This is a genomic window from Paenibacillus sp. RRE4 (assembly GCF_031844205.1).
In the GTDB taxonomy this organism is placed as follows: domain Bacteria; phylum Bacillota; class Bacilli; order Paenibacillales; family Paenibacillaceae; genus Paenibacillus; species Paenibacillus xylanexedens_B.
In genome coordinates this window covers 1,152,537-1,210,207 of record NZ_JAUZUT010000001.1, presented here as the reverse complement: position 1 = coordinate 1,210,207, position 57,671 = coordinate 1,152,537, and the positions used below count along the sequence as shown (strand labels likewise).

Sequence of the window (57,671 nt, the reverse complement as noted above, 5' to 3'; positions counted from 1 at the left end):
CCAGCCTATATTTTTGTTGCAATTTTATCTCGATATGAATAATGGGGGATGAACAATGAATTCCAAGAAGAAAAAGAAAAGCGCCACAATCCTTATCTTCCTCGGCATACTAGTCGTCATGATTGCTGCGCTGGTTCTCGTGAACCAACAATCCAAGAAACAGATGGATACTGTAGAAAACGCTTATGGCATTGCAGCTTCCAAACTTAATCCGGCTACACGGGAATTGCTCACTGATCCCAACTATCAACAAATCATCCTGCCGGCTGATCTGAAAGCCAGAATTGATAACAAGGATAGCTTCTTTGTTTATTTCTTCGCTTCCGACTGCTCACACTGCCGTGCAACGACACCTCAATTAATGCCGTTGGTAGACAGTGAAGGAATTAAGCTTCCACAGTTTAACCTGCGCGAGTTCGAATCCGGCTGGACAGATTACAACATTGAATTTACACCTACACTTGTCTATTACCAAGATGGCGTTGAGAAAGACCGTATGGTTGGCGGTTTGAAAGAGAACGGAAGCGACAACGGTTATACTCTGGACGACTACAAGCAATTTTTCGATAAGTATAAAGGCAGTGCAACTCCAAGTAAAAGCTAGTTCAATGAACTCTGGGTAAAACTAAATTCAATAAACCAAAAACACCCCGACCATTCCTGTAAAGGAACCGTCGGGGTGTCTTGTTATACAAACATAGGAAGTATGACCCTAATTATTTGCTTGATGATTAGCGTTCTCGTCGTTTTCATGTAACCCCGTCTGCTGTAGAGCCTTCATTTTCTCTTCGTAAATTCGTCCTCGGGTTGGACTTCGCCGCTGCGGAACATTAGGTTTCAGCTCCAGCGACCTTTTCTGCATATGCTCAACAAGTGCCTTATCCTCAATAAGGATAGACAGATCATGATACGCAAGTTTTTCAGGATCATGATCCTGTAACTCGTTTACAATGCTGTGAACGTCTGCTTTCAACTCGCCCAGACGGATACCGAGAATAATGTCAGGATACGATTCCAGTAGTTCCAGAGAACTTTGCAACATCATTCGTCCGCCGCGAAAATTACGATTTCTGTAATGATATAGTCCCACCGCGATTTGCAACAGGCCTTTGTATAGCGGATCTCGGTCTCGTTCCAACCACAATTCTTCAAGCACCTCATGACACTCGAAATAGTCTCGATCCCGATTAAAATAAATCAGATAATCAATGTAGAGCGGTTCATAACTGCTCATCTGGATTTTCGCCCTTTCTGGCGTTGTTCAGAAGTTCTTTCACATCATCCAGCAGCGCTTTGAGCCCCTCCATATCATTCCGTTCCCAGCAGTCATTAAATCGTCTCTGTGCTTCAATTGCCTCATGAACCAGATGATAGAAATACAGCTGTTGAATGATGCTGAGCGTTCTTGACACAATATTGGAATCATCCTCGAATGCCTTCTGCGCTTCCAGAATCTGTAGACGGATCGCTGACATCTCATTATCGAGGACGAAAGCAGCCTCCGCTGTTTTCTTAAGTCTGGCTCGCATATCTTCCGGCAGGCTTTCCCGGTATTTATAGCTCAAGGAATGTTCAATCGTTGCCCAGAAATTCATGGCAAGTGTCCGAATCTGAATTTCGGCAAGCACTTTTTTCTGCCCCAAGGCCGTCTGTACAGGGTACTCAATGATCATATGAAAACTGCGATAACCGCTTTCTTTGAAGTTGGTTATATAATCTTTTTCAATCAATACGGTTAAATCCTTCCGTGCTCTGATGTATTCGGCAACACGCCTAATATCATCCACGAACTGACACATAATCCGAATACCCGCAATATCCTCTATCCCGGTCTCCACATCATCCAGTGCCACATTCAGACGTCTTGACTTTTCCAGAATACTGGAGATTTTTTTGACACGGCCCGTAACGAATTCTATCGGGGCATATTCTTCCCGTTTCTTCAATTCGGCCCGCATCGTTTTGAATTTGACCTTCAATTCCTCTACCGCTTGTTCATAAGGAAGTAAAAATGTACCCCAGTCTCTACCGTCCATCGTTAAGCCTCCTGTCTCTATAGCATCCCCTGTTCTTATCCATTATACATGATGTTTGCCGGGGGGAAGAGTCCCGATCCATTATACACTCTCCCACGCTTCTAATATTCGTGTTCTGGGGGTATATCGCTATTTAACGGTGGTCTGCACCAACCGCCTCTGAAATATGGTGATATCCGTCCTTACGCAGTAACTCGCGCAATCCAGCATGGATTCTGCGGTTTACTTCTGGTCCTTCATAGATTAACGCAGTATAGATTTCTACCAGGCTTGCCCCGGCTTTGATTTTCTCATACGCATCCTCACTAGTGAAAATGCCACCCGAGCCGATGATGGGAAGCTTGCCTTCAGTCTGTCTGTATACCTGACGAATGATTTCTGTTGAACGTTCACGTAGCGGCTTTCCACTGAGCCCGCCCGTTTCCTTCGCGTGCTGATGCGAGAGACCTTCACGACTAATCGTTGTATTCGTCGCAATGATACCCGACACCCCACTCGCCGCAATCGTACCAACCATATATTCGAGTTCTTGCTCATTCACGTCAGGCGCTATTTTGACAAGCACGGATTTGGCTGCTCCACCAGCCTTAGCCTGTTGGCGGTTCATCTCTTCCATTACTGCAGCCAGCAGTTCTTTCAATTCATTCCCATGTTGCAGATTACGCAAATCCGGTGTATTTGGTGAACTGATATTGACCACAAACAAATCTGCATAAGTATATAACGCCTGTATACATTTCGCATAATCCAGATGAGCTTCCTCATTTGGAGTGACTTTATTTTTTCCAATATTGACCGCTACAGGGATACGACGTTCTAGAAGACGCGCCAGCTCGCCTGCCATCGCTTCTGCACCCAGATTGTTGAAGCCCATCCGGTTCACCAGCGCTTCATCTGGCGGTAAACGGAATAGACGGGGTTGATCATTGCCAGACTGTGCGAGCGGTGTCACCGTTCCAACCTCCATAAATCCGAACCCAATCGAAGAGAATCCGGTTACAGCCTGTCCGTTTTTATCCAGACCTGCGGCTAGACCAACCGGTGTAGGAAAATGACAACCGAACATGTCCACCGCCAGATCCGGGGTCTCACGCACACCGTACATGACACGTAGTCCGGACGGAACTGGACGGACGCTGCCCACACCGCTTAGGCCACCAATAATCAGATGATGGGCCTGTTCAGGGTCCATTTTGAATAATAAAGGTTTAGCAAGACTTTTGTACAACAAATCACTCACTCCGTTCTGGTTCGGTACGCCATATGGCCGCTCCCCGTCTCTTATATGTAAAAAAACTCTACACACAAGTCTAGCCGTTTCTCCCTCAAAAAGAAAGTCATTTACGCATAGACAAACAAATTTCGAATCAGATGATCTATGCATAAGAAATCCACCTACCCACTGGAAATAGCGGGCTGAATTCTTTACAATGAAAGCATGGTTACTCTAGACCAGTTCGATACCTATGAAGGAGGAAAAAAGCCATGGCTCAGAAACGTAAACCACCTGCATTGCAACAAAAAAAGGAAGAGGTCAATCGCAAAGCCATCATATGGACAGCAGTCAGCGTTGGCGGTTTGATCGTTATCATTGGTGCTCTGCTTATTATTGCCAACATGTAGTTGAATCAGCATGCACTAACCGAACTTACATATATTGTTCTCTGAGCTCAATGGAACTTTACGATTATATCAGAGAACTGCAGAGTCAATTTAGCCAGTGATATGTTTTGTTTGGATTGTTCTGCTGAGGAACAAGTTTGTACTTATACCGCTGTTCGGTTTTTGGCACAGATGTTAGCTCTGGGAGCAGATCTTTACCAATGCGCACCGGAGTTCCTTGCGGAGCAAGAGCGAACAACTCCTCCACATCCGCTTTGCTCATCCTCACACATCCAAGGGACTCATCAAGGCCAATGCTATCAGGCTCATTAGTCCCGTGGATGGCATAATTCGTATTCGAGAGTTGCATGCCTCGACTTCCGAACTCTCCATTAGAGTGGCCATTCGGATTAACCACTTTATCCGTAATGACATACGAGCCCTCAGGCGTCCGATCTCCGCCCAGACCCACTTCATACATCCGAATGATCGTATCCCCGCTGATGAGTGCCAGCCTGTGGTTACTCTTGTCGATCACGATCTCAAGCGGCTCTTCAAAAAAAGGCTGCCCCCCTAACGTATCAGCAAACGGTGCCTTTGTCTTCTTGGATGACCCGATAGCCTGTTGTTTCCCATTACCGTTAGAACTTGCCTCTTGAGCCTTGGCTTGATGAGTGGCCAACAGCTGCGGAAACATCTCACTCATTTCAGCTGAAGTTTCTCCCAAAATATTGTCAGGAAACGGCTGGGCCATTGCTGTGACACTCTTTGGCCAAGCTTTGTGTTGTTTATGATATGAAAGGATTGCACTTGACAACGCTGCGGCTGTCTCCTGTTTGGCTGTCCACGCGGAGGCCATACGTTTGATCTTAGAGGATACTTTTGGCGGTTCACAGTTACATTGTTCTGCATCATAACTCTGGGCCGTGAGCTTGCCTTTTTCATTGATCTGCATAATGTATTTGACTGGCATATCCCGCTTCCAGACAGACCATTTCTCTGATGTCTGCATGCCGAGAACAGCCGTCGTATTCATTCCGGCACCTGATCCAGACCAGGCAGCAGCAAGAGCATCTCCTCCATCATTTCCATTGCCAAATCCGGCCGCAGTGAACACATTGCTCTGCTCTATGGACGTCGGACTCACTCCTTGTTGGTCTTTGGCAGGCTGTGCATGTGGTGTATCGTCCTCTGACTCCAATGCTTCAGACAGGGCATCCATCGCCCCTTTATGGGCACCAGGGGCATCTGCAGGCGGTAAACCCGCTAACAGTAGTAGCATTAACAGAGTCAGCCACATTTTGCGTCTGCGTTTCTTTTTCTCCTTGAGCTCAGACATCTCTACTAACTTATCCTGATAGTCCATCCATATGTCAGCAGGGGCTTTACTCCGCTCGAAAGCTTCATACACTTCGCCCGCTTGTTGGAAACAATAATTGGCCTTTCCTTCCTGTCCTTCGCCAAGGTACTCTTTGCCTAACAAATACCATGCCATTTTATTATCTGGATGTTTCTTGACATATGACCTTAGATCCGTATTTTGCATCTAATCCTCCACTATTCCGCCGTAAGCATATAGAGTTATATATCGGCATCCAGCGTCAAAACATGCATAGGACTTCAGTACTTGGTACTAACCAATTGAATTTGACACATATAAAAAAAGCACACCTTATGTCTCTGCGACAAAAAATGTGCTTTGGTGAACATGAAATAAAAAACTTAACCTTCTTTATTAAAAGGCTCGTCCGCTACTTTAATGGAGTCTGTAGGGCAACCATCGCATGCATCCTGCATGTCATCGAACAAATCTTCAGGGATGGCCTTGATTCCTTTGTTAGCATCGCCATCAAAGATCACTTCTGCCAAACCTTCATCATCGTAATCATAGATATCCGGAGCTGTTGCTCCACAAGCGCCACATGCGATACATGTGTCTTTTTCAACCCAAGTATATTTACTCATTGTACAATCTCTCCTCCTAGGATTCACCACGAACCGTGTTTTTATCTAAAAACATATTAAACCAAAGTTTGAATAATTACAAATCGAATTGCAACAATCACGACTTTATATTATCCCTGTTTAGTCGAAACTTTGCAAGTTATCTTTTTGCAGAGACGTTCCTCTTACTTTGTGGTTACGAAGCAATACGGAAGGATCATCCCCGAGCATACCTGCAGTCACCACCGCATTTTCACCGAATTTATCCCGAAGCTGATCCATAATTCGAATTAAACTTTCCTTTTTCGGCTTTTGTTCATATTCAAACAAATCCATCTGCACAGCCGACTCTTCCCTGGGAATCAAGGTCTGCAACGTGATGCCAAGCATTCGTACAGGTTTTCCATTTCCCCAGTGTTTTGCAAAAAGCTTACAGGCCTCACGATAGATAACCGCCGCGTCCTCTGTAGGTATATCCATCATGCGTGACCTCGTGATCGTTTTCATGTCAGGGGTACGAATCGTAATCTGAATGCCTTGACTGAGCATTTCGTGTTTGCGTAATCTCCGGGCTACCTGATCACTGATGTTGAGAAACACACGGTGGATATCCGCCATTTCAGAGACATCGGCTGGCAGTGTTGTTGTATGCCCAATCGATTTATTTGCTTCACGCTCTGCAACAACAGGCGAGTGATGAATGCCATTAGCCGAATTTTTGAGCCATGTACCATTCACACCAAACAGGTCTGTCAGCATTTTTTCGTCCGACTTAGCCAATTGACCGATCGTATCAATGCCCAGCTTTTTCAGTTTCTCGGCCGTCTTTTTCCCAATGCCAAACATCTCGTTACACGGTCTATGCCATAAAATACGCGGCACATCTCTCATCCGCAAAATCGATATGCCGTTTGGTTTTTTCAGATCCGAAGCCATTTTGGCAAGCAGCTTGTTCGGCGCAATCCCAATGGAACAAGGCAGGCCAAGCTCCTCCTTGATTCTCTGTTGAATCTGTTCAGCGATTTCAATAGGTGTACCGAATTGTTTGGAACCCGTTATATCCAGATAACACTCATCAATTGAGGTCGCTTCCAGCAGAGGCGTATAACTATACGCAATCTGCATAAACGCCCTGGAGTATTGACGATACAGGTGGAAATCCGGTCGAATGACAATCAGATCAGGACATTTTTTCATCGCCTGTTGCACAACCATGCCGGTTGAAATCCCTCTACTTCGGGCTGTATAAGAACAAGTGACAATAACACCCTTACGCAACTCGCTGCTACCCGCAACAGCAGTCGCTTTTCCTCTGTATAACTCCGGCTCTTCTGCTTCATGTACGGAGCAATAGAAGGCATTCATATCGACATGCAGAATCACTCTGCCAGCCGCTGGATAATACTCGCTTACATTCATTGGAGGATTGTTGTCTGAAGACTTCACGCCCCCCACCCTTTCTCTCCTCCCGGCCGGGAGTTCGCTTTATTTTCATCCAGGTCTATTTTTGTTCTTAAATATGGCTCTCACAACCAGAGCAATCACAATCAGAAGTATTACTGTAATAACTATATTCTCCCATAGTATGGTCACGATCACTCCCAACCTTTCGTTGTTAAAATTATAACATAGGTCGCCTTTTGATATCCCGGACCCTTTTTCACAACAAAATCGCAATTGTTTACGTCAACCTGCGAATTCTATGTAGCATTTGGCTATAATGATGCTATAATAATTAATTATACAAATTCACGAGTTTGGGACAAATCCATCATACCAGTTTAACACAGTGTAGCGTTGCTACATCGAAGGGTTTATCCATTAACGTTCTTACCTGCTTTTCAACCCTACCATCAAAACTTATAAAAAAGCGCTTTACCTTAAAGGAGGATCTTCATGTCAAAGGCCATTTCCATCTTCGATACAACTTTACGCGACGGCACACAAGGAGAGGGTGTCAGCTTATCGGCAGATGACAAACTTAAAATTGCCAAAAAGCTGGATGACCTGGGTGCTCACTATATTGAAGGCGGAATTCCCGGTAGCAATACCAAGGACATTGAGTTTTTCAAAAGAGTCAAGGAATTGAAGCTAAACGCCAAAGTTGTTGCATTTGGAAGCACTCGCCGCAAAGGTAGCCTCGCAAGCGAAGACGCCAATCTGAAACGTATGATTGAATCCGGGGCACAGGCCGCAACGCTGGTCGGAAAATCATGGGACTTCCATGTGCATACCGCCTTGCAGACAACGCTTGAAGAAAATCTGTCCATGATCTATGATTCCATCGCGTATTTGAAACAAAATGGCATGGAAGTGATCTTTGATGCCGAGCATTTCTTTGATGGCTTCAAACACAATCCAGAGTATGCACAAGCCGTTATGACGAAAGCCCACGAAGCCGGGGCGGACTGGCTCGTCATGTGTGATACCAACGGAGGAACGATGCCGCACGAAGTTCACGAGATCGTATCCACACTGCACCGGACGTTGCCTCAAGCACATCTTGGTATCCACACCCATAATGACTGTGAGCTAGCGGTTGCAAACACGCTCAGCGCTGTACAAGCTGGGGCTCGTCAGGTTCAAGGCACGATGAATGGTTATGGGGAGCGCTGCGGTAACGCTAACCTCGCTTCCATTATCCCTAACTTGCAGCTCAAACTGGGTTATGAATGTGTCTCTGAGGATTCCATGAAACAACTCACGAATGTTGCTCGTTATATCAGCGAGATTGCGAATGTAAACATGCCAATCAACCAACCTTATGTGGGTAATGCCGCATTTGCTCATAAAGGTGGGATCCATGTATCTGCCATCTTGCGGGATTCCCGGACCTATGAGCATATCGCGCCTGAACTTGTTGGCAACAAGCAACGTGTGCTTGTCTCCGAACTGGCTGGACAGAGCAACATTGTGTCCAAAGCACAAGAAATGGGACTGGAATTTGATCCAAGCAGTGCGAACTCCCGTCAAATCATCGAAAAAATCAAAGACCTAGAGCATCAAGGTTATCAATTCGAAGGCGCTGATGCATCACTGGAATTGTTGATTCGTGAAGCGAACGGAGATATGAAAGAACTTTTCACCTTTGAATCATTCAAAATGCTTGTGGAGAAAACGGCAGGCAAATCCGTGGTATCCGAAGCTTTTGTCAAACTGAATGTTGCCGGAACAAGTGTGTATACCGCAGCAGAAGGAAACGGCCCGGTCAATGCACTGGATAATGCACTTCGGAAAGCTCTTGTGCAGTACTTCCCTTCTCTTGCTCATATGCACCTGTCGGACTACAAAGTTCGTGTACTGGATGAAAAGGATGCGACCGCAGCCAAAGTTCGTGTATTGATCGAATCCAAAAATACCGAGAACACATGGAACACGGTCGGTGTATCCGAGAACGTCATCGAAGCCAGCTGGGAAGCGCTTGTACACAGTTTCCGGTATGCTCTACTCCAGGAAAATATTTCGGATGAACCGGAATCCCTTACGATTCCAACGCCAGGTTTGATCAATCACTAGAAGTCTAAATCAATGAACTGCCAAAATACAATCGGGCTTCTTATTTCCCGGAAAATAAAGAAAGCTTCTGTAGCCATTAAGGATGGTAACAGAAGCTTTTTCAATGCAAAACGATACGCAAAAATTGTTTTCTTTTAGTTTGAAATCAGCTTTTTAATTTTTTTCTCCAATTCTTTTTCCGGCAAAATACCAAGAACAATCTCTTGGATTACTCCCCTGGAGTCAATAAGAACGTTCGTTGGAAATGCAACGCCGTTATACTGAGCATAGACGGTTCCTTTTTCGTCCAAAGGTATCGGGAATGTCAACTTGTACTCGTCCACAAACGCTTTGGCATCCTTCAATTTATCGTATGAAGTAACATTTACACCGTAAAGATCCAGCTTATCTTGGTATTTTTCAGCCAGATGGTTCAGTTCAGGTGCTTCTTGTTTACAAGGGTCACACCATGACGCCCAGAAACTGACAAAGGTTGCTTTCTCTTTCGCCCCACCTACGCTATACGTCTTGCCGTCAAGTCCAGTCAGCGAGAACGGCGGTGCCAGTAACCCCGCCTTCGGCCCCGTCTCTGTGGGCATGGGTTGCTCCTGTTTAAAAACAGCAGCAATACCACTATCCGTATTTTGAGCCAGAGCTATACCAATAAGCAGGACAGCTCCGAGCAGTATGTATATGTTACGTTTCATCACTCGCCACCCTCTTGTTCATTCAATGTGTATCCAACGGGATTACATCAATCCTTTCTCATATTGTACCCTTTTCCCTTAAAATTTTACAATCCGCACCGAACAAAATAAAATAAAAAGGACTCCTGCATCAAGCAGGAGCCAAAAGAGAGAGGGGTGAATACAAATGGCAGCACTTCACGGGCAACAAAATACCTTAACCCTTCCTCGCTCGGTGGAACGAGAAATGTCCAGGCACATGCATCTTTCACTGCCGCAAGAAGCCTGCGGGGTTGTGCTGGGTGAATCCGCAGCGGGCGGCATACGAATCAGTCGGTTTCAGCCCATTCGTAACGTAGCGCCTGACCCGCTGCATCACTTCTCGCTGGATCAATCGGAATGGATTCAATGTTTTTTCTCCGACGTTACGATCGTTGGCATTTTCCACACCCATCCGTGTACACTGCCCATTCCTTCGCAAGCGGACCTGCAAGCCCTCCCGAACTTCGCGGGCATGTTACACACATATCTGATTGGTTCACCTGTTCTTTCGGTTTCAGCTTCAGAAGACTCCGAATCGCCTATGCTTCTGAACGCTTATCAGATTATATCGATTGAAGCAAAGCAGAGCAGCGAGGCTTCGTTTCCGCTGTCCCCTTACAGCTTAATCCCATTAACATTACGCATGACTTAATTGGGTGTAAAGATCACCCAAGGTCTCTATATTTTTGCGTTGCATATCCTCAAGATAGTAAGACCACAACTGCGCCGTCATTTTAGCATCCTCAAGCGCATGATGCCGCCCATAGATCGGAATCCCCCTGGATTCAAGCAATTCATCGAGCCCGTATCCCGTTCTCGTAGGTTCAAGCCAGCGGGCAAGCATCATCGTATCAATTAAACGATGGGTCAGCCTGACTTTGGAGGTTCGCCACAACGCTGCATTGAGGAATGCCCGGTCATGCGCACTCGCATGGGCTACCAGTACGTTCCCACCCACAAAGGACATAAAATCATGCAATCCTTGAAGCAACGTAGGCGCCTCCTCTGTCATCTGTTGCGTAATCCCGGTGAGTTCGGTAATATGTTTCGGCACCGCCGTTTTCGACTGAACCAGCGTATAGAACTGTTCTTCTTCCAGTACAACGCCACCTCGGAGACGAACTGCACCAAAGGACAAAATTTCGTCTCCATGCTGGGGGGAAAAACCTGTTGTTTCCAGATCAAAAACAACAGCATCCAGTTCACCCAGAGGGGTATGCAACACTTCCGGTCTACGTTGCTCCCTCATCATGGAACGGATAAACGCCATATGTTGCGCCGTAGGGGCTCCCATAATGGAAGCGATGGCGGAAGGAACCCCTCCCTGACGCAGCGAATTCCAAAACCCTGAACTGCCCCTTGCCGGCTCTCTCATGGACGTCTCCTTTCTGCAAAACGCAACTGTCTTTGCAATGCACGATGCACTCGCTTAACCAATCCAAGTGTCTCTCTCAATTCATAATGAATTTGCTTCTGCTTCATCTGTTTCTCATCCAAAAAGCCACTGCTCTGCTGCAAATCCTCACGTATAACAACCGGTGTGTTTCGACGTAGCTTCAAAGCAGACGTAAATGCACGCTGGCATGTGTCCGTTAACTGAAAAGGAATGGCCTCAAGCGAACTCAGCCTCTCCATTCGTTTTAACGTGGACGATTCCTGAATTCCATGCTGCAAAGCGAGAAATCTGGCGCTGTTAACGAGCGGAATATATACGCCATATTTGACATCAAAACCGCCCGCATGTTCACCAAATCGCTCTGTAACAACACGGCCCATTATATTTAATGTCGCCTTATGTTTTACCGTATTACGCAGCACTGCATCAGAGAGCTCTGGAACCCGGCGAAACAGTTCATAAAAACTCGTAAGCCAAGCCTCTGCCAGACTCTCCTCCCCTGCAATAAAACGCATATCGGAAGCGATGATCAGGTTACGCACCGGCTCCCAATTTAAATCGGAACTCCATTCGAATAATTGCTTTTTCCAATCCGCCAGTGTTTTTCGCCAAAACGATTCCGAGCACATCACCTTGCCCTCACATTTGGCATAACCCAGCTCTTCCAATAGATCCGCAATACGGTTTCCCAGTTCGTTGAAATATTCTTCTTTTGTTGCATGCGGAGCATCGCTGATAATCATGCCATTATCCTGATCACTCCATAATGTCGCTTCTTCCCTGCCGGAGCTTCCAAATACGATAAAGGCATAGGGGACGGGAGGCTGGCCGAAGCCCTCCTCTACCATCCCCTGAATGCATAACTCTACTGCTTTCCGTGCAATGCGGTCATGCAGTTCATTTACCATCTCGTACCATTCGACCAGCGACAAGGAAGCGGACATTGATTTCTGGAGTTCTCTCTGCAAAATAACACGTGCCTGGCGCAGTTCATGTGCAGAAGTTGCACCATCGATCCCTTTATAGGACCAGGAAAGGTTTGTTATTGAGATAGGTTCCATCATATCCAGCCTCCTTGAAGCAATTTCAATCTTCATTTACCTCAGGAGCTGAATGTACCACCTGATTTGGATTCTGCATGTTTCATTTGCTCAGGATATCCATACGTCCCGTGTTCACTAAGATCAAGTCCCATTGTCTCTTCTTCTTCCGTAACACGGATGCCCATTACAGCTTTCATACCGCCAAGAATAATGAAGGACATGACAAGTACGAAGGCAAATGCTCCTACAAGACCTAACAATTGAACACCCAGTTGGTGGAATCCACCGCCATAGAACAGACCCGCTTGACCTACGCCTACTTTCTCAGCCAGTTCAGGTGTTGCGAACAAACCTGTGGAGATAGCCCCCCACATACCTGCGATACCGTGTACAGAGAACGCGTAGATCGGATCATCAATACCTTTGCGATCGAAATATTGAGCTGTGAAGAATGTAATGATACCTGCCAGTGCACCAATAACCAGAGCCGCCCAAGGTTCAACGAAAGCACAAGCACCTGTAATGGCTACGAGTGCAGCCAGCACACCGTTCAACATACTAGGGATATCTGATTTTCCAAGAACTGCCCAGGAGATTAACAATGCGGCAACACCGCCAGCAGCAGCAGCTACGTTTGTAGTCAGTGCCACATATCCGAAGAATCCTTCACCCATTGCAGACAACGTACTACCTGGGTTGAAACCGAACCAACCAATCCAGAGGATAATGACCCCGAGTACGGAATAGACTTGGTTGTGACCAGGAATGATGTTAGGTTTGCCGTCTTTGTTATATTTACCGATACGAGGTTTCAGCAAGATGGTAGCTACCAACGCGGCTGTTGCACCCGTCAAGTGAACTACTGTTGAACCCGCGAAGTCTTGCATACCCAGCTCTGCGAGCCAGCCACCGCCCCATACCCAGTGAGCAACGACCGGATACATAATAATGGTATACAGTGTACCAAACACGATATATACGCTCATCTTTGCACGTTCTGCCATACCACCGCAGGCAATAGCCAGGGAGACAGCCGCAAATGCAAGGTGGAAAACAAATTTAATTGTTAATGGAACATCGGAGAAAGCGAGTGATTCAAAGGAAGCCGCCATGTTGTCTCCACTCATGAAGAAACCGGTTGTTCCAAAGAAGCCGTTACCGTTACCAAAACCTAGGCCAAAACCAAGGCCCCAGAAAGCAATAACTGAAATGCCTAATGTCAGGATCGTCTTACCCGCAATGTGTCCTGCATTTTTCATTCGCGTCGAACCCGCTTCAAGGAGTGCAAATCCCCCTTGCATAAAGAACACCAGCACTACAGCCAGAAACGTAAATGCCGAGTTCAGACCACTTTGAAGCTCAATAGTACTTGGACCCTCCGCAGTAGCGAATGCACTCACCGGAAAAGCCAGCAAAGTAAGCATTGCTAACATTGAAACCAACCATTTCTTTCTCATTTGCCCCACTCCCTCTTGTGTTATGTTTCTTTACATATCATGAAACTCTTAATGTCATTATAAGCAGAAGTAAGGAAAGTTGACAAGAGTATTTTTATCATTTTCGAAAATATTTTATGGGAATAAAGTCTTACGTCTTTTTCTTGCACTTAAGTACATATTCACACACTTTGAGTACATAGATATAGGAATAAAGCAAGCTATCTTCAAAGCATAACGTTTGACTGTACGGTTCATGATCATGTATCATACTTATTAGTAAGAAAAATCGAGCGTGTACATTGAGGCGCTTGTGGAAACTACATTTCCCTACATTTGAACTTGCAAGCGAGGTGAATATCATTGGGGATATGAAACTTTTTCGAATTGGCGAACTCGCCAAAACGGCTGGTGTAAGCGAACGGACAATTGACTATTACACAAAGCTCGGGTTAATCGCTCCCGAAGAACGCACCCAAAAAAATTATCGTCTTTATAGTCATGAAACCTTAACCAGACTTGAACGTATTGTACAGATGAAACAAGAGAAGTATAGTCTCGAAGAGATTAAACAATCTCTTGAAAAGTGGCGTCTGGTCAGTACAGAAGAACAAGTAGCCAGCAAACTGACAACACTTGAACTTCATGTGCAGCAACTTGAGCGAGAGGTCAATGAACTCAAACCATTGCTTGGAGAGATGAAACCTGTACAAGCACGCAAGATGATGGCAGGACTCCTCACCAAAAGCGCGGGTACAATGGAGGCATTAAAAATCTTGCTTGAAAACACCATGATGTAGCTTATTATGAAAGCGGAGGAATGGATATGAGTTTTAATAACGGTATGTTCGTATTGATTATCATCGCCTTTTTGCTCTCGTTATGGGCGCAATTTCGCGTTAAGGGCACCTTTAGACGTTGGTCCGAAGTACCAAACCAGAACGGAATGACCGGTTACGATGCAGCCCGCCATATGCTCGATGCTAACGGCCTGCACGATGTGCCGATTGAACCGGTTCGCGGCTCACTCTCCGACCACTACGATCCGATCAATCGGGTTGTACGTTTGTCAGAACCTGTGTACTACGAAAAGTCCATCTCGGCATTATCCGTCGCGTGTCACGAAGTCGGCCATGCCATTCAGCACAAGGAAAGTTATCCTATGCTCGCATTGCGTCACCAGATTTTTCCGATTGTGAACTTTGCCTCTGGGCTCGCACCATTTCTGTTAATTGCAGGTTTCCTCTTTAACGCGATGAACCTGGTCGGAATCGGCATTATCTTCTTCTCTGTTACTGTCGCATTTCAGTTGATTACATTACCGGTCGAATTCAATGCCAGCAATCGAGCACGTGAGATCATGGTATCTGAAGGATATATCCGTAACGAAGAAGAAAAAGGTGTAGCCAAAGTGTTGAATGCCGCAGCTTTGACATACGTTGCCGCTGCATTGATCTCTTTACTTGAATTGATTCGTTACATCGGAATCTTTAATAGCCGGGACTAAATGTTGCAGATACCCAATGAACAAGTTAAATAAATAAAAACAATACCCCACCGTTACTCGGATGGGGTATTGTTTTGTTGTAAACCGAAATAATGAAGCAAAAATGAGCGGAAAGACTGAGCAACGAGTGGCAACTTATCATCTGCACGGTGAATCAACCCAATCGTTCGGGTTACTTTCGGTTGAGAGATCGCCACATGCGCAGGCTGCAAGGGATTTGTCTGGAATAACGCCATTTCCGGCAACAAACTGACACCCATACCCGCAGCTACCAAACCACGGATTGTATCCGTCTCCTCACCCTCAAAAGCGATTTTCGGTGTAAATCCAGCTTCGAGGCAGGCATGCCACACAATTGGCCGCAGGGAGTAACCTTTGCTAAACAAGACAAACTTATCATCCTTCAACTGTTCCAGTGCAATGGTCTCTTCTCCCGCAAGCGGATGATTCGGCGGCAAGATCGCATGCAACTCCTCAGTAAGCACAATATCACCAGCAACCTGATCATGTTTTTCCGGAAATGGTGAAATAAATGCAAGATCCACTTCTGCCGACAATACATCCCGAATCAATGTCGGGTACATCCCCTGCTTGAATCTGAATTTCACATTCGGATACTTCTGACGAAAAGCCGCCACTACAGAAGGTATGAGATGAATTCCCAGACTGTGCGGAAATCCGATCCGAATCTCCCCATGCTCCGGGTCCAGAAACTCATGCACTTCACCTACAGCTTTGTCGAGATCCTTCAAAATACCTTCAACCCGTTTGCAAAAAAGCTGTCCTACCGCAGTCAACTGCAAATTCCGCCCTTTTTGCATAAAAAGATCTACACCAAGCTCCTCCTCAAGCTGATGAATCTGTCTGCTGACCGCAGACTGTGCCACGTGCAACTCTTCCGCCGCCTGTGTAACATGTTCCTTTTGAGCAACTTTCAGAAAATAATGCAACTGTCTTAATTCCACTTGCCTGATCGCTCCAATCTGTTATACCCTACTATATCGTGCACCGTACATTACACCTTGAGAACATTCTACCTATTGCCTAAAAATCCGAGGTTTCCATAAACGAATAATCAAACCATAAATAAAGAATCCACCGAGCAAACCACCTAAATGGGCCATCCAGCTGACGTTTGCAACCACAACGGAAAAAATGATACCGAACAGCAACAACGTATACAACGTTTTGCGAGAAGTCTCGTCCATTATGTTCCGTTGGAACAGCGCTATGTAGAGAAACGCACCATAGACGGCATAGATCGCGCCAGACGCCCCTAACAAAATGGTAAGCTCACCAATCGATTTGTACCATGCAATGGCCAGAATGTTCCCTACTACACCTCCCGCTAGATACAATACGCCATATCTCACAGACCCAAGCAATCGCTCTAAAGGAGGAGCAAATACAATGAGCGCAAAACTGTTGAACAACAGATGGTCAAAACCCCCATGAAGGAACATCGCTGTTACATAACGCCACCACTCGTTCACGTACGCGCCGTCATTAATCAATGCTCCAAAATGAAACAAAGTCGGAACACTTCTAGCCCCACCATTAAGCGTTACTACGATAAACATAACAACATTCGCAATTAAAAGAATCGACGTCAAAGGGAAGAACTTCAAATAATCTTTCCAATTTTCATAACGGATAAATATCATAGATTTTCACTTTCACTCCACCCTGTTAAAATCAGACTTTTCTCTTGAATCCATCACAATGAAACATGCCCGGATTGGACAATGTCTTTCATAAAAGATTATAATGGATTTTGGCACGGATCACCAATTTATAAGGAGGAACATTATTTATGACACAAGAACGTAAAGGCGCAGCCACATTTAAAGGCAACCCTATCACATTGATCGGACCTGAATTGAAAGTGGGCGATCAAGCACCTGACTTCACTGTGAGCAAAAACTTGATTGAAGATGCATCTCTGAAAGACTTCGCAGGCAAGATTAAATTAATCAGCGTTGTTCCTTCCCTGGACACTGGCGTATGTGATGCTCAGACTCGCCGCTTCAATGTTGAGGCAGCTGAACTCGGTGAGAATGTTGTTGTTCTGACCGTCAGCGTAGACCTTCCATTTGCACAGGAACGTTGGTGCGGTGCGGCTGGTGTTGACCGCGTGGTTACCCTTTCCGACTACAAAACACGCTCTTTCGGCGAAAACTACGGCGTTCTAATCAAAGAATTCCAACTGGACATGCGCTCCATTTTTGTCCTGGATGCCGAAGACAAAATTACATATGTGGAGTACCTGCCTGAAATGACAGACTCCCCTAACTTCGAGCAAGCCATTGCTGCGGTAAAAGCTTTGCTGTAAAACCAATTGCGTCATTGCAGAATAAAAGCGAGGAAGGTCATCCTTCTCTCGCTTTTTATTATTTCATCATTTATTTCACTCATTCGCCTTATACTTGCCGAGCTTTTTATCAAGTACGGAGAACAAGTGCATAATCGTACGATAGTTGGAACCGAGATCTCCCAATGAACCGCGGGAAGCAGAGTACATATCTACTGCACTTCGTACAGGACTCACCGAAATAATGGAAACCGTAATATCCATTGTACGACCAAACGTCGTGCGTTTTTCCAATATAATCTCGCCTACAGAATGCACTTCATGCAGTACTTTATACCCCGGAATTTTTTTAAGTGTCGAAGATACTTCTTCCCAGGCTTTTTCTTTGGATAAATTGTAATAGCGTGTTTTTAATTTGGGATCCTTGGCTCGATCGCTGGTCCCCTCCATACTTCGGATGATACCGACGAGCGTTCTCTTTAAGGTCAAGACCCTTCCTCCTTTGAGTGTAACCGTTCCATTATGTATTCTAGTGTAACATTGTTCAAGTAGTAACAAAAGGGTAAGCATCATATTTAACAAAAATACTAGGATCAACAATAACCAGAATTAAATCATTCATTATACCCACCCAAAAATCAACATAAAAACACCCTGGCTTCCTCATAAAAAAGGAAAAGTCAGGGTGCTGTACATTGTAAGATGAGAAACCCGCCTATGCCGTCCGGCTACATTGTCTTATGAACCTGCTTGGCAGGTGGGTGACTGCAAAAATGCATTTGAAGTCCCCATGTCGTATAGACAGGGCTTTTCAGCAACACTTTGTATTAATCTCCCGAAGACATCATCATTGGTTCAAAACAACGAATAACCGAAACGTACATCGCAGGATGTACACTTATTATATCCCTAACTTTGTAAAAAGTAAATGCCATACAGACATGTTTTATTTTTGCTGTGTAAACTCTTTATTTTCAGTAGGTTCAGAACGCTGTGCTTCGTCCTGTTCTCCTGATTTTTCAGCCAAAGCAGCTGCCTCTTCTTCCTCTTTCTGCAATTGGATCTTTTGCATCTGCTCCTGCATTTTGTTGTAGGTTGCATAGAAGTTAAAGAACGCAAACCAAGCCACGATGCTCATGATGAAAAAGATAAACAGCACCGGGTAACGCAATCCGATATAGAACAGCAACCCGCTTCCCAGTAATGTGGAGAATACACGGAAAGGTCGAATCAGCGTTAACAGAACTGCATTTTTGATAATAAGGCCGATCGACATATGGTAATGTACAACCATTGAGAAGAAGTTAAACAAGGATACAAACAACAATAACAACAACACAAGCATAATAATGCCAACCAGCTGCATGTTACGGAACTGCGTCATATAAACCGTATAGTCCAGATACATGATTGCGAACAGCAGAGTGTAAAAAATACCCCCGATTAAACTTTGTTTGTAGTTTTCCTTGTAACCTGTAAAGAATGTACGGAAGATCGGCACATCCGTATCTCCCATATTCCATTTACGAACAACCGTGAACAAAGCTGAGGTCGCCGGAAACAGTGTAAGCGGTGCCACAATGGCTATAGCCCAGTTCATTTGTAATGATTCGTTCGCGAGATTCTGTTGCATGACGAGCAGCTTCATAATCATGAAAAACAAGAACGGTGAAGAACAGATCGCCCACAAGAGATTGCTTGCGGCCAGTCTTGTAATCCATTCTGTCAGCCGGTAAAGCCCGCCCATAGCTCCTTTAAATTCCAAACATTTCTCCTCCTCCGCACCTTGCGTCTAACCTGAATTCTAATATTAATATACCTTATTATATATAGGAAAAGCCAGCACTTCCCGAAAGTAGATCACTTTAGGCAAGCCTGATCGTTCTAATAAATGGAAAGTTTATGTATTTTTACAAAGTAAAAAGGATGGAGCAGCTTCCTGCCCCATCCTCATTAAATGTTACACTTATTCGAAAGAGTTGTCTCTAGCCGGACGACGTCCTTCATTATTGCTTGGACGCGGTTTGCGATCACGGTTGTAGCCGCCTTCTCTGCTTCCGCTTCCACCACTGCTGTTGCGGTCACGATTGTAACCGCCACGTCCACCACCACTGCTGTTGCGATCACGGTTATAACCACCACCGCCACTGCTACGGTTACCGCTGTAACCTGATGGCTTGCGTCCGCCAGAACGAACATCTGGTCTACGACGTTTAGCACGGATTGGATCTTCAGGAGTCAGATCAACCTGAGCATCTTTTTTGTCGCCTGTCAGGAGTTTCAAAGCTGCGGACAACAATTGTACGGAATCATATTGCTCCAGCATTTGAATGGCAATACCTTTGTATTCGTTCAACTCGCCGGATTGCACAATCTCCAGGAGACGTTCAGCCGTTACGCGTTGTTTTCCTTCAACCGCTTCTGCCATCGTAGGCAACGGTTTACGCGGAATACGGTGACGTGTTACACGCTCGATGAAGTGCAAGTGATCAATCTCACGCGGAGTTACGAAAGACCATGCCGCACCCTCTTTACCCGCACGACCTGTACGGCCAATACGGTGAACATAACTTTCCGGATCTTGCGGAAGGTCAAAGTTTACAACGTGTGTTACGCCAGATACGTCGAGACCACGCGCTGCCACGTCTGTTGCAACGAGTACATCGATGCTGCCATCACGGAACTTACGCATTACCGTATCACGTTGGTTCTGAGACAAGTCACCATGCAAACCATCAGCGGAATATCCACGTTTTTGCAAAGCTTCAGCCAATTCGTCAACACGACGCTTTGTACGTCCAAACACGATTGCCAGTTCTGGGGATTCCATATCCAGCAAACGGCTAAGAGCTTCGAATTTTTGACGCTCAGGTACTTCAATATAAGCCTGATCAATCAACGGAGCGCTGACTTGTTTAGGAATAACAGAAACGTGTTCTGGATTAGTCAAGAATTGTTGAGCCAATTTTTGAATGTTAGGAGGCATTGTTGCAGAGAACAGCATCGTTTGACGGTCGTCTGGAACTTGTTTCAGGATCGATTGAATATCCTCCATGAAACCCATGTCGAGCATTTCATCTGCTTCGTCCAATACAACAGTTTGTACATCATCAAGTTTGATTGTTTTGCGGTTGATGTGGTCAAGGAGACGTCCTGGTGTACCGATGATAATCTGTGGTTTTCTTTTCAATGCACGAATCTGGCGTACGATATCTTGTCCGCCGTAGATTGGCAGGGAGCGTAGACCTTTGAAGCGAGTAAGTTTTTCGATCTCTTCAGCGACTTGGATCGCAAGTTCACGTGTAGGTGCCATAATGAGGGCGCGGATTTTATCATCCGTTTTGGAGATTTTGCTGATCAACGGGATACCGAATGCTGCGGTTTTACCCGTACCTGTTTGAGCTTGACCGATCAAATCTCTACCTTCAAGCGCAATTGGAATTGATTTGGATTGAATCGGTGTTGCTTCTTCAAACCCGAGCTCAGTGATGGCTTGCAACACCAGTGGTTCAAGATTGAAATCTGAGAAATTTAAATTTGTCAAAATTATTCATACTCCTTTTATATGGTGGACATGGTGGACAATCCACTTTGTTGTCTGTATTCTTAAGTAGCGTTAATATTTATAGGGTATCCCAACGGGACGAATTATTTTCACGAACGAACATAATTCCATGAATGGGTCCCCAACATAAGACTAAAACTACAATCACGTGTTTGAAACATTTCAAATTTTAGCTTTCGATTTGGGAAAAGTTTCCTACTCAAGAATATCCACAAATCATTATATCATAAAACTATTCAAGATTACCAGCAATCTGGTTTTAAATAAAAATGAGGTGATTAAATTGCCCAAAATAATTTGGCACTCTTTGGTGATCATTTTGGGTGCTGCAGCAATTGCTTGCGGCTTTAACTGGTTTTTGGTACCCCATCAGCTTCTGAGCGGTGGAGTATCCGGTATTTCCATGCTTTTAGGTTATTTTACCAATTTGAATCTTAGTATAATGTATTTTGTTCTTAACATCCCTCTGCTCATTGCAGGTTGGTTTATTCTTGGACGACGTTTCATTATATTGAGTATTGTGTCGGTAGCAGCCACTTCCTGGTTTATTGGACTGCTGCCTGTTTCTGCTGTAGCGACCGATCCACTTCTAAGCTGTGTCTTCGGCGGGGTGCTGGTTGGAATAGGTACAGGTGTCTCCTTTAGAGTCGGTGGCTCTACTGGAGGCTTGGATATTGTCGGTTCCATTTTCACTAGAAATCGTGATTTCCCGATCGGCACTGTCATGGCGGGTATGAACGGAGCGATCATTTTGCTCGCGGGTTACCTGAATAATAACTGGAACATCGCGTTGGCCTCCATGGTTTCGATCTATGTTACAGGTAAAGTGCTGGATCTCATCCATATCAGTCACGTCAAGGTTACGCTCTACATCATCACCAATGAAACCGAAGCGATGCTGAAAAAACTGCTGACCCGTCCTCGTGGCGTCACAAAAATTAAAACGCAAGGGGCATATACCGACATTGAAAAGGATATGTTAATGACTGTGACTACCCGTTACGAACTGGTTGAGATCAAACGCATCATCAAAGAAACCGATCCAAAAGCATTTGTTAACATCGTGGAGACCGTAGGCGTGATGGGCTCATTCCGCCGCAGTTAGACATCCGCCCGTTAACAATTCGCAAGTTTGTGGTATAATAATGGTGCACCGCTCTTAAATATGTTGTAAGCAGGTTCTGACCTTTACTTTTCACAAAGCCATATGCTTTCCCGATTCGCGCCGAATGACTTACCATTTTGGAATTCGAGTAGGAAAGGGTGATTATTGTGGATATGGAAACGGTAAAACTGTTTGAGATTGTCAACAAATGGTGCCCTGAAATGCTCCCTTTCTTAAAACCGAATGAACTCGACTCACTGATTGTTCTCCGGGATGGGCTGGGCATCCTGGAACAGGGAGATGCAATGGAAATCATTCAGTACAGTATTTGTGAGCATCAGAATGATGTGTATATTCAATAATTTTTTTCAGATCGTTTACGCCGCTTCTTGACGAGGTATTCCTCAGTCAGGGAGCGGTTTTCATTTTCCCCACATGTTTCATAAAAGGATTAATATGGTTAAAAGCACGGAGGCTTTGCTGTATAATTCAAGTATGGAACGTACATAAAGGGAGTGGAAAAGGATGAACATACTATGGGCCTTGTTCGCAATGGCCTTGGGGAGTTTTGGAGGAACGTCGGTAGCTTCGGATCTAAGTCATAGCAATAATAGTCAGTTTGCCTCGTTAAGCAACAGTTTTAACACGGCCGTTATCCAATCACAAAAAGAACAAGTCGCCGTTGATGCTGACAATCCCCCTGCCAAAGTCGATCCGCAACCCGATGCTCCTGTTGTTAAAGGCATATACGTCACAGCGTACAGTGCTGGTGGCGAAAGAATGGCACAACTGCTCGAACTGACCGATCAGACAGAACTAAATGCTATGGTTATTGATATCAAGGATGATCTCGGGTATATCACATATCCGTCCACAAACAAAGCAGTGAAACAAATGGGCGAAGCAAAACCTTTTATTCGGGATATCAATGCCTTGATGAAACGATTAGAGAAACACAAGGTGTATCCTATCGCACGGGTCGTTGTATTTAAGGACACCATTCTAGCAAAAAAGAACCCCGAACTATCCTTTCGTAATAAGGACGGCTCTGTATGGGCCAACGGTAAAGGAGACAGTTTCGTGAACCCTTACAGCAAAGAGGTATGGGAATACAATATTGAAATTGCCAAAGAAGCGGCGAAACTCGGTTTCAAGGAAATTCAGTTTGACTACGTTCGCTTTCCCGAGGGATTCGAAACACGTGCAGATACATTGAAGTACACACAGACCGATCAATCACGCGTTGACGTTGTCGCCGAATTTGTGCAATACGCACGTAAAGAGCTCGCACCTCTTGGTGTCCGAGTTTCGGTAGATATTTTTGGATATGCAGCCTCTGTGCCGGCAGCCGAAGGTATTGGTCAGGATTTTGTGAAAATATCGAAAAACGTGGATGTCATCTCGCCTATGGTCTATCCAAGTCATTATTCTACCGGCTGGTATGGTGTGAAGGACCCTGACAAAGACCCCTACACAACAATTAAAGGTTCTATGAAAGATACACATAAGAAGCTGGAACCTACTAAAGAACTCAAACCGATCATTCGGCCATGGATTCAGGATTTTACCGCAAGCTGGCTGGGTAGCGGACATTATATCAAATACGGCAAGAAGCAGGTCGAAGATCAGATTAAGGCGATGAAAGAAATGAATGTCGATGAATATTTGCTATGGAATGCATCCAATCGCTATACTCCTGGCGCGCAATACAAATAACTTCATTTGCACTTATAGAATTTTATTCGTTCGAATTCACCTGACCGCAGATTTGGTCATGAACTCCATAATCTCGAGCCTCGTCCCGTTTAAAGCGGGAGCGAGGTTTTTTTTATTTTAATATTCTGAATATTTGTTAAGGTACTATGCTCCTGCTTCATGCCCCTTTCTCCAGTTGCACTGTTCAAATTCGTAAAAATCCTCTAGAATTAATAGCTGTCTGATATGACATCAGCATGATAACGATATAGATCGCGAGGCACCTTAAGTGAATATGAACACATCGAGCTTTCCGCAAAAAATCAAACAGTTCCTGATTATATTTTTGCCTATCTTCACCACTCAGATTGCGCTTTCGGCCATGTCGTTCTTCGATACGAATATGTCCGGCAAATTTTCACCAGCTGATCTGGCAGGAGTCGCTATAGGCACAAGCCTATGGATGCCCGTGCAGACCGGACTTAGCGGGATTTTAATGGGGATAACCCCCGTTGTCTCTCACCTGCTCGGTTCCAAGCAACACAATCAGATCGGACGTAGCGTCATTCAGGCGCTCTACCTGGGCATTGCTGTAGGTCTTATTGTGCTAGGAGCAGGCGCTTTATTGCTGAGTCCCATTTTAAACGCCATGCCTCTGGAGCCGCATGTTGCAAATGTAGCGTTTTATTTTCTGTGTGCGCTTGCTTTTGGCATTATGCCTCTGTTTGGATATACGGTTCTTCGCAGTTTTATGGATGCACTTGGGCAGACACGTGTTACCATGCTCATCACACTCGTCTCGCTACCCGTTAATATTTTACTGAACTATCTGCTCATTTTTGGGCGGTGGGGTTTCCCACAATTAGGTGGCGTCGGCGCAGGTGTAGCCACAGCATGTACATATTGGCTTATTTTTCTGATCAGCCTGTTTTTCGCCCATCGTATGGAGCCATTCGCCCAGTATTCTATTTTCCGTCAATGGTCACGGATCTCTCTCAGCAAATGGAAGGAACTCTTGACCATCGGTGTGCCGATCGGATTTGCAACCTTTTTTGAAACGTCTATCTTCGCTGCGGTCACCTTGCTGATGAGCCGATTCGATACGGTCACGATAGCGGCCCATCAGGCAGCACTGAATTTTGCTTCCACGCTGTATATGTTACCTGTGAGCATCTGTATGGCACTCACCATTCTGGTTGGTTATGAAAATGGTGCAGGCCGGCTTAAAGACGCCAAACAGTATAGTTTGCTCGGAATCGGGGGAGCTATTGGGCTTTCCCTGATTACAGCGATCATTTTGCTGGTGTTCGGAGAGTCGATTGCGAGAATTTACTCCAATGAACAGGAAGTAATCACACTAACGCAGCATTTTCTGATCTATGCGATTTTCTTCCAAATTTCCGACGCCATTGCTACGCCTACGCAAGGGGCATTGCGAGGATATAAAGATGTCAATCCTGCATTAATCATTACCTTTGTCGCTTATTGGATTATCGGTCTGCCCGTTGGTTATTTCACAGCAACTCATACTTCACTTGGCGCATTTGGTTATTGGATTGGTCTCATTGCCGGGCTGGCAGCGGGAGCCACAGCGCTGTTGTGGAGACTGTTCCGGGTGCAAAAGCAAGCTTCCCTTCAAGCATAAGCAAACTGCGTTATCCAAACATGTTTTCCCCGCGTAGATGAAGGAGAGCATATCCAATCAAAAAAGAGCACAACTCCGAATCATACGGAGTGTGCTTTTTTTGGATTTGAAAGGGTTTATTGAGACAAGCGTTGTGCAAGTTCATACGTTTCCATATCAAATGCTTTTTTCGTATTAACTACTTTATCGATATCCGTGAGAACCAGCTCACCTTTAATGATTCCACAGCCTTTATCCGTTTCGCCTGCAATCAAGCTACGCACTGCAAAATCGCCCAGACGACTTGCAAGGTTACGGTCGAACGGTGTTGGCGTACCACCACGTTGAATGTGTCCGAGAACGGTAACACGTGGCTCATACGTCGGGCAACGTTCCATCAATTCTTTAGCAACGTCTTCTCCCTTACCTACCCCTTCAGCTACGATAATGATACTGTGGCGTTTGCCATGTGCAAAGTTAGCTTTCATACGCTCCGCTACTTCGTCCATGTCAAAAGGTACTTCCGGCACCAGGATCGTCTCCGCTCCTGAAGCAAGTCCTGCATGAAGCGCGATATCACCGCAGTGACGGCCCATAACCTCAACGATTGATGAACGTTCATGGGAAGACATCGTGTCACGCAATTTGTTTACCGCATCAACCACGACGCTTACGGATGTATCAAATCCGATTGTATAATCGGTGAATGAGATATCATTGTCAATCGTACCTGGCAAACCCATCGTGTTAATGCCAAGCTTGCTCAGTTTGTTTGCGCCATTATATGAACCGTCTCCGCCAATAACAATGAGACCGTCAATACCGCGAGCGCGCAAAATATCTGCTCCTTTTTGCTGGCCTTCAGCGGTATAAAACTCTTTACAACGTGCAGATTGCAGAACAGTCCCCCCGCGCTGGATAATATCCCCAACACTGCGCAGATCCATCGGGAAAATGTCATTGTTCAAAAGCCCTTGGTATCCGCGTTGAATACCGAACACTTCCAATCCGTGAAATAGTCCGCTGCGAACAACCGCACGAACAGCCGCGTTCATCCCCTGTGAATCGCCACCGCTCGTTAGCACTGCGATTTTCTTTACTGCTGTCATGATGTTTCTTCCTCCTCTAGTTTCACTTCAGGCTCCGCAACAATACACCTGACTTACATATGCTTCCGTATCCACCGACTGAAAATGAAGAAAAACACACGTGTAATTGGACTGTTCTTCATCAAGCGTTTGGACACGACGCGAACTTCATGCTGTTCGCTGACTTTGGGATCAGACAGGTAAATGGCTATCAGTCCTTCAATAATCATCCGGTGAAAGGAACTTCCCGGAATCTTCTGCACATCACTGCGAGCCATCTCCACAATAAAAGCAATTCGATCCAGCATCATCTCTACATTCTCATAATAATTGCAGAAGTTGAGATCCCCACCAACACGATCCTCATCCTGATCGATCAAATAATCGAGCATGATGTGTAATGCACATACGTGAGGGAAATAGGCCGTGTGGATCGCAACCGCCTGCTCTTCGGTCAGCTGATCGTCACTTGCAGCGAGAAACAGCATAAATACACCCAGAGTAGAGCCCGTAGCAGCGGCGAATTCGTTCCAGCGAAACTGAGGTGTGCGGTGGCGATGCTCCGACCACCATTCGAGCAAAGCCGTTTCTCTCAGTTCCGGTTTGATGTGCTTATATACCTGCAGGTCCGTGTATAGGCCTGCCAGATCCTGTATTTGGGGCTTGGCTGACGCATATCCCGGAAGCTGACGAGTTAGCTCCTGACATGTCGTCACCAGATTCCGAAGGTACCCACCGTCATCCTGATCCTCACGGAGTGCATAATAATTGACTGGTCTTGCCTCGGGATCTACCGCATCAAGCATAGATTGATGGAGCAAACGAAAGTCAGCCGGGTCCATCGAGGTGCTGCGGTCACACAGATTGTCCAAATAATCACTTATGGTTTGATACGAAACGATTAGCGGAATGAGAATATGTCTATTGGACATATCCGCTAAAGCATAAACCGTTCCACCTTCACAGTGAAATTGCTTATCCCTTAGACTGGCAAGTGCTTGTGTACGTAATTCCTCATTGGGAATCATCTCTGCCTGAGCACGCCATGCATTCAATGCCTTACGCGTTTCCGGAATGGTGTATTTGTACACCCCTCTCATCAATGCCAGCGGTCCTCGCGGGTACTGATGACGTTTTCGATTTGATTGGCTCAAAATAAATGTGCCTCCACTTTGGTTGAATACGTATTAGAGCGATTTTAACCATTCCTATTATAATATGATCCCCTTAATTGTACAAATGATCTGCCGCATAAACCGCGTAAAAAATCGCATCCCCGTCCAAAGCTTTATGATATACTATGCATATTTCTATCCATCAAAGGAGTCGTTGACATGTCGTCAGATGAACCACTTTCGTGGAGACGGTTATTTTCTTTTTTTGTGCCACTTGGCATATCCGCCTCTCTAGTCACCATATCACACGTCATCATCAACAGCACGCTTGCACGCTCTGCTCATCCAGAGACGGTTATTGCAAGTTATGCCATTGCGGGAAGTTTGCTGACCCTCACGGAGCGTCCCTCCACTTTGCTGCGCCAAACCTGTTCCGCGCTGGTGCGTGACCGCCTCTCTTTTCAGGCTCTTACGTTCGTGACCAAAATATTTCTGGCTTGCGTGCTACTCATCGGATTTCTTATTGTGTACTCACCCGTTGGTACCAGTGTGTTCAAATATTTATTTGGCGTCAGCCCGGATCTGCTGAGCAAAGTGATCGACGTTTACGAGATCCTGATGTACATTAGTATTTTTTCTGTCATCCGGAATATTTATCAAGGCATTATCATCACGAACAACCGAACCAAATGGCTCACGATCGGCATGGTATTCAGGTTATCAGGTATGTATGGTTTATCCCTCTACTTCATCTATACAGACTCCATTAACAGTGGTCGTGTAGGCGCTATCATCTTTGCTGCGGGAATGATGATTGAAGCTCTTGTCAGCTACTTGGAAGGCAGAAACATTATGCGAAAAATGCCTGCCAAGCTTGAGGATCATCCTGTTGAGAGCAAGGGAGATGTGTATCGCTTTTACAAACCACTGTTATTATCCAGTTTTGTAGCCCTGTTTATCGGTCCTGTCATTAACATTGTGCTTGGTAAAACAACGGGAATCGCACTGGCTATCTCTTCTTTTGCTGTAGCGAGTAGTCTGATGCAGCTTATGTTAAGCTTTTTCACCTATATTCATCAGATCGTGCTCAACTTCTATCTGATAGATGCCAAACTCGTTAAGAAATTTGCGCTTGTTACAGGTTTCATTCCGTTCGCGATGACCGTATCCATTGCGTATACCCCTCTGGGACCTTGGGTATTCGAAAATATCATGAGCGTTCAGGGCCAGCTACTGGAGCAAAGTCTCTGGACACTTCGCGCTTTTGTGCTCTTTCCGCTGATCTCTCCTTTTTTGGATTTCAGCAATGGTTTGATTCTGCTTCGCGGACAGACCAAAACGATGTTTCGTTCGCAGAGCGCCAATGCGATTTGCACGATTATTGTTCTGCTCGTCTTGGTAAGCATTTTTCCCGCTTGGAACGGTATGATCGGGGCAGCCGCCCAATCCCTTGGTTTGCTTGCAGAGCTTGTTATTGTCTGGCTGGTCATCCGGCGCACGCAAAAGGAACCAACGATGTCTATACCGCCATCTCGCGGCTCTTCATCCCTGAAAGGCTAGTCCAATTGGGAACACAGTCATATCATATGATCTATGAAACAAATTATCAGAAGTCTAAATCACGAAATAATCTGAATTAGATTTAAGAACGGAGTCTCTCATCATGAAATTAAGTCATACGGCCCGGCCAGATCAGAACTGGCTCCGGGCACTAATGTTCACCATCTTTGGTTCTACCGCACTCGTAGTATCCTATTTCCAGCTTTACTTCAGCCATCTTGGCTTTAGCCCCGCCGAGATTGGTTACTTGTACGGTATTGGCCCGCTCATCTCGGTATTCTCTAATATGTTTTGGAGCATGGCTAGCGACAAATACAAAACAGTACGAAAAGTCATGATTCTGTTGCTAGGCGGCCAGCTAATCACTGGAATCCTGCTTGCCAATGCATCAAGCTTTGGCGAAGTGTTTGTCCTTGTAACTCTATTTTACTTTTTCTATTATCCGGTCTACCCACTGTCGGATACGATGGCAATTACAACGGCGAATAAATATGGTCGAAATTTCACGTCTATTCGAGTGTTCGGCTCCATCGGATATGCTTTTTTTGCCCTTAGCATCGGTTATGTCCTCGGCTCTTTTGGTTCCGAATGGACGATGTGGATCTGCATTAGCCTTGCAGCTGTAACCTTACTGATCAGCTTCCAGTTACGGGACCAGCCTGCTGGTAGCAGTAGCAAAATGGATTTATCCGGATTGTGGGCTATCCTGAAACGCCGAGATGTTCTTGCTTTTTTCGGCTGTGTGTTTCTGCTGGCTATGGGTCATCGGATGAACGAAGCCTTTCTGACGATCACACTCAAAGATTTGGGTGCCAGTGAAGGATTAATCGGCTGGTCTCTGCTCATCTCCTCTGTGAGTGAGATTCCGATATTTTTGCTACTAAGCAAATACGGGAACAAATATAAGGAACTCCCACTTCTCACCTTAGCGGCCTTGATGTATACCATTCGATTATTATTCATGTCTGTCTCGCATACACCAGCAGCCGTTGTTTTTATTCAAACGATGCATAGCGTTACATTCGGTATCTTTTATGTCACTGCGGTTCGTTATATAACCCGACTCGTTCCCGATCATTTTCGAGCAACGGGCATGGCTTTATTTACGATTGTGTGGTCTAGCGCTTCTGGACTTTTAAGTGGAACCTTGGGTGGCTTGTTATTAGAGCTTACAGGACGTCAGACGTTCTATCTTACCGCAATGTCCTTTGCACTAGCTTCATTGATTGGTTTCGGCTTTCAATTGTTACGCACAACAACGCATCGTTCCACATGAGCGCTGAAAACCAAAAAAAGCACAGTCTCCAAATGGGGACTGTGCTTGTGTTTGTGATGTTCAGCTATAATCGATCATTTATAAGAAGTCCGTGAATGACGGAAAAATCTTACAATTTAGTTACGTTAGCTGCTTGAGGACCACGGTTTCCATCAGTGATTTCGAATTCTACCGCTTGACCTTCTTCCAATGTTTTAAAGCCGTCGCCTTGGATTGCGGAGAAATGTACGAATACGTCCTCGCCGCCTTCAACTGAAATAAAGCCATAGCCTTTTTCTGCGTTAAACCATTTAACTGTACCTTTCAAATGAACAACCTCCTAAAAATATCGCCATCTATGGCGAATATCCTTATTATACTGTATGGGCTTCCATTTTGCAATTTATCTTTTCCATAATTGATGAAAAAATTTGCTTTGCATCGTAGTGTACGGTATCATTTTACCAAAACCGTTAGTTTGGAGACTACCTATGATAAAAAAACATGAAATATACAAAACAGACAAGTGGAATATGATGACTGTAGAAGTACAAGGCAAGTATCTCGTTTTACGGGAAATATCAGAAGAATGGGGCGAAGAATGCCACACATTCCTTAGCCGTCCTGCATTAATGCATTGGGCCGAGCGTCGTTTCCCGAAAGAGGATTTCGAAAATCGTGAAGAGGAATGGCGTGCGCTAATGGCTGCCTTCAAGGGAGTTTAATCGATGCAGCTTGATTCAGGCAATGTCGTTATCTTCATTATCCTTGCCTTCGCGCTCGGGTTCGCACTGATCCTGGGACGTAATTCCGTTCCGGATCGTCTAAGAAGAGGAATGGCGCTAATCGCTACATTGCTCGTATGTTTTGCCTTTTTCCTCATCGTATATTACCTCGTTAACATGGGAGCCTGATACAGAATTCTGAACGTGTTTACACGCGATTCAAGGCGCTCAAATATTTCGGCTGTGCCTAGGTCATACTATACGAAGTTATTAGGAACGAGTGATTCGTATGGTAAGGAGGAAGGCCGTTGAAATATCAGAAATCGTTATCTGTTCTTCTGGCTCTTAGTCTTATTCCTTCGTCTCCTGCTGCACTTGCACAGGAGACGAAGGCGGCTATGCCCGTATTTTCAGCACATAATCAAAGGAGGATTCCCATGAGTAAACTATTGAAACGTTCCGAGGTGCCAGCCGAGCATACATGGAAACTGGAAGATTTATTTGCCGATCAGAAGGCTTGGGATCAGGAGTACGAAGAAGTATCTTCTATGATGAAAAAAGCCTCCGAATTTCAAGGTAAATTGAATCAGCCTGACGTGCTTAAAGCCAGCTTCGAATTCGAAGACGAAATCGGACTCAAGCTTGAACGGCTTTTCGTATATGCTCGCATGCATCAAGATGAAGACACAGCTAATCCTACATATCAAAGCCTGTCCCAAAAAGCCCAGAAACTCGGAGTACGGGTAGGCGAAGCTCTTTCCTTTGTTACACCCGAGATTCTTTCTTTGCCGGATTCAGAGCTTGACGTCCTTATTAAGAATGAGAAGCTCTCCGCATATACCTTTACCTTGGAAGAGATGAAACGGGAAAAGGCCCACGTGTTAAGCCAGGCGGAAGAAGCACTACTTGCACAGGTCGGCAATCTGTCTCAAGCACCGCAGACCATCTTTAGCATGCTGAACAATGCAGATCTTAAGTTTCCACGTATTCAAGATGAGAACGGAAAAGAAGTCGAACTGACACATGGTAGCTACATTCAGTTTCTGGAGAATCCTAACCGTGAAGTTCGGGAACGTGCTTTCAAAGCAGTATATGAAACCTATGCCAAACAGAAAAATACGATTGCCGCAGCGCTGAATGCCAACGTAACCAAAAATATGTTTTATGCCAACGTGCGGAAGTATCCTTCAGTCATGGAAATGAACCTGTATGGTGACAACATCCCAACGGAGGTGTATAACAACCTGGTAGACACGATTCATGAAAGTCTTCCACTCTTACACCGTTATATGGATCTCCGTAAAAAACTGCTTGGCGTGGATCAACTGCATATGTATGATCTGTTCGCCCCGCTTGTAGATGAGTACAAAATGGACATCACCTATGAAGAAGCTAAAAAGACGGTAAAGGAAGGTCTGGCGCCGCTCGGTAAGGAGTATGCAGAAGCTCTTCAAGCTGGTTATGATAACCGCTGGATTGATGTATACGAAAATGAGAACAAACGCTCAGGTGCGTATGCTTGGGGTGCTTATGGCACTCACCCGTATGTACTGCTCAACCATAAGGACAATCTGAACAGCATGTTCACATTGGCACACGAGATGGGTCATGCGCTGCATTCCCATTATTCGGATACAGCCCTGTCGTATCGTGATGCACAGTATACGATTTTCCTTGCAGAAGTAGCTTCAACGACAAACGAGGCACTGCTCATGGACTACATGTTGAATAAATCAACAGATCCGAAGGAAAAACTGTATTTACTTACGTATTATGCAGATCAGTTCCGGACTACAGTATTCCGTCAAACCATGTTTGCAGAGTTCGAGAAAATTATTCATGAACGCGCTGAACAAGGCGAAGCTCTTACACCACAGTTACTGTCAGAAATTTATTACAATCTCAATGTACAGTACCATGGCAAAAATATGGTCGTTGACAAAGATATCGAGATGGAATGGGCACGTATCCCCCACTTCTATAACAGCTTCTATGTATATAAATACGCTACAGGCTTCTCGGCAGCGACCAGCTTCTCGAAGCAAATTCTGGAAGAGGGCCAACCTGCAGTCGATCGTTATCTCGGATTCCTGAAGAGCGGTGGAAGTGATTACTCCATCAATATTTTGAAAAAAGCGGGTGTCGATATGTCAACACCGCAGCCGATCCGCGAAGCGATGAGTGTATTCAAAGAATTAATCGAGCAGATGGAACAGTTAACCAAATAAGGTTGCGATTCCCTGTAATCTGTATCCCTTGCCCCGGGCGGGCAAGGGATTTTATAATCAAGCGAGATACAGTACTCTCGAAAAAGGGTAATGCATTCTAGTTCGCATTTGGTTCACAACAAGGAGGCAACATCATGAAAATGCAATGGGCACTTATCGCAGGTCTTGTTTTTGCGCTGCTGACAGGAATTTTCGCAGTCATCAATGTAGATTCTGTTCAGGTTAATCTGCTGTTCAATACGGTTCGGGTTCCATTGATTTTGCTGATTTTAGGCTGTACTTTAATTGGCGGTATCATTGTAGGTTCTTACGGGATTTACCGTCAATATCGACTGCAACGGGAGAATAAACGCCTGCACCTGCGCGTAGCTGAGTTGGAAGCTTCTGTAGCCAGCGCTACTACACCCGTTTCGTACGATAACATGGATTCCACCCGCTCAACTGAACCTGAACACGACCACCAGTTGCACAACGATTCAATCCAGACTCAGCAAAAAGGCAACAATACAGGTACGTTGTAGAGATCAATCAGAAACAGCCTGCTGGTAGATCGGAATGGACATACATTCCCCCAGACAGGCTGTATTCTATTTGACCTGTACCTGCAAGACAAAGGAGGAAAATATGGATGAGTTTTACTATTGATGAATCTTACGTTCTGTCTTTTTTGAAAAAATTGCTGGATACACCCAGTCCAAGCGGATACACCCACCACATTATCGAGATGATTCGCAAGGAAGCGAGTTCCCTGAACATCTCCTGTGAACTGAACAACAAAGGTGGAGCTATGCTCACACTGCCCGGTGAAGATCCTTCCAGAACCATTGCTTTAAGTGCGCATGTAGACACGCTCGGTGCCATGGTGCGGTCCATCACCTCTTACGGCACGTTAAAACTGACCTCTGTTGGCGGTTTTACGATGCATAGCATCGAGAACGAGTATTGCTCCATTCACACTAGAGACGGCAAGGTATATACGGGAACGATTCTTTCTCTGCATCCATCCGTGCACGTCTACCCTGATGCTCGTACGTTTGAACGCTCGGAAAATCATATGGAAGTCCGGATTGATGAAGTGGTATCGTCCAAAGAGGATGTATTAAAGCTTGGTATTGGTGTAGGTGACTTTATCTCTTTTGATGCCCGGGCTGTCATTACACCAAGCGGTTACATCAAATCTCGCCATCTCGACGATAAAGCCAGTGTAGCGGCCCTGTTTGGTATTCTTGAATCCGCTCATCGTGAAGGCTGGAAGCCTGTACATAACGTTTCTCTGCTCATCTCAAACTATGAAGAAGTTGGACACGGAGCGGCATATATTCCGGCAGAGATCAGCGAAATGATTGCTGTGGATATGGGTGCCATGGGTGATGATCTTAGTTGTAAAGAAACGGATGTATCCATCTGTGCAAAAGACTCTTCCGGTCCTTATGACTACGATATGACAAGTCGTCTAATTGAACTAGCCAAACAGGATGGCATGGACTACGTAGTAGACATTTATCCTCAATACGGCTCTGATGGCAGTGCTGCCTTGCGCGGAGGAAACAATATTCGCGCTGCCCTGATTGGCCCAGGCGTTCACGCTTCTCATTCTATGGAGCGCACACACAAAAGCGCGGTAATCAATACAGCCAAGCTACTTGCTGCATACATCTCTACGAAGTAAGGAATGACGGTAGATTAGGTTACTTCTTGATTCACAATTACTTTGTTTATTGCTTTGATTCAGTTCATTCAGTTAATTTGAGCTTTTCTCAATATTAAAAAGGACACATTCTTTCACCGCATGAACGGCGTGGAAGTTGTGTCCTTTATTATTTGAACCAAGTAGGCACAATAGGTACATCTCATGATCAGGCCTGTTCCACGTACTCTCGATACCTGCGTTCCTGAACCTGAAGCCGGGCTTCGTGATCCTTAATCTCTCCATGTAAAACCTGTATTGTCTGTCGTACCATGCTAAGTCCATGTTTCACCTGTTTCTCTGCACTACGAATTTTATCCTGAATCATCCAATCCACAAAGAAGTTATCAAAGAAATAGTCCGCAAAGGACAGCAGACCGCCCAAATTCAAATCGGCGTTTACCGCCATCTCTACATCTTCTAATTCCTTCTGAAAACGACGCAGACGCTTACCCGCATCCATAATAGCCACTTGTGCATCATCCATACGACTGCGCTTGATATGTGTGGAGATTGCACCTCCACCCATCATGTCATATATCCCCCAATTTCCTGCTGATTCTAAAGCTTTCTCTGCACGTTCAAGTGCATATACCAAGTAATCCCCTTCTCTGAGAGCTTCGTTAAGCTCCTGAAGTTCGCTCGCCAGATGTTCCTGATCTTCGGCCAATTGTTGCAGTTCTTCATCCTGCTTAAGCAGGCTTTGTTCTTTTTTCCCCCATAAAACTAGGTAGTCACTCTCCCAGAACTTATACTGCGATTGTCTTTGAAGCTCTTGCTCAACTTGAATCCGTTGCTCTTGTACATCCTGTAACATTCGGCAAGCTGTATCATAAGCTGACTTGCTCTCCAGCAGCTCAAGCTCTTCTTTCTCCAAACGTTCCGTCTTCTTGCCGATCAGATCATAGAAAAATGAGGCCAAGCTCATGCCGTTCAGCCGATCCACGTCCTTCTGTTCCTTCTGAAGAGCTACGGTGCAATGTTCCACTTTCGCTCCCCACTGCTTCTCCTCCTCTTGGAGCTTATGAAGTCTTTTCGTCCATTTTCCGTAGATTCTTCCTTTTTCCTTAAGCATGGCGAGTTGTTCATTGATTTCATTATTGATCAATTTCAAGCTCTCCCCCTTCTATGGAATTCATTACTAATAAAACGTATAAACAAGGGTAACGTTTCATCTTTTATGTTCAATGTCTGGATTCATCTATGTTTTTAAAGCAAAAATGCCTCCTCCAAAGCGGCACTAAGCCGCCTGATGAAGAAAGGCATTGATATGGTATAGTATGGTTTGTTTGCTTACGTCAACCAAATTAAGACTTGTTTTGCTCAATCTGCTCTGCTAGCTCGTTAAGTACAGTCCAGCGCTCCATCAATTCGTCCAAGTGACGCTCTGCCTCAGCCTGTTCTGCCATTAACTCTTGCAGACGCGCTGAATCGCTAAAGGCAGCTTCCATCTCCTTGTTAATCCGGGCGAGGTTTGCTTCAGCCTTTTCGATATTTTCGTCGATTTGATCGTATTCGCGCTGTTCCTTGAAGCTAAATTTCAATTTAGGTTTTGCCTGCGTTGTAACTGGAGTCGAAGCTTCAACGCTATTCTCAGTGACCTGTTTCTTGGCTGCACTCGCACCGCTCTCTTGATTCGCAGCGGCATTTTTGAGCATCCATTCCGCATATTCACTATAATCACCTACGTGCACACGTACAGCGCCGTTCCCCTCAAACGCCAGCACTTTGTCCACTGTGCGATCAAGGAAGTAACGATCATGGGATACAACGAACACAACGCCCGGAAAATCATCCAGATAATCTTCAAGCACGGCAAGTGTCTGAATATCCAAGTCATTGGTCGGCTCATCCAGTAGCAGTACATTCGGAGCAGCCATCAAAATGCGAAGCAGATACAAACGACGTTTCTCTCCGCCCGACAACCTGGCAATCGGTGTCCATTGGGAGGTTGGGTTGAATAAAAAGCGTTCAAGCATCTGTGAAGCGGTGATCAATGAACCATCTGCTGTTTTTATATTTTCAGCCACTTCCTTGATGTATTCGATCACGCGCAACGTTTCATCCATCTCCTGATGTTCTTGAGTAAAATAACCCAGATTCACGGTTGGCCCCAGAACAACTTCTCCAGCGTCCGGTTGCAATCGACCTGAAATCATCTGTAGTAAAGTAGACTTACCACTACCATTCGGACCTACAATGCCTACGCGGTCGCCTGGAACAGCAATATAGCTGAGATCGTTGATCAGCTTGCGGTTATCAACCGATTTGGAGAGATGTTCAATCTCCAGTATCTTTTTCCCCAGACGCGTAGAACCCACAGACACTTCCAGAGAGCCCGAGCGTTGGACACCCTGCTGATCTTTCAGTTGTTCGAAGCGATCAATTCTCGCTTTTTGTTTTGTAGTCCGTGCTTTAGCTCCGCGGCGAATCCACGCAAGTTCGGTTCGTAACAGATTCTTGCGCTTTTGTTCTGAGGCTGACTCCCGTTCTTCCCGTTCAGCCTTCAGCTCCAGAAACCGCGTATAATTCGCCTCATATCGGAACAAACGCCCGTGATCAAGCTCCAGCATGACATTGGCCACTCGATCCAGGAAATAGCGATCATGCGTGATCATAAGTAATGCGCCACGGCGTTTCTGCAAATACTGCTCCAGCCATACAACAGAATCATTATCGATATGGTTCGTAGGCTCATCAAGAATGAGCAATTCACAAGGATGGATTAACGCGGAAGCAAGCGCAACCCTTTTTCGTTGTCCACCTGACAATGTCCCCATAAGTGCATCGAACTGCTGTATACCCAGCTTGGATAAAATACTCTTTGCTTCACTCTCCATCTGCCAAAGCTGAAGTTGCTCCATTTGTTGGTTCAGGCGCATCAGACGTTCATTCAAAGCCGTATCTAATGGATTTAATTCCAGTAGTTCCATCGTTTCCGTGTACTCACGCACGGTTCTCATCTCGGCACTGTCACCTTCAAACACTTGTTGCAATACGGTGTTGTTCGAATTAAAGTCCGGATTCTGCGCCAGAAACTGCACGCGTACGTCATTGCCGATGGAAATCTGTCCCTCATCCGCATGCTCCATACCTGCAATCACGCGCAAAAACGTCGATTTACCGGTCCCGTTTACACCAACAACACCGATTTTATCCTGATCCGCCATACCGAATGAAGCATCCTTAAACAGGATTTTCTCGCCATAACTTTTTGCAATCTGCTCTACCGTCATTATATTCATTGCACGTTACCCACACTTCTCTATAATTTGAAATGCTCTATTCTCTATCAGCTATCCTCAACTACACGATCTTGCATACCAGCTTATACTCGCAGAAAGGAACGGCATCCGTCCAAAAACAGCGCCGCTGCAAAAGCAATTCGTTTGTTAAGATCTTGTTCATTAAACGCTGGATTCAGCATAATATCCATCTTCAGTCGATCCAGAATGCCGATATACGCTTCTGCCAGCAGCACAGGCTCAGGTACACCCGCACTTTCCAGAACCCTGCATACCATGCTCATATACTCGTTCATAAAAGCTTTCATAAACTTCATCAAATCCGGATCATTATTCGGTGCCATGAAAAATAACTTCGTATGATTGCGCCGTTCATAATAATACGTCAGATGTGTCTTGGCGATCGCGCCAAGCTTGTCACCCGTGTTCTCGTGCGCTTGCAATGCATACTCCAGACGACTGATAAAACTGTTACAATCCCGCTTGGATACAGCGACAAACAGTTGTTCCTTGCTTTTAAAATATAAATAAATCGTGCCTTTGGCAATGCCAGCTTCATCGGCAATATCGGACATTTTAGTCTCATAGAATCCTTTTGATCCAAATATGCCGTAGGCCGCATCCAAAATCGCCTCCGATTTGTCTCCCTGCACAGTGCTCATTTGCACTCCCTCCCTACAACGCCAAAATATTCCCCAAACCGATCGCCACACAGCCTCCGATCACCGAGCTCAGCACATTGACCAGATCGTTGCTCATCCACGTCCAGCCCCGTGCACGAACGGTCCGGTTGCCACAGTGTTCACTGACCTCAACTTCACGACCGCATTCGGTGCAGCGATACATCAACTGGACGGTTGCTCCCAGATAGGAATCGGCGAATGCTCCAGCGAGTCCACCTGCAAGACCAACACACATCCAGCTCAAAAATCCCAGCGTCTCAAAGTCTGCGACCCAAGAAAAGATAAATGCGCCTGCTCCAATCAAAGCTCCGCCTATCGCCGCCGCTGTTGTTCCAAGTAACGACACACCACCGGAAGCACCCGGGGTCAGCACCTTCCAATTCACGACAGAACGCGGTGGCTTACGGCTCAGGCTACCGAGTTCGGTAGCCCAGGTATCGGATGTAACGGTTGCCATTACACCAATGAAAGCATAGATCCAGACCGGGTGTGGAAATATCCAGTATCCCAAACATAAAAGCATGCCAATCCCGCCGTTGGCAAACACTTGCCCTGCATCCCGATTGCCTGTCTTGGCATACGATTTCTCCAGCTCCTGTTTGCGTTCCTTACGATACTTGGACAACAGGGTTGAAGTTATAAAAAACAACAACAGTGTGCCAAACCAAAACAGATTGCCTGCCCCGTAATAGATCGTTCCCATCAACACAGCTGCCAAGCAACCGGACAGGGTTAGCGACTTCTTCGCGTAGGCTGCACCCGCCACAATAAAAGCGCATACCGCGCCGATAATCCAGTCCATAATCTCTCCTGCATGTGGCAGCATCTATGGTCCACATGACGTTTATGTTATTTTTGAAATTCAATTATACCACGGTTTGAGCCCAATGCCGAAACTCCCGTTGCAGGCATGACAAAAACCTGATCCGGCAGCTTAGAAAGCTGCGAACCAGGTCTGCTGGACGAAATATAATGATCATAACTGCCCTTTTGCAACTAAACATCGCGTCGTTCGCTCCGTTCAATGTTAGCCTCGCTTGGTTCCGCCGATGACGCCATAACGATACAAAACACGACGACCAAACCAATTGAACAAACGATCGGTGAGAAAACCCATAAATCCCAAGGAGATTAGTCCAACAAAAATCCAGTCCGTTCGAAAAAACAGCCGTGAATTCCAGATCAGATAACCCACGCCTTCATTCGAGGCTATCATCTCTGCGCCGATAATAGCCATATAGGAAGTCCCCATCGCCAATCGAACACCTGTGAAAATGTACGGGGTCGTAGCAGGGACAACAACATGCAATAAAATCTGCCACTCATTCGCACCCATGCTCCGGGCTGAACGGATCTTATCCTCTTCAATGGACAAGACGCCCGTCAGTGTATTCAGTACAACGATGAAGAATGTCGCATACATGATCAGTGCAATCTTGGACTGTTCCCCGATGCCGAACCAGACCAGGAATAATGTAATGAAAGCAATCGGCGGTATAAATCGAATAAAATTAAGAAAGGGTTCGGCAAACAGACGAATGATGTGAACCTTGCCGATGAGAAGTCCTACCGGAATGGCAATGACACTTCCCAGTACCCATCCGGCAAGTACACGTGAGAAGCTGATCCCGATATAATGCATGAGCGTGCCATCAGCAATTAATTCGCGAGCCCCCTGCACAGTATCCCATGGACCAGGTATCACGTCCGGCCCATAGAGCAATGCACCAAGCTGCCATATCAGAATGACTGTAACCCATAGCAGTGGTACAGACACCCATTTTTTCTCCAACCATTTCATGATCCGGATCACCTCGGTTATTCTTCAAAATGACTTTGAATCTGATCGTATAGGGAATTAAATTCAGCCGAAGCAATATTTCTCGGATAAGACTGAACGTTATGATAAATATCCGTTATATTCGACGAAGGCCCCACCGACATGATTCCGATCCGTTCACCAAGCAATAACGCCTCCTGAATGTCATGGGTAACAAATATAACCGTCTTATTCGTTTCCCTCCAGATATTCACCAGTTCCTTCTGCATGACTCTTCGAGTCATGGCATCCAGCGCACCGAAAGGTTCATCCATGAGAAGAATCGCCGAATCGTTAGCCAGCACTCGTGCCAGTTGGACCCGCTGCTTCATACCTCCAGACAGTTCCTTCGGATACTTCCCTTCATGTCCTCCCAAACCCACGAGCTGAATGTAACGGTCCGAAATCGTACGGCGTTCAGACTTGGGCACCTTGGACATTCGAAGCCCGAATTCAACGTTTTCCCTTACGGTAAGCCATGGAAAAAGCGAGGAATCCGCCTGTTGGAACACCATTGCACGATCCTTTCCAGGTCTGTCGATCTCTTTGTTATTCACTTTAAGCTGTCCGCCCGACTTGGAGATAAAACCCGCGATCATGTTAAGTAACGTTGATTTTCCGCAGCCGCTGGGACCGAGCAGAACAAAAAATTCGCCCCCCCTGATCACCAGATCAACATCCTTGATAATGTAATGCACTTCTCCATTTGCGGGAGCGTTGTAGGTTTTTCGAAGCTGTTCAATATGAATCGTGTGACGATCTGCGGGTAAGGACATAGAGACACCTCCAGTACGTTTTAGGTTATTCGGTATATGTTACTTTATCCGGCAATGCCTCTTTCAGAGGTTCAAGGTTTAACTTGCCTTTGAGATCAAAATCCTGCTCAATGATTCCGTTATCCACCATGTATTGCTTCTGTCCCGCCAAACTTTCATACGCTTCCCGGGTAAATCCAACGACCCACGGATTGATCGGAAGATCCTTCAAGGTTGCTTCCTTGGGTTGTTTTGTCTCCTTATACATCAGATCCGCTACCTCATCAGGATGAGCCTGGGCATATGTTGAAGCTTCATCGAGGGCTACAAGAAAACCCTTTATCGTGTCCGGATTAGCCTTGATGAACTCATTACTTGCGACCAGCCCCATGCCAAGCCTCACTGGAGTCTGGGACATATCTGTCAGCTGATGCACGCCTTCAAGCTTATCGAACTTGTCGGTTAATGCAGAACCGATAACCCATGCGGCATCCAGTTCTCCTTGCTTCAATGCGATATAGGACTCATCGAACGCCCCTTGCCCAATCTGCTTCACATCCCCAAGCGTAAGCCCCTGAGCCTTCAAATACTCATCCCACAAATACGGAATAAATGTGCCTCGAATAAAGCTTACACTCTTGCCCTTCAGGTCTGCACCCGTCCGGATCTCATCCCTGGCATACAGCTTCCATGCCGCTGCTGCTTCATTCGTTGTCTGACCCGCAGAAGCGATGATCGAATAATCCCCTTTGGCCAAAGCGTTCAACACCGGGAAGTCAGCACCGTAGGCAATATCCACCTGCTTGATAAACAGTGCATTCACGCCTTCTGCCGGAGAACCAAACGTGACGCTCTCTGCATCAATGCCTTGGCTTTCAAAGAACCCTTTGGCAACGGCTACCCTGAACGTCGGGTTTGTGCTCGTATCCGCTATGCGGATCTTTACCTTGGTGGCACCACTTGCGGAGCTGCCTTTCACTTCGGACTTTGCTCCGTTTGAAGAACATCCGGAGATTATAATTGTTAAGGAGAGGAGCAGCATGAATGCTCCCTTTAAAATGGTTGTTTTTTTCACAACATACACCCCGTTCAATCCATTTATTATCGGCTACCGTCAACTGCCTTGTTTTGCCTCATCCGATGTTGCCACGCAAGCCGCACCCTCAACAAACGGCAGTGTTGTCTCTACATTAACTACCGAATCAGAGCCTTTGGCTGCTGCCCCCGGCACTCTGTAGACCGATACATCAATGGCTTCGATCGCCACCTCTTCCGGCTTCTCCAGTTGAGGAACCCATTGATATGGAACCCGATACGAACGGTAAACCATATTGGTATTACGCCCGTCTTTGTATGGAGAAATATACTCCCACACCAGCTCGTGCTCTGCTGTAACTTCAAACAATCGGCCATTGGAGCCTTCGGTGATCAACGTATTACCGTTAGGCAAGCGCTGGGCCGAGCTAATATACGGGCTGTAAAATTTATACGAATCGGTTGGAACGGAAAAGCCTGCTTCGGCAGAGGTATACTGCCACACAATCTCCAGTGTCAACGGGTCAATCTCAAGCACGCGCGAATGATCACGAACCGCATGTTTCAAGCCATATGGAGAAGCCGGATTCGGAAGACCATAACCTGCCCATCCTCCATTATCAAACACGAGAAGATTGCCCTCGCCCGGCAGTCCTTGAGGAATGATATGCGCATGATGCTGTCCGATAATGGTGCCGATATGCTTCGCTTCAGGAGAGGAATAATCCGGCCCGAGTTTCCAAACAATTTTGCCGCTCTGTCTGTCCGTAATGGCAATAATATTGGCTTCTCTGGCATCCCATATGATGTTATCCGGGTTAAAGCGCTCGTCTCCCGCTTCATAAAAGCGGTTGGGGCCAACATAGGAAGCTGAGTTAATATGCAGCCAATCACCTACACCCCCACCAAGGTGACCAAATGAACGCGTATTCGGGTCACGGTACAATACATTGCGTGCTGCCTCGTCAAAGCCCAGTTCTTCAAAATGCTCGTTCGGAAGCCATTCCCACAACACATTGCCTTCCCAATCCACTTCAATAATGGCATCATCAAGCAAAGGTTTATCCGAGATTTGCGGATTGCTTACGTTTTTGTGCGCCAGGATCAGTGTCTTGCCACCCTGTGTTTTCGGAGCCAGACCAGGAGCATAATACCCAACGGGGTTGCCCTCACGCTGATAATCATGGTGCTGGCGGGCGTACCACAATGGCTCGTATCCCGGATCTTCAATATGTTCATAGCTATTGTATTTCCACACGATGTTGCCATCCCAGTCCACCTGAACCAGGTCCACATTATCCTGAATACCGAATTTCGGGTCTCTTCTGCCCGTGCTTCCCAGCACATAACCTCCGGGGAAAATCTTGGCCGGAAATCCGAGCAGTCCTTTCCAGAGGTGAACTTCCTTACCGTTCATATCAATTAATACAACGCCTTCTTCTCCTGCCTGATACACGGTGTAGCCACCCCAGGCTTTTTCCGGATTATACAGCGTTGCTCCCGTTGGATAAATTGTTGAGTGTCCCATCGTTCTCATCTCTCCCTTGGATTGTCAAATTCATTCACGATCGTTCAAGCATTAATAACTGCGATACAAGCATTTAATAACTGAGATAATTGTTCTTTCCGGAATTCCCCTTTCGCTTCTGTTCAAGGTCGTTGTCCACGGACGGCTCTCTCTTATCTCTCATATTGCTCTCGGCAAGCTCCAACAGTGTATCTGAGAACCCCTCCAGATTCGCAATCACCCGCTCATAAAATTGGCTTTGCTGCTCCAGTTCCGCAGTGGTAAATCCCTCAAACAGAAGCGTGATACATCGGGCACCGATATTGCTATTGCGGGCATACATCTCCCTACCTTTGGCGGTTATATCAAGCAGGACGGTACGGCGATCGTCTTCCTTGCGTCTGCGGATCGTTAATCCCTTTTTCTCAAGCTTGTCAGTCAGTGCAGTAATGGCGCCGGAAGTGAAGTCCAATTGATCAGCCAGGTCCCCGAGTCGCTGTTCTCCTTCACGAATGATTTTGTGCAAAATAAGCATGCCCGGCAGACTAATGCCTTCCACCGTTATCCGATCCCGCTCCTTGACGAATCGTCTGACCATTTTGCGAAAGAGCCAATCCGTTTTCTCCAATGCATCCCAATCTGCCTCGTTCATTCCATATCCTCCTATTCAACCGAAACGTTAGCAAGTACGCAAAAAGGCTCCCGAAGACATTCCATTTGGAGTAGTCCCGGGAGCCTTTGGTGGTCCAATCAGCTCGCATCCGTATTCAAATTTATTTCACTGTTCATTTAATTAGCGTTAAAATAATTGAGTTCATCATATAGCCCACTAACCCAACCTGTCAAGTGAGATTTAATTTTTTTTTATTCTTTTCTCGCCTGTCAGCATTTATTTATGCCATTTTAAGTTTCACTTCAGCTTCGCCGGTTAAACTAATCTCAGATGAAACAACAAGATTAAGCTACGATTCCCTTCGTACTTAAATACAGAAGCGAGGTTGACAAGAATGAATATGAAACGTGTAATGTTTGTGGGTACGATGATTGTAACCATGTCTTTTGCAGGAACCGCCTGGAGCAAATCAGCGATTTCGCCAATTCCCTTAGCATCGTGGTCCATCGTAAGTATAAATTCCAAAGATGATAACAAGGATGAGCTGCTGAGTGCACTGAATCTCTCCTCCGAGGAAGATCTATATCAGGATCTGTACGTGGGCAAATCACTTAAAACCATTGCGGACGAGAATGATGGAGATTTCAGTCAGATTGTGGCTTATCAGGTCCATCAACTCAGTCAGCAGCTAAAGGATCGTCTAGCAAAGGGAAGTATCACTCAGGAGCAATATGAGGCACAGCATGCGGAACTCGAACAAATTGTTCTTGAAAGTGCAAGCACCTCTTATGAATGGGCTTAAACTTAAATGTATACAAAAGCGTGTTTGCTTATTTCCTAGGATCACGTCAAAAAGGAGCGGTTTCCCGCCCCTGCATGCATGACTGTATCATTATCATTCATACCTAGTTCACAGAATTATTTCGCTGCTGCAACGGTACATTTCCCAACGGATTGCCCATCCCAGGCGAGCTCAAGCACATCTCCCTCTACGGCTGGTCCCACACCCTCCGGTGTCCCGGTGAAGATGATATCACCTGCGCCAAGACCATAGTGTTGTCCTACATAATCAACAATGTGTTGAAGATCAAATATCATGTTGCGAATGTTGCCTCGTTGCACTTCAACACCATTTTTGGTCAGCGTAAAGTCCTTTTCTAGCAATGCTTCCGTGCCTGAAAAGGACTGAAAACCACTTACAGGCGCGGAATTTTTGAATCCTTTGGCCGCAGTCCATGGATGGCCCTTTTTCTTGATTACGGTCTGCACATCACGCAACGTAAAATCAATACCAAAAGCATAGGCATCGACCAGTTCATCGACACGCACTCCCGGCTTGTAATCCTGACTAATGCGAATGACCAATTCAGCCTCATAATGAACTTCGCCTTTAGAAGCTGGCAATTCTAAACTTTCTCCATTCAATGGCACAACCGCATGAGAAGGCTTCATAAAAATCATCGGTTCATCCGGAACCGCATTACCAAGCTCCTCCGCATGAAGCTTATAATTTCGTCCTACACAATACACATTGCGAATATTCGTCAACATAGAGTTGCAACCACCTTTACTGGATTCATTACTTCGTTCATTGCTTCGTTTGTTAGTTCGATTACAACCTTACAATTAAGGTCTGAAAAAGCGGCTACTCGTCTCCTGAAACGCATCTTCCCAAACATCAGGGCGATTGGTACATATCATCACATCTGGATCGATAGCAGCCAGCTTTTTCATACTTGCCTTGTCATCCACTGTCCACGCCATCACTCGAATGCCGGCAACATTCATCTCGTTCATTAACGCTTTGTCTACATTGGTGTATCCGATGGAGAGGAACGTGCAATGCATTTGTTTCAATGCTACAAGCAGATCCCCGGGTTTGGCATCAATGATGAGACCCGTTTCTAATTCAGGCGCAAGCTTTTTCACTTCAACCAGTGCTGCCGGCTCAAACGACGTGATGACAACATCATGCTGCATATGTCTTTTTCTAATTTCGTGAATCACCGCTGCAGGCAAACCCGGATACATGTCTCCTTGTGTTTTCAATTCGATGTTTAATCGAACTTTGCCACAGGAACGATCCAAGAGTTCGCTCAGGGAAGGTATACGCTCCCCCGTGTAGTTCTTGCCTTTCCATGATCCTGCATCCAGTTGTTTCAAGACAGACCAATCGGTTTCCTTCACTCGACCCTTACCATTCGTCGTACGTTCCAATGTGAAATCATGGATTACCACAGGCACGCCGTCCCGGGATAATTGCACATCCAGTTCCATCCACTGGACTTCCGGTCTTTCCATCGCCATATTAAATGCGGCCATCGTGTTCTCTGGTGCAATGGAAGAAAATCCACGATGCGCTACACACAGATTGTTCATCATCATCTCTCCTCCGCAAAACGCTACTTAGTTGGGTACTACAGTTCCATCTGCGTTCACTCGAATGCCTGATGACATCTTAGCCATCTGCTCCAGCAGAAGTCGGTTCGCCTCATCAAGCATTGGCACAGCCTGCCCAAGAGCAGCCTCATACGGAATCACCTTCATACTACACACCGCTTCGCGACTGCAACGTGCCTGAAAGACAGCTGTTTTCCACGTTTCTTCATTCGTTGATTTGGTAAAAATAAAATTCCCCGTACTATATGCAATCCATTTGCCTTTATAGTACTCAAGCCCCTGCAAAACATGAGGGTGACCGCCAATAATCAGATCGGCTCCCGCATCCACAAACTCGTGCGCAAGCCTCGTTTGATCGGCATTCGGGGTACTTACACGCTCTTCCCCCCAATGCGCGACGACGATAACCAGATCGGCCTTCTTACGGGCCGACTGAATCGCTGCGATCGCTCTTGTGGAGTCATACGCTTCCGCTACGCCTGCCCGATTCCCGTCTGCCTTCCAGCTAGCCACAGGAACAACCCGACTGAACCCAAGCAAGGCAATTTTCATGCCTTTGCGCTCAAAATAGGCAGGTTCATAAGCCTCAGTACCATTCATACCCGCGCCAGCATGTGCGATGCCGTAATCATTCAGATACGTTAACGTATCGACCAGCCCTTCCACACCTTGATCCAGAATGTGATTGTTTGCCAGATTAACGGCATCAAACCCTGCCGCAGACATCGCTTGCAACGCTTTAGGTGAGGATTTGTAAACATAGGTTTTATCCGCAGCCCCCGTACCACCATGGGTCACCGGAGTCTCCAAATTACCGATCGTTAGATCGTCATTCTGAAACATAGAGCCAAGCTTGGCAAAAGGATAATCATATCCGTTCTTCTCCAGCAATTCTGCGACTTTTCCGGAAAATTGAATATCGCCGACAAAATGAATGGTTACATCCTTGGATGAATCAGATGTTGGCGTTCCCTTATTGCCATCTGTCTTACCCGAGGTTCCTTTTCCAGTAGTGGTGGCAGACTTCGTTCCCGTTGAAGGCTTTTCACTGCCTGCCCCGGAAATTTCATTGGTACCCGATTCCGAGTTATCTACAGTAGCATCTGGCTCTGCATCTGGCTTCCCATCTACCGGAGCAACATCTTTACCCGGTGTCTCAGCTGGATCATCATCTGGCTCGGACTGCTTCAATGCATCCCCACCCTTGTCGTCAGCTCCCGAGGGCGGCTGCTGCTGCACGACCTCTGAATTGGCAGGCTGGGACGGTTGCTGTTCACGTGTGTTCAAAAGGTAATATAAGCCGATAAGACCAATGGCTACAATCAATATTACATTCACAATCCTGATTTTTGTATTACGGGTTCGTCTTACTTTTTTCTTTTCTGAGCTTCGCTGTGATCTTGGGGGATACATAAGCAACTCCTCTTCTTAACAATAGATCCATATAAATATCATTATATCAAGCATATTCTGGATGTACATCCTATAAAAAAAGGCCGTCCCTTCTGTAGATGTTGCTACATTGGAGACGGCAGATCTATAATTCATACCTTTAGTTCTTCGAAGTCAGCTGTGCCGAGGCCTGTATGGACATTTCTTTCGCTTGTCTGATGCAATCTGGTAACCCGACACCCTCATAACCAGCCCCTGCAATGTAAACACCCGGAAGTTTATCTCCAAGCTCTTTCCGAAGGTTAGCGAGGTGCTGAAGATGGCCGACAGGATACTGCGGCATCGATTTACGCAATCTGGTAATCTCCGAGAAGATTGGTGTTGCTTGAATGCCCATCGTTTCTCTCAGATCTTTCATGACCAGCTCCGTAAGTGCCTCATCGGGAAGCTCCACATTCTGTTCATCTCCAGAGCGGCCAACATAACAACGAAGCAAAACTTTGTCGTCCGGGCTGGTATGCAGCCATTTGGTAGATGTCCACGTGCAGGCCGTAATATTACGTCCTTCTTTTCGTGGAACCAGGAACCCTGAACCGTCGAAGACATGTTCCACTTCTTTTTTCTCAAAGGCAAGAACGACATTAGCAACAGATACATAATTGATTGCATCCAGCGCCGATGTATCCACATGCGGTTTTAAAAGCCCAGAAGCCACATAGGTCGGCACGGTGATTACAACGTCATCTGCTTCCAAAAATTGTCCGTTATCGAGTTCAACCCGATATCCGGCGTCCTGTCCATCCACACGCTCCAAGGATTGGGCTCCCGTATTCAAACGCTGATCCACATCATGAAGCTCATGTACAAGCGCATGTACAAGACTTTGCAACCCCTGACGGAAGTTCAGAAACGCACTCCGTTTGGTGCCTGTATGTGTCTCGGTCGGTTTGCGTCCTGTCATCATGCCTCGGATTAAGCTGCCATAATCCCTCTCCACCTCTCCGAACTGCGGGAAAGTCGCTTGTAAGCTGAGCTTTCGCATATCTCCTGCATAAATGCCTGCCAGAAGCGGCTCAGTCAGGTTTTCCAGCACTTCCGGGCCAAGCCTGCGCTCAATCATATAACCGAGAGATTCATCCTCTGTTGTACGTTTGGGTGGAATAATAAAATCCATCAGCGCTCGCAACTTGCCTGCCGGAGAGACCAGCCCGCTTTTCAAAAAAGGCTTCAGTTCTGTCGGGATGCCTAACACCAGACCTGCTGGCATGGGATGAAGCTTACCGCGCTGCATAATGTATGTTTTCTTCGACTCCGGGTTTTGGCTGACAAGTTCATGATCCATCTCCAGTTCCTTTGCGAGATCAATCATCGCTGTTTTGCGAGCCAGGAAAGAGTCAGGACCCTTCTCGATGACAAATCCGTCCCGATGCAACGTTTCGATCATGCCGCCCATAGACGAACTCTTCTCAAGCAAGGTTATCGCCGGTTCAAAACCAGCTTCCCTGTAATGCTTGCGGATATAAAATGCCGCGCTGAGGCCCGTCAGGCCCCCGCCGACAATAACAATACGTCTTTTCTTGTCTTCCATTAGTTATCAGACCCTTGCTGCCATTGGCTAATAATAGAGTCGCTCAATGTCTCCATGTACAACGGGTCACTATTAAGCGAATCGATGCGCATCAATCGCATGTCCATTTCTTTAGCAATCGCTTTGGCTTCGATGTCGAGATCATACAACACTTCCAGATGGTCTGAAACAAATCCAATAGGAGCCACAAGTACATCTTCTACTTGTTCGCGCGAAAGCTCTTGGAGTGTGTCCAGAATGTCTGGGCCGAGCCAAGGCTCGGCAGTTCGTCCGGCACTTTGCCAAGTGAACTGCCAGTTCGCAATCCCCACTCGGGAAGCGATGGCCTCGGAAGTTTCCAGCAATTGATTCGGATAAGGATCTCCCATGTCCACAATGCGGGCGGGCAGACTGTGAGCACTGAATAACACTTTCACACCTCCACGCTTCGCACCCGCTTCCTCAAATGCATCAAGCTTCGCACTTACTCGCGTGGAAAGAGCCTGAATGAGCTTCGGATGCAAATGATAACTTTCGATGAAGGACATCTGGATACCAAGCTCTTCGGCTTTTTCTCGTGCACGTTTGATGTAACTCCCCACACTCATCGTCGAGAAATGAGGCGCAAGCACAATGCCGATAGCGGTCTGAATGCCATCCTTCGCCATCTGTTCCACACCATCCTCAATAAAAGGATACGCATGTTTTAGTCCTTGATAACAGCGGAACTCAATATCGCCGCGACGTTCATCCTTTTGCAACGTTTCCTGAAGGTTTTTCACCTGGTTATCCGTATTTTCACGCAGCGGGAAAACACCGCCAACAATTGCTTCATAGCGATCTGTCAGCTCTTTCAGTTGTTCCGGCTCAGGCGGACGTCCTCTGCGGATATGCGTGTAATACGCCTCAACACTTTCCATGTTTTCAGGTGTGCCATACGACATCACCAGTACGCCTACAGTATTAGTCATTACTTACCGTCACTCCCGTCTTCAAAGCTTCTGTTGAATATTCATGAATATATGCTGTGAGTTCTTTTAATTTATCAAGAGAAGCTTCGGGGAACAAGCCGTGTCCCAGATTGAAAATATAACCCGGGTCCTTGATACCTTCATCTATGATTACTTTTGCCTGTTCTTTAATTAGCTCCATTGGCGCAGTCAGGATGTAGGGATCCAGATTACCCTGCACCGCGAATTTCCCACCCAAACGCCTGCGTCCTTCTGATACGGAAACTCTCCAGTCCAGTCCGATGACATTCGCCTGCAAGTCCTGCAGGGTTGGCAACAACTCACCCGAGGCCACACCAGGGAAATAAATTTTCGGTACATTCAAATCGGATAATTCGGTAAAGATACGAGTAATCGTAGGCAGCACGTACGTTTTGAAATCTTTTGGAGAAAGCGCCCCTACCCAGCTGTCAAACAACTGGAATGCCTTACCGCCATTTGCGATATGAGCACGAATATATGTAATGACCATATCGCCAAGCTTCTGCATCAGTTTGTGCCATACTTCCGGCTCGCTGTACATCATCGTTTTCGTTCGAATATATCCTTTGGAAGGTTGACCTTCGATCAGATAACTTGCAATGGTAAACGGTGCCCCGGCAAATGTAATTAGCGGAACGTCAAGTTCCTTGTCCAGGATACGAATGGTTTCCAGAATGTGAGACAAGTCCCCTTCCACGTCGATGGGACGCAGACGATCTACATCGGCAGCCGAACGAATGGGGTTATCAATCACCGGACCTATATTTTTCACAATGTCAAAATCAATGCCAAGCGAAGCAACCGGATTCATAATATCGGAATACAAAATAGCCGCATCCACACCCAGTTTACGTACAGGCATGAGTGTAACTTCAGCCGCCAGCTCAGGTTGCTGACATATTTCAAGCAAGGAGTACTTTTCTTTGATTTTGCGATATTCAGGATCGTAACGTCCAGCCTGCCTCATATACCATACCGGCACACGGTCAACCTGCTGTTTGAAACTTGCCCGAATCAGTCGATCATTATAGCTCATGTAAGAAGCCTCCAATAGTTTTTGGACTCATAACTACCATTATGCCCTTTTTAAACAGCAGTAACAACCATATGGGGATGTGTTCCAAGTGACAATACTATGACATTCGTTACCCCCCTCATGGATATGCCATTTGTGATATAATAAAAGAATCGCTTTTTTTGAGAGTTGCAGAAATTTTTTTGAAAGGAAGTGAAAGCACTTTGAAAACGTGGAAAGTTAATCTCATTGTGCTTTGGTTTGGACAGTTTCTGGTCAATGCAGGCATGACCATGATTACACCGTTTCTTTCGCTGTTTCTTGCCAGAGATCTGGGCGTTGTAGGTGAGCACGAAATTGGAATTTGGGCCGGATTTATTTTTGCAGCCAATTTCCTCACCTCCTTTTTGTTTCAGCCGCTCTGGGGCAAATTGTCGGATAAATACGGACGCAAAATTATGTTGCTTCGCTCCGGTTTCGGCATGGCTGTTGTTATCGCATTGATGGGTCTCGTGCAGAACCCTTGGCAACTTCTCTTATTGCGCTTGCTGAACGGAACCATCTCTGGCTTCAACCCCGCGGCTGTTGCTCTGATCTCAGGCACAACGCCAAAGGATCGTATGGGATTTGCGATGGGGATCAGCCAGTCCGGTCAGGTGGCAGGTACGATTTTGGGTCCACTTATCGGCGGATTGCTTGCGGATGCGGTAGGGTTTCGTCCTATTTTCTACATTACAGGCGGGCTCATCTTTGTAGCTTCCATGCTTGCAATGTTGCTCGTAAGAGAGACGTTCGACCGTGAAAAAGCTGCAAAATTGCCAGATCAATCGGTATTGTCCGGATTGAAGGAGCTCAGCAAATTGCCTCAGCTACCTGCACTCTTCGCTGTGACGTTCCTGTTGCAATTTGCGATGATCAGTCCGATGTCGCTCTTGCCTATATATGTACAAAAACTGCATGGAACCGCAGTCGACGTGGCCTTCTGGGCAGGTATGGTCGGTGCAGTTACAGGGATATCCAATATGGCGATGTCTCCGGTACTCGGAAAACTGAGTGACCGGATCGGATCACACCGAGTCCTCACTTTTTCACTCATCGGAACCGGACTCATGCTTATTCCGCAAGCTTTTGTGCAAACGGTGTGGCAACTCATTCTTGTTCGCTTTGTGATGGGGATATTTATGGGCGGCTTGCTTCCAAGCGTAAATGCGCTAATTCGGGGGTATTCACCTGATAACATGATCAGCCGGGCATTCAGCTTTAACACAAGCACACTTGCTCTCGGTAATATGCTGGGCGCAGTCATTGGCGGATTCCTCGCTGGTTTCATCGGTATTGAGGGGCTGTTTATCGTATCCGGCGGCCTATTATTACTCAATATGGTCTGGGTTCGATTCAAATTGTACAAAACACCTGTCCGCATTAAAGAATCGAAGACAACTTAAATTTTCTAACGGGAACAAACAGCAAAAGCCGCTTCAGTGCCATGACTGGCCTGGGAGCGGCTTTTCTATTACACTCGTCGTTCGTTGAATTGAATCGGATATTCCTTCACACCAAATACAAATGCGCTTTGAATCGGCTCCAGAGCCGTTTCAGGAACTAGCCGTATCTGCTCCATACGCTGGAGCAGCGTGTGAAGAACAACTCTCGCTTCCAAACGTGCCAGCGGCGCGCCCAAGCAAAAATGAATTCCGAACCCAAATCCCATATGTCGGTTCGGCTTACGATCGGACACAAACTCATCTGCACGCTCAAACTGCGCACTGTCACGATTGGCAGCCCCTACCCAGGATATAACCTGTTGACCTGCCTTGATCGCCTTGCCTCCTAGTTCTATATCTTCCCTCGCAACACGTCCAATGGCTACAATCGGCGGATAATAACGTAGTGTCTCTTCTACGGCGCTGGCCACCTTGTCCGGGTGCCCACGCAACTCCTCTTGCAGTTCGGGTTGTTCAGAGAGAACGCGCACTGCATTGGCAATCAAATTGGTCGTTGTCTCGTTCCCTGCAGCCAGCAGGAGAATACAAAAATTGACCACTTCTTCCTCCGTTAACTTCTCACCCTCAATCTCCGCATCTAGTAGCAAAGAGATAAGATCGTCCTGAGGCTGTAGACGACGCTGTTCCATAATGTCTGTGAAATAGGCATATAACTCCTGGATATTCTTCAGCTTTTCCTTCTCCAGCTCTAGAAAAGCTTCTTCACTATCATCACGTGCACCCTTCACTAGCACATCAGACCACTCCTTGAATTCACGCCGATCTGTAGCCGGAACACCAATCAGTTCAGCGATAACAATGACAGGAAGTGGCGTTGCAAGATCATCAATCAGGTTCATCCTTTCATCCGACAAGTGTGGAGCCAGCAACTCATTCGTAATTTCCTGAATACGTGGAGCAAGAGCTTCTATCGCCTTGGGCGTAAACGCCTGATTGACCAAGTCACGAAGCTGTTTGTGCTTCGGTGGATCTGTCGTTAACATGCTGGTACCGGCACGGTTACGCTCAGAAGAGAACAGCTTCGGATTTTTTAACACATACTGCACATCTTCGTACCGAAACACGTCCCAGCATTCACGATGCTCATCATATCGGACTGGAGTGTTCTCACGAAGTTCTGCATACACCTGGAAGGGAGATAATTGTCGCTCCTTGTTGTGCAATTCCCGAATAGGAATGTAATTGGCATATTTTCGGGGTGCTTGTTTCATCGTGTTTCCTCCAATCAATAATATATATTTATTTACATATAAGACTCATATCCATTATAACCACAACTGGATAGCGATTCCAACTATTTCAGCATAAATAAGCCTCTCGTCCCAACGTATGCTACCAACTACCCTTCTAGTGTCGAAAGTTAGATATGTAAATTAAAATAACATTAAAATGACGTATATTCTCCGTTTTTTCTCTCTACCTTCCTTTTAAACAAGAATATATAAAATTCAAATTCAGCCATTTTCCCTATTAAATATCTATTTATCTATTAAAAACGTTGATTGTAAGCGTTATTCCTGCATAGAACTAGATTTGTTATATTACCTAACATTAAATAATATTATCTCAATCTACTTACATAAAAAAAGAAAATACCTCACACAAAAATCACTTGAAGGAGTGTGTCATCATGAAAAAATCATCTAACCTTCGCCCTTGGGCCGTATGGAGTACCGCCGCATTTACCGCACTAACTCTATCCCTGTCCCCGATCGGAACCTATGCCGCTCAGGCAGCTACGGTAGAGGTAAAAGGCACCGTCGGCACGGTTCAGAGCACACCAGCCACGCCTACACGCAATACCACCATCCCCTCAGTGCCTGATGCTTCCAAACAATCCCCACTTCCTAATGTACTCGTGATCGGTACAGGCGGAACGATTGCGGGACAATCGGAAGACGCAACCAGCTTCCAGAACTATAAGGCCGGCACACTTCTTATTGCTGATATGGTCAAAGATTTGCCGGATAAACAGAAAATTGCAGATGTGAGCACACTGCAGTTCGGTAACTCCGGTTCAGGTTCCTATACAATGGCTGATCTGTACGACTTGTCTCAAACGGTGGATAAAGCACTGGCTCAATATGACAGCGTCGTGGTAACCACTGGAACAGATACCATGGAGGAAATTGCATACTTCCTTGATATGACAGTACAGAGCGATAAACCTGTGATCATCACAGGCTCGATGCGACCTTGGACGGTAATTGGCTCCGATGCCCAAGCGAATCTCTACAATGCCATTAAGCTGGCTGGCAGCGGGCGCACGAAATCTTTCGGCACCGTCTTAATGCTGAATGATACCATTCAGCTTGCACGCGGGGTAACCAAAACTAACGACTACCGGACAGACACTTTCGAAACACCTATGCTCGGTGCTGTGGGTTATATTGATGAAGAGAATATCCGGATTTACCGGGCTCCTGCTCGCGCGATGAAACCGGAAGGCACGGCAAAACCTGCATTCGACCTTAGCAAAATCACCAAAGCCGATCTTGCCAGAGTTGAGATCGCCATCTCTTATCAAGAAGCCGGCGGCGGAGCGATAGAAGGCTTTGTAAAAAGCGGAGTGAAAGGCATTGTCACCTCAGGTACAGGTGCAGGCGGAATCTCCAGAGCAATGGGTCAAGCCCGTACGAAGGCCATTGAAGAAGGCGTTATTTTCGTCACGACAACCCGAACCGGCTCAGGCAGTGTATACGGCGGAGGAAAAGGCATCATTGCAGGGGATAATCTCAGTCCACAGCAAGCCCGGATTCTCTTGATGCTTGGACTGTCTTTCAGTGATGATTTTGATACCATTAAAAAATGGTTTGAAACATACGGCACCCCAGAGGTATAAATTAACGGAAAATAATTGCCAGATGTACGTAAAAAGGCCAAAGCAGAGGTTCATCCTGCTTTGGCCTTTTTTCCCATCGTATCAATCTTTATAATATATAATAGATTACAGTCGGAAAGGAACATCAACACATATGGACTACTATTTTCTCGAATCTCAGTATCCGCGCAGTGGATTTATTAGCGGCGGTACAACCTTCACTCCTGAATTGGATAAAAATTATATCGCTGTAGATTATCCACTGCCCGATCATACAAAGGCCGAGGTCGAACTTTTGTCATCAGTACGCAGCTTGAAGGTAGACTATTTTGAAACTATTACAGGCACCCGTGTTGTATCGGACGCTTTTAAAACGCTATTGGAAGAAACCGGATCGAACGTGCAGTCTATTCCCGCCGTTGTCCGTTATCATGATGACCGCCCGGTTGAAAAGACATACTGGATCGCGCATCTGCTGGAGCAAGTGGTTGCTTCGATTATGAACGGTCGGAATACGGACGCAAAGCGGTCATCGCCGCTTCCGTGCACCAGCCACCACGTAAACTTGTCAAAGTGATTTCCAAACTTGTTCTTGATCACAGTAAAATCAACGGGTACCATTTTTTCAAGCTGGCGCATGTACAACTACTGAGACCGATCATCTCAAGTGAATTGTATGACACATGCAAAAAGCATAAATTAAAACTACATGTCACCACAATCTAATCTCGCATTTAACTTGGTTTTCAAACGAGCTTTCAACGGAGTTTCAAGTGACCTATTTCACCCAAGCCAGCGCCAATCCGTCATAGTCCGGAAGCATAGTTGTAACTAGACGCGGGTCACTTGCCATCTGCTCGTTGAAACGACGCACAGCAAGCACGGCCGGTCCTTGCTTGTCCGGATTAAGCGTGCGACCACGTAGGAAACAGTTATCACCTACAATGACTGCACCCGGACGCGCAAGGCGAATTGCATAATCGAGATAAACCGGATAATTTTCCTTATCTGCGTCAATAAAGAAGAAATCAAAGGTACGCCCTTCCTGTGCCAATTGCTCCAGACTGTCTGCCGCAGGCCCGATCCGGTACTCGACTTGACTGCCGAATCCACCTTCCTCCAAATGTCCGCGAGCCATAGCCGCATATTCTTCTTTCAGTTCAAGGGAAGTCAGGCT

The 57,671-nt window shown here is 46.0% G+C and carries 57 protein-coding genes and 1 other RNA gene (1 of these 58 only partly in view); 22 read left to right on the top strand and 36 right to left on the bottom strand.

The window, feature by feature from the left end; all coding sequences use genetic code 11:
- Positions 1–55 precede the first annotated feature (55 nt).
- Entirely contained in the window at positions 56–604 is a 549-nt protein-coding gene (locus Q9R46_RS05605) for a thioredoxin family protein (RefSeq protein ID WP_145329428.1), read from the top strand.
- Between the two features lie 108 nt (positions 605–712).
- Here Q9R46_RS05605 and Q9R46_RS05600 read toward each other — a convergent pair whose 3' ends face one another.
- The 3 genes from Q9R46_RS05600 to Q9R46_RS05590 form a co-directional block, all read right to left on the bottom strand.
- Positions 713–1,234: a DUF309 domain-containing protein gene (locus Q9R46_RS05600; protein WP_311279244.1), complete on the bottom strand. Its 522-nt coding sequence runs from the start codon at positions 1,232–1,234 to the stop codon at positions 713–715.
- Positions 1,221–2,036 carry a GTP diphosphokinase gene (gene yjbM / locus Q9R46_RS05595; RefSeq protein WP_145329422.1) on the bottom strand — a complete coding sequence of 272 codons (816 nt, stop codon included), beginning with the start codon at positions 2,034–2,036 and terminating at the stop codon, positions 1,221–1,223. Before yjbM ends, Q9R46_RS05600 begins: the two co-directional genes overlap by 14 nt.
- Before the next feature lie 133 nt (positions 2,037–2,169).
- A complete protein-coding gene (locus Q9R46_RS05590) occupies positions 2,170–3,267 on the bottom strand; it encodes a quinone-dependent dihydroorotate dehydrogenase (protein ID WP_311279243.1) in 1,098 nt (365 codons plus the stop codon).
- Positions 3,268–3,521: 254 nt separating this feature from the next.
- Between Q9R46_RS05590 and Q9R46_RS05585 the strand changes: the two genes are divergently transcribed.
- On the top strand, positions 3,522–3,659 hold the full coding sequence (locus Q9R46_RS05585; RefSeq protein WP_311279242.1) for a hypothetical protein: 138 nt from the start codon (positions 3,522–3,524) through the stop codon (positions 3,657–3,659).
- Positions 3,660–3,744: 85 nt separating this feature from the next.
- Here the strand turns inward: Q9R46_RS05585 and Q9R46_RS05580 are convergent, their stop codons facing one another.
- The 3 genes from Q9R46_RS05580 to Q9R46_RS05570 all read right to left on the bottom strand — a co-directional run bounded on the left by Q9R46_RS05580 (position 3,745) and on the right by Q9R46_RS05570 (position 7,001).
- A complete protein-coding gene (locus Q9R46_RS05580; RefSeq protein WP_311279241.1) occupies positions 3,745–5,184 on the bottom strand; it encodes a L,D-transpeptidase in 1,440 nt (479 codons plus the stop codon).
- 176 nt (positions 5,185–5,360) lie between these two features.
- Positions 5,361–5,603: a ferredoxin gene (locus Q9R46_RS05575; RefSeq protein WP_110893432.1), complete on the bottom strand. Its 243-nt coding sequence runs from the start codon at positions 5,601–5,603 to the stop codon at positions 5,361–5,363.
- A 120-nt stretch (positions 5,604–5,723) separates the two neighbouring features.
- Positions 5,724–7,001: a DNA polymerase IV gene (locus Q9R46_RS05570; protein ID WP_145332726.1), complete on the bottom strand. Its 1,278-nt coding sequence runs from the start codon at positions 6,999–7,001 to the stop codon at positions 5,724–5,726.
- Positions 7,002–7,478: 477 nt separating this feature from the next.
- Between Q9R46_RS05570 and cimA the strand changes: the two genes are divergently transcribed.
- Positions 7,479–9,098 carry a citramalate synthase gene (gene cimA, locus Q9R46_RS05565; RefSeq protein WP_311279240.1) on the top strand — a complete coding sequence of 540 codons (1,620 nt, stop codon included), beginning with the start codon at positions 7,479–7,481 and terminating at the stop codon, positions 9,096–9,098.
- A gap of 134 nt (positions 9,099–9,232) precedes the next feature.
- On the opposite strand, the gene Q9R46_RS05560 is transcribed toward cimA, so the two are convergent.
- Positions 9,233–9,784, bottom strand: a complete 552-nt coding sequence (locus Q9R46_RS05560; RefSeq protein ID WP_311279239.1) for a TlpA disulfide reductase family protein — start codon at positions 9,782–9,784, stop codon at positions 9,233–9,235.
- Between the two features lie 166 nt (positions 9,785–9,950).
- On the opposite strand from Q9R46_RS05560, the gene Q9R46_RS05555 reads away from it, so the two are divergent.
- The gene (locus tag Q9R46_RS05555; protein ID WP_311279238.1) at positions 9,951–10,457 is read left to right on the top strand and encodes a M67 family metallopeptidase; all 507 of its coding nucleotides are present in this window, start codon (positions 9,951–9,953) and stop codon (positions 10,455–10,457) included.
- Here the strand turns inward: Q9R46_RS05555 and Q9R46_RS05550 are convergent.
- From Q9R46_RS05550 to Q9R46_RS05540, 3 genes are read right to left on the bottom strand one after another with little or no spacing between them, the layout of a single operon-like run.
- Entirely contained in the window at positions 10,443–11,180 is a 738-nt protein-coding gene (locus Q9R46_RS05550) for an exonuclease domain-containing protein (protein ID WP_145412607.1), read from the bottom strand. The two genes, Q9R46_RS05555 and Q9R46_RS05550, sit on opposite strands and share 15 nt — an antisense overlap.
- Positions 11,177–12,262, bottom strand: a complete 1,086-nt coding sequence (locus Q9R46_RS05545) for a DUF294 nucleotidyltransferase-like domain-containing protein (RefSeq protein ID WP_397386364.1) — start codon at positions 12,260–12,262, stop codon at positions 11,177–11,179. Before Q9R46_RS05545 ends, Q9R46_RS05550 begins: the two co-directional genes overlap by 4 nt.
- 41 nt (positions 12,263–12,303) lie before the next feature.
- Positions 12,304–13,701, bottom strand: a complete 1,398-nt coding sequence (locus Q9R46_RS05540) for an ammonium transporter (protein WP_311279236.1) — start codon at positions 13,699–13,701, stop codon at positions 12,304–12,306.
- Positions 13,702–14,051: 350 nt separating this feature from the next.
- Between Q9R46_RS05540 and Q9R46_RS05535 the strand changes: the two genes are divergently transcribed.
- A complete protein-coding gene (locus Q9R46_RS05535) occupies positions 14,052–14,480 on the top strand; it encodes a MerR family transcriptional regulator (protein ID WP_090924759.1) in 429 nt (142 codons plus the stop codon).
- A gap of 26 nt (positions 14,481–14,506) precedes the next feature.
- Complete coding sequence (locus Q9R46_RS05530) at positions 14,507–15,187, top strand: zinc metallopeptidase (RefSeq protein ID WP_311279235.1); 681 nt, start codon at positions 14,507–14,509, stop codon at positions 15,185–15,187.
- 53 nt (positions 15,188–15,240) lie between these two features.
- Here the strand turns inward: Q9R46_RS05530 and gltC are convergent, their stop codons facing one another.
- Both gltC and Q9R46_RS05520 read right to left on the bottom strand, forming a co-directional pair.
- Positions 15,241–16,152: a glutamate biosynthesis transcriptional regulator GltC gene (gltC, locus tag Q9R46_RS05525; RefSeq protein WP_145329400.1), complete on the bottom strand. Its 912-nt coding sequence runs from the start codon at positions 16,150–16,152 to the stop codon at positions 15,241–15,243.
- Positions 16,153–16,224: 72 nt separating this feature from the next.
- Complete coding sequence (locus Q9R46_RS05520; protein ID WP_311279234.1) at positions 16,225–16,851, bottom strand: rhomboid family intramembrane serine protease; 627 nt, start codon at positions 16,849–16,851, stop codon at positions 16,225–16,227.
- Positions 16,852–17,000: 149 nt separating this feature from the next.
- Here Q9R46_RS05520 and tpx point away from each other — a divergent pair, with 149 nt between their 5' ends.
- Positions 17,001–17,519 (top strand): thiol peroxidase, encoded by a 519-nt coding sequence (gene tpx / locus Q9R46_RS05515; protein WP_090924731.1) that lies wholly within the window; start codon positions 17,001–17,003, stop codon positions 17,517–17,519.
- 75 nt (positions 17,520–17,594) lie between these two features.
- Here the strand turns inward: tpx and Q9R46_RS05510 are convergent, their stop codons facing one another.
- The 4 genes from Q9R46_RS05510 to cshA all read right to left on the bottom strand — a co-directional run bounded on the left by Q9R46_RS05510 (position 17,595) and on the right by cshA (position 21,042).
- On the bottom strand, positions 17,595–17,987 hold the full coding sequence (locus Q9R46_RS05510; RefSeq protein ID WP_145329394.1) for a DUF1499 domain-containing protein: 393 nt from the start codon (positions 17,985–17,987) through the stop codon (positions 17,595–17,597).
- Between the two features lie 215 nt (positions 17,988–18,202).
- Positions 18,203–18,393: non-coding RNA, 6S RNA (ssrS, locus tag Q9R46_RS05505), on the bottom strand.
- Positions 18,394–18,444: 51 nt separating this feature from the next.
- Positions 18,445–19,263 carry a YesL family protein gene (locus tag Q9R46_RS05500; protein WP_145329391.1) on the bottom strand — a complete coding sequence of 273 codons (819 nt, stop codon included), beginning with the start codon at positions 19,261–19,263 and terminating at the stop codon, positions 18,445–18,447.
- A 201-nt stretch (positions 19,264–19,464) separates the two neighbouring features.
- Positions 19,465–21,042 (bottom strand): degradosome RNA helicase CshA, encoded by a 1,578-nt coding sequence (gene cshA / locus Q9R46_RS05495; RefSeq protein WP_311279233.1) that lies wholly within the window; start codon positions 21,040–21,042, stop codon positions 19,465–19,467.
- Between the two features lie 304 nt (positions 21,043–21,346).
- Here cshA and Q9R46_RS05490 point away from each other — a divergent pair, with 304 nt between their 5' ends.
- From Q9R46_RS05490 to Q9R46_RS05475, 4 genes are all read left to right on the top strand, one after another.
- A complete protein-coding gene (locus Q9R46_RS05490; protein ID WP_145329385.1) occupies positions 21,347–22,168 on the top strand; it encodes a YitT family protein in 822 nt (273 codons plus the stop codon).
- A 173-nt stretch (positions 22,169–22,341) separates the two neighbouring features.
- Positions 22,342–22,530, top strand: coding sequence for a hypothetical protein (locus tag Q9R46_RS05485; protein ID WP_174812284.1), 189 nt, complete (start codon positions 22,342–22,344; stop codon positions 22,528–22,530).
- A gap of 163 nt (positions 22,531–22,693) precedes the next feature.
- Positions 22,694–23,884, top strand: coding sequence for a putative glycoside hydrolase (locus Q9R46_RS05480; RefSeq protein WP_311279232.1), 1,191 nt, complete (start codon positions 22,694–22,696; stop codon positions 23,882–23,884).
- A gap of 274 nt (positions 23,885–24,158) precedes the next feature.
- Complete coding sequence (locus Q9R46_RS05475) at positions 24,159–25,508, top strand: MATE family efflux transporter (RefSeq protein WP_311280954.1); 1,350 nt, start codon at positions 24,159–24,161, stop codon at positions 25,506–25,508.
- 116 nt (positions 25,509–25,624) lie between these two features.
- On the opposite strand, the gene pfkA is transcribed toward Q9R46_RS05475, so the two are convergent.
- Together pfkA and Q9R46_RS05465 are read right to left on the bottom strand one after the other, a co-directional pair.
- Entirely contained in the window at positions 25,625–26,596 is a 972-nt protein-coding gene (pfkA, locus tag Q9R46_RS05470; protein ID WP_090924724.1) for a 6-phosphofructokinase, read from the bottom strand.
- Between the two features lie 53 nt (positions 26,597–26,649).
- A complete protein-coding gene (locus tag Q9R46_RS05465) occupies positions 26,650–27,729 on the bottom strand; it encodes a tetraprenyl-beta-curcumene synthase family protein (protein ID WP_311279231.1) in 1,080 nt (359 codons plus the stop codon).
- Positions 27,730–27,909: 180 nt separating this feature from the next.
- Between Q9R46_RS05465 and Q9R46_RS05460 the strand changes: the two genes are divergently transcribed.
- Positions 27,910–29,250, top strand: a complete 1,341-nt coding sequence (locus Q9R46_RS05460; protein WP_311279230.1) for a polysaccharide biosynthesis protein — start codon at positions 27,910–27,912, stop codon at positions 29,248–29,250.
- Positions 29,251–29,353: 103 nt separating this feature from the next.
- Positions 29,354–30,526, top strand: a complete 1,173-nt coding sequence (locus Q9R46_RS05455; RefSeq protein ID WP_311279229.1) for an MFS transporter — start codon at positions 29,354–29,356, stop codon at positions 30,524–30,526.
- 109 nt (positions 30,527–30,635) lie between these two features.
- Here Q9R46_RS05455 and Q9R46_RS05450 read toward each other — a convergent pair whose 3' ends face one another.
- Positions 30,636–30,833, bottom strand: a complete 198-nt coding sequence (locus Q9R46_RS05450; protein ID WP_056700251.1) for a cold shock domain-containing protein — start codon at positions 30,831–30,833, stop codon at positions 30,636–30,638.
- Between the two features lie 163 nt (positions 30,834–30,996).
- On the opposite strand from Q9R46_RS05450, the gene Q9R46_RS05445 reads away from it, so the two are divergent.
- The 5 genes from Q9R46_RS05445 to Q9R46_RS05425 all read left to right on the top strand — a co-directional run bounded on the left by Q9R46_RS05445 (position 30,997) and on the right by Q9R46_RS05425 (position 35,127).
- A complete protein-coding gene (locus Q9R46_RS05445) occupies positions 30,997–31,230 on the top strand; it encodes a hypothetical protein (protein ID WP_090924721.1) in 234 nt (77 codons plus the stop codon).
- Between the two features lie 3 nt (positions 31,231–31,233).
- The gene (locus Q9R46_RS05440; protein ID WP_090924720.1) at positions 31,234–31,419 is read left to right on the top strand and encodes a hypothetical protein; all 186 of its coding nucleotides are present in this window, start codon (positions 31,234–31,236) and stop codon (positions 31,417–31,419) included.
- A gap of 248 nt (positions 31,420–31,667) precedes the next feature.
- Entirely contained in the window at positions 31,668–33,458 is a 1,791-nt protein-coding gene (gene pepF, locus Q9R46_RS05435; protein WP_311280953.1) for an oligoendopeptidase F, read from the top strand.
- Positions 33,459–33,592: 134 nt separating this feature from the next.
- Entirely contained in the window at positions 33,593–33,979 is a 387-nt protein-coding gene (locus tag Q9R46_RS05430; protein WP_154984008.1) for a LapA family protein, read from the top strand.
- 107 nt (positions 33,980–34,086) lie between these two features.
- Positions 34,087–35,127, top strand: coding sequence for a M42 family metallopeptidase (locus Q9R46_RS05425; RefSeq protein ID WP_311279228.1), 1,041 nt, complete (start codon positions 34,087–34,089; stop codon positions 35,125–35,127).
- A 187-nt stretch (positions 35,128–35,314) separates the two neighbouring features.
- On the opposite strand, the gene Q9R46_RS05420 is transcribed toward Q9R46_RS05425, so the two are convergent.
- The 9 genes from Q9R46_RS05420 to Q9R46_RS05380 form a co-directional block, all read right to left on the bottom strand.
- A complete protein-coding gene (locus tag Q9R46_RS05420) occupies positions 35,315–36,259 on the bottom strand; it encodes a hypothetical protein (RefSeq protein WP_311279227.1) in 945 nt (314 codons plus the stop codon).
- A gap of 193 nt (positions 36,260–36,452) precedes the next feature.
- On the bottom strand, positions 36,453–38,390 hold the full coding sequence (locus Q9R46_RS05415; RefSeq protein WP_311279226.1) for an ABC-F family ATP-binding cassette domain-containing protein: 1,938 nt from the start codon (positions 38,388–38,390) through the stop codon (positions 36,453–36,455).
- Between the two features lie 83 nt (positions 38,391–38,473).
- Positions 38,474–39,052: a TetR/AcrR family transcriptional regulator gene (locus Q9R46_RS05410; protein WP_311279225.1), complete on the bottom strand. Its 579-nt coding sequence runs from the start codon at positions 39,050–39,052 to the stop codon at positions 38,474–38,476.
- Positions 39,053–39,065: 13 nt separating this feature from the next.
- Entirely contained in the window at positions 39,066–39,875 is an 810-nt protein-coding gene (locus Q9R46_RS05405; RefSeq protein WP_311280952.1) for a DUF92 domain-containing protein, read from the bottom strand.
- A 225-nt stretch (positions 39,876–40,100) separates the two neighbouring features.
- The gene (locus tag Q9R46_RS05400) at positions 40,101–40,874 is read right to left on the bottom strand and encodes an ABC transporter permease (RefSeq protein WP_311279224.1); all 774 of its coding nucleotides are present in this window, start codon (positions 40,872–40,874) and stop codon (positions 40,101–40,103) included.
- A gap of 17 nt (positions 40,875–40,891) precedes the next feature.
- Positions 40,892–41,668 (bottom strand): ABC transporter ATP-binding protein, encoded by a 777-nt coding sequence (locus Q9R46_RS05395; RefSeq protein WP_311279223.1) that lies wholly within the window; start codon positions 41,666–41,668, stop codon positions 40,892–40,894.
- Positions 41,669–41,693: 25 nt separating this feature from the next.
- A complete protein-coding gene (locus tag Q9R46_RS05390) occupies positions 41,694–42,689 on the bottom strand; it encodes an ABC transporter substrate-binding protein (protein WP_311280951.1) in 996 nt (331 codons plus the stop codon).
- A 72-nt stretch (positions 42,690–42,761) separates the two neighbouring features.
- Positions 42,762–44,210, bottom strand: a complete 1,449-nt coding sequence (locus Q9R46_RS05385) for an aryl-sulfate sulfotransferase (RefSeq protein ID WP_311279222.1) — start codon at positions 44,208–44,210, stop codon at positions 42,762–42,764.
- A 73-nt stretch (positions 44,211–44,283) separates the two neighbouring features.
- Positions 44,284–44,841: a MarR family winged helix-turn-helix transcriptional regulator gene (locus Q9R46_RS05380; protein WP_289374233.1), complete on the bottom strand. Its 558-nt coding sequence runs from the start codon at positions 44,839–44,841 to the stop codon at positions 44,284–44,286.
- A 355-nt stretch (positions 44,842–45,196) separates the two neighbouring features.
- Here Q9R46_RS05380 and Q9R46_RS05375 point away from each other — a divergent pair, with 355 nt between their 5' ends.
- Positions 45,197–45,604 carry an SHOCT domain-containing protein gene (locus tag Q9R46_RS05375; RefSeq protein ID WP_311279221.1) on the top strand — a complete coding sequence of 136 codons (408 nt, stop codon included), beginning with the start codon at positions 45,197–45,199 and terminating at the stop codon, positions 45,602–45,604.
- 116 nt (positions 45,605–45,720) lie between these two features.
- On the opposite strand, the gene Q9R46_RS05370 is transcribed toward Q9R46_RS05375, so the two are convergent.
- The 6 genes from Q9R46_RS05370 to hemE all read right to left on the bottom strand — a co-directional run bounded on the left by Q9R46_RS05370 (position 45,721) and on the right by hemE (position 52,189).
- Entirely contained in the window at positions 45,721–46,353 is a 633-nt protein-coding gene (locus Q9R46_RS05370) for a fumarylacetoacetate hydrolase family protein (protein ID WP_311279220.1), read from the bottom strand.
- A gap of 75 nt (positions 46,354–46,428) precedes the next feature.
- Entirely contained in the window at positions 46,429–47,181 is a 753-nt protein-coding gene (locus Q9R46_RS05365) for a glycerophosphodiester phosphodiesterase (RefSeq protein WP_311280950.1), read from the bottom strand.
- A gap of 27 nt (positions 47,182–47,208) precedes the next feature.
- Positions 47,209–48,615, bottom strand: a complete 1,407-nt coding sequence (locus tag Q9R46_RS05360; RefSeq protein WP_311279219.1) for a CapA family protein — start codon at positions 48,613–48,615, stop codon at positions 47,209–47,211.
- A 139-nt stretch (positions 48,616–48,754) separates the two neighbouring features.
- Entirely contained in the window at positions 48,755–50,182 is a 1,428-nt protein-coding gene (hemY, locus tag Q9R46_RS05355) for a protoporphyrinogen oxidase (protein ID WP_311279218.1), read from the bottom strand.
- Entirely contained in the window at positions 50,182–51,132 is a 951-nt protein-coding gene (hemH, locus tag Q9R46_RS05350) for a ferrochelatase (RefSeq protein WP_311279217.1), read from the bottom strand. The genes hemY and hemH overlap by 1 nt, the downstream gene beginning before the upstream one ends.
- Complete coding sequence (gene hemE / locus Q9R46_RS05345) at positions 51,125–52,189, bottom strand: uroporphyrinogen decarboxylase (RefSeq protein WP_145329331.1); 1,065 nt, start codon at positions 52,187–52,189, stop codon at positions 51,125–51,127. The genes hemH and hemE overlap by 8 nt, the downstream gene beginning before the upstream one ends.
- A gap of 203 nt (positions 52,190–52,392) precedes the next feature.
- Here hemE and Q9R46_RS05340 point away from each other — a divergent pair, with 203 nt between their 5' ends.
- Positions 52,393–53,613, top strand: a complete 1,221-nt coding sequence (locus tag Q9R46_RS05340; protein WP_311279216.1) for an MFS transporter — start codon at positions 52,393–52,395, stop codon at positions 53,611–53,613.
- A 68-nt stretch (positions 53,614–53,681) separates the two neighbouring features.
- On the opposite strand, the gene Q9R46_RS05335 is transcribed toward Q9R46_RS05340, so the two are convergent.
- The gene (locus Q9R46_RS05335) at positions 53,682–54,884 is read right to left on the bottom strand and encodes a cytochrome P450 (RefSeq protein WP_311279215.1); all 1,203 of its coding nucleotides are present in this window, start codon (positions 54,882–54,884) and stop codon (positions 53,682–53,684) included.
- A gap of 419 nt (positions 54,885–55,303) precedes the next feature.
- Here Q9R46_RS05335 and Q9R46_RS05330 point away from each other — a divergent pair, with 419 nt between their 5' ends.
- Both Q9R46_RS05330 and Q9R46_RS05325 read left to right on the top strand, forming a co-directional pair.
- The gene (locus Q9R46_RS05330; RefSeq protein WP_311279214.1) at positions 55,304–56,515 is read left to right on the top strand and encodes an asparaginase; all 1,212 of its coding nucleotides are present in this window, start codon (positions 55,304–55,306) and stop codon (positions 56,513–56,515) included.
- Between the two features lie 133 nt (positions 56,516–56,648).
- Positions 56,649–57,071: a hypothetical protein gene (locus Q9R46_RS05325; protein WP_311279213.1), complete on the top strand. Its 423-nt coding sequence runs from the start codon at positions 56,649–56,651 to the stop codon at positions 57,069–57,071.
- A gap of 201 nt (positions 57,072–57,272) precedes the next feature.
- Here the strand turns inward: Q9R46_RS05325 and Q9R46_RS05320 are convergent, their stop codons facing one another.
- Positions 57,273–57,671: the 3' portion of an O-methyltransferase gene (locus Q9R46_RS05320; protein WP_311279212.1), read on the bottom strand. Its footprint extends 234 nt past the window's final position; only the last 399 of its 633 coding nucleotides appear in the window; its start codon lies off the right edge, out of view; its stop codon occupies positions 57,273–57,275.

Excerpts from the sequence above, each read along its gene's own strand:
- Q9R46_RS05605 (WP_145329428.1), top strand. The coding sequence starts at position 56 with ATGAATTCCAAGAAGAAAAAGAAAAGCGCCACAATCCTTATCTTCCTC.
- Q9R46_RS05600 (WP_311279244.1), bottom strand. The coding sequence starts at position 1,234 with ATGAGCAGTTATGAACCGCTCTACATTGATTATCTGATTTATTTTAAT.
- yjbM (WP_145329422.1), bottom strand. The coding sequence starts at position 2,036 with ATGGACGGTAGAGACTGGGGTACATTTTTACTTCCTTATGAACAAGCG.
- Q9R46_RS05585 (WP_311279242.1), top strand. The coding sequence starts at position 3,522 with ATGGCTCAGAAACGTAAACCACCTGCATTGCAACAAAAAAAGGAAGAG.
- Q9R46_RS05580 (WP_311279241.1), bottom strand. The coding sequence starts at position 5,184 with ATGCAAAATACGGATCTAAGGTCATATGTCAAGAAACATCCAGATAAT.
- Q9R46_RS05575 (WP_110893432.1), bottom strand. The coding sequence starts at position 5,603 with ATGAGTAAATATACTTGGGTTGAAAAAGACACATGTATCGCATGTGGC.
- Q9R46_RS05570 (WP_145332726.1), bottom strand. The coding sequence starts at position 7,001 with ATGAATGTAAGCGAGTATTATCCAGCGGCTGGCAGAGTGATTCTGCAT.
- cimA (WP_311279240.1), top strand. The coding sequence starts at position 7,479 with ATGTCAAAGGCCATTTCCATCTTCGATACAACTTTACGCGACGGCACA.
- Q9R46_RS05560 (WP_311279239.1), bottom strand. The coding sequence starts at position 9,784 with ATGAAACGTAACATATACATACTGCTCGGAGCTGTCCTGCTTATTGGT.
- Q9R46_RS05555 (WP_311279238.1), top strand. The coding sequence starts at position 9,951 with ATGGCAGCACTTCACGGGCAACAAAATACCTTAACCCTTCCTCGCTCG.
- Q9R46_RS05550 (WP_145412607.1), bottom strand. The coding sequence starts at position 11,180 with ATGAGAGAGCCGGCAAGGGGCAGTTCAGGGTTTTGGAATTCGCTGCGT.
- Q9R46_RS05545 (WP_397386364.1), bottom strand. The coding sequence starts at position 12,262 with ATGGAACCTATCTCAATAACAAACCTTTCCTGGTCCTATAAAGGGATC.
- Q9R46_RS05540 (WP_311279236.1), bottom strand. The coding sequence starts at position 13,701 with ATGAGAAAGAAATGGTTGGTTTCAATGTTAGCAATGCTTACTTTGCTG.
- Q9R46_RS05535 (WP_090924759.1), top strand. The coding sequence starts at position 14,052 with ATGAAACTTTTTCGAATTGGCGAACTCGCCAAAACGGCTGGTGTAAGC.
- Q9R46_RS05530 (WP_311279235.1), top strand. The coding sequence starts at position 14,507 with ATGAGTTTTAATAACGGTATGTTCGTATTGATTATCATCGCCTTTTTG.
- Q9R46_RS05520 (WP_311279234.1), bottom strand. The coding sequence starts at position 16,851 with ATGATATTTATCCGTTATGAAAATTGGAAAGATTATTTGAAGTTCTTC.
- tpx (WP_090924731.1), top strand. The coding sequence starts at position 17,001 with ATGACACAAGAACGTAAAGGCGCAGCCACATTTAAAGGCAACCCTATC.
- Q9R46_RS05485 (WP_174812284.1), top strand. The coding sequence starts at position 22,342 with ATGGAAACGGTAAAACTGTTTGAGATTGTCAACAAATGGTGCCCTGAA.
- Q9R46_RS05480 (WP_311279232.1), top strand. The coding sequence starts at position 22,694 with ATGAACATACTATGGGCCTTGTTCGCAATGGCCTTGGGGAGTTTTGGA.
- Q9R46_RS05475 (WP_311280954.1), top strand. The coding sequence starts at position 24,159 with ATGAACACATCGAGCTTTCCGCAAAAAATCAAACAGTTCCTGATTATA.
- pfkA (WP_090924724.1), bottom strand. The coding sequence starts at position 26,596 with ATGACAGCAGTAAAGAAAATCGCAGTGCTAACGAGCGGTGGCGATTCA.
- Q9R46_RS05460 (WP_311279230.1), top strand. The coding sequence starts at position 27,910 with ATGTCGTCAGATGAACCACTTTCGTGGAGACGGTTATTTTCTTTTTTT.
- Q9R46_RS05455 (WP_311279229.1), top strand. The coding sequence starts at position 29,354 with ATGAAATTAAGTCATACGGCCCGGCCAGATCAGAACTGGCTCCGGGCA.
- Q9R46_RS05445 (WP_090924721.1), top strand. The coding sequence starts at position 30,997 with ATGATAAAAAAACATGAAATATACAAAACAGACAAGTGGAATATGATG.
- Q9R46_RS05440 (WP_090924720.1), top strand. The coding sequence starts at position 31,234 with ATGCAGCTTGATTCAGGCAATGTCGTTATCTTCATTATCCTTGCCTTC.
- pepF (WP_311280953.1), top strand. The coding sequence starts at position 31,668 with ATGAGTAAACTATTGAAACGTTCCGAGGTGCCAGCCGAGCATACATGG.
- Q9R46_RS05430 (WP_154984008.1), top strand. The coding sequence starts at position 33,593 with ATGAAAATGCAATGGGCACTTATCGCAGGTCTTGTTTTTGCGCTGCTG.
- Q9R46_RS05425 (WP_311279228.1), top strand. The coding sequence starts at position 34,087 with ATGAGTTTTACTATTGATGAATCTTACGTTCTGTCTTTTTTGAAAAAA.
- Q9R46_RS05415 (WP_311279226.1), bottom strand. The coding sequence starts at position 38,390 with ATGAATATAATGACGGTAGAGCAGATTGCAAAAAGTTATGGCGAGAAA.
- Q9R46_RS05410 (WP_311279225.1), bottom strand. The coding sequence starts at position 39,052 with ATGAGCACTGTGCAGGGAGACAAATCGGAGGCGATTTTGGATGCGGCC.
- Q9R46_RS05405 (WP_311280952.1), bottom strand. The coding sequence starts at position 39,875 with ATGGACTGGATTATCGGCGCGGTATGCGCTTTTATTGTGGCGGGTGCA.
- Q9R46_RS05400 (WP_311279224.1), bottom strand. The coding sequence starts at position 40,874 with ATGAAATGGTTGGAGAAAAAATGGGTGTCTGTACCACTGCTATGGGTT.
- Q9R46_RS05395 (WP_311279223.1), bottom strand. The coding sequence starts at position 41,668 with ATGTCCTTACCCGCAGATCGTCACACGATTCATATTGAACAGCTTCGA.
- Q9R46_RS05390 (WP_311280951.1), bottom strand. The coding sequence starts at position 42,689 with ATGCTGCTCCTCTCCTTAACAATTATAATCTCCGGATGTTCTTCAAAC.
- Q9R46_RS05385 (WP_311279222.1), bottom strand. The coding sequence starts at position 44,210 with ATGGGACACTCAACAATTTATCCAACGGGAGCAACGCTGTATAATCCG.
- Q9R46_RS05380 (WP_289374233.1), bottom strand. The coding sequence starts at position 44,841 with ATGAACGAGGCAGATTGGGATGCATTGGAGAAAACGGATTGGCTCTTT.
- Q9R46_RS05375 (WP_311279221.1), top strand. The coding sequence starts at position 45,197 with ATGAATATGAAACGTGTAATGTTTGTGGGTACGATGATTGTAACCATG.
- Q9R46_RS05370 (WP_311279220.1), bottom strand. The coding sequence starts at position 46,353 with ATGTTGACGAATATTCGCAATGTGTATTGTGTAGGACGAAATTATAAG.
- Q9R46_RS05365 (WP_311280950.1), bottom strand. The coding sequence starts at position 47,181 with ATGAACAATCTGTGTGTAGCGCATCGTGGATTTTCTTCCATTGCACCA.
- Q9R46_RS05360 (WP_311279219.1), bottom strand. The coding sequence starts at position 48,615 with ATGTATCCCCCAAGATCACAGCGAAGCTCAGAAAAGAAAAAAGTAAGA.
- hemY (WP_311279218.1), bottom strand. The coding sequence starts at position 50,182 with ATGGAAGACAAGAAAAGACGTATTGTTATTGTCGGCGGGGGCCTGACG.
- hemH (WP_311279217.1), bottom strand. The coding sequence starts at position 51,132 with ATGACTAATACTGTAGGCGTACTGGTGATGTCGTATGGCACACCTGAA.
- hemE (WP_145329331.1), bottom strand. The coding sequence starts at position 52,189 with ATGAGCTATAATGATCGACTGATTCGGGCAAGTTTCAAACAGCAGGTT.
- Q9R46_RS05335 (WP_311279215.1), bottom strand. The coding sequence starts at position 54,884 with ATGAAACAAGCACCCCGAAAATATGCCAATTACATTCCTATTCGGGAA.
- Q9R46_RS05330 (WP_311279214.1), top strand. The coding sequence starts at position 55,304 with ATGAAAAAATCATCTAACCTTCGCCCTTGGGCCGTATGGAGTACCGCC.
- Q9R46_RS05325 (WP_311279213.1), top strand. The coding sequence starts at position 56,649 with ATGGACTACTATTTTCTCGAATCTCAGTATCCGCGCAGTGGATTTATT.